44 protein-coding genes and 1 tRNA gene (1 of these 45 running past the window's edge) are annotated in these 57,671 nt (G+C 51.6%); 14 read left to right on the top strand and 31 right to left on the bottom strand.

Annotated features, from left to right (window positions below; translation table 11 throughout):
• Positions 1 to 729, bottom strand: the 5' portion of a protein-coding gene (locus QET40_RS06040) for a sulfide-dependent adenosine diphosphate thiazole synthase (protein ID WP_345783057.1). 39 nt of this gene lie to the left of the window's left edge; only the first 729 of its 768 coding nucleotides appear in the window; the start codon lies at positions 727 to 729; its stop codon lies beyond the left edge, outside the window.
• 228 nt (positions 730 to 957) lie between these two features.
• Between QET40_RS06040 and QET40_RS06035 the strand changes: the two genes are divergently transcribed.
• The gene (locus QET40_RS06035) at positions 958 to 2,124 is read left to right on the top strand and encodes a dicarboxylate/amino acid:cation symporter (protein WP_280126274.1); all 1,167 of its coding nucleotides are present in this window, start codon (positions 958 to 960) and stop codon (positions 2,122 to 2,124) included.
• A gap of 129 nt (positions 2,125 to 2,253) precedes the next feature.
• On the top strand, positions 2,254 to 3,207 hold the full coding sequence (gene bla, locus QET40_RS06030; protein ID WP_280126273.1) for a class A beta-lactamase: 954 nt from the start codon (positions 2,254 to 2,256) through the stop codon (positions 3,205 to 3,207).
• A 100-nt stretch (positions 3,208 to 3,307) separates the two neighbouring features.
• Here the strand turns inward: bla and QET40_RS06025 are convergent, their stop codons facing one another.
• From QET40_RS06025 to QET40_RS05935, 19 genes are all read right to left on the bottom strand, one after another.
• A complete protein-coding gene (locus QET40_RS06025) occupies positions 3,308 to 3,574 on the bottom strand; it encodes an HU family DNA-binding protein (protein ID WP_280126272.1) in 267 nt (88 codons plus the stop codon).
• Positions 3,575 to 3,642: 68 nt separating this feature from the next.
• The gene (gene eboE / locus QET40_RS06020; RefSeq protein WP_280126271.1) at positions 3,643 to 4,812 is read right to left on the bottom strand and encodes a metabolite traffic protein EboE; all 1,170 of its coding nucleotides are present in this window, start codon (positions 4,810 to 4,812) and stop codon (positions 3,643 to 3,645) included.
• A 64-nt stretch (positions 4,813 to 4,876) separates the two neighbouring features.
• Entirely contained in the window at positions 4,877 to 7,795 is a 2,919-nt protein-coding gene (locus tag QET40_RS06015; protein ID WP_280126270.1) for a beta-glucosidase, read from the bottom strand.
• Between the two features lie 50 nt (positions 7,796 to 7,845).
• Positions 7,846 to 9,069: a hypothetical protein gene (locus tag QET40_RS06010; RefSeq protein WP_280126269.1), complete on the bottom strand. Its 1,224-nt coding sequence runs from the start codon at positions 9,067 to 9,069 to the stop codon at positions 7,846 to 7,848.
• A 4-nt stretch (positions 9,070 to 9,073) separates the two neighbouring features.
• Positions 9,074 to 10,624, bottom strand: a complete 1,551-nt coding sequence (locus QET40_RS06005) for a sigma 54-interacting transcriptional regulator (RefSeq protein WP_280126268.1) — start codon at positions 10,622 to 10,624, stop codon at positions 9,074 to 9,076.
• A gap of 21 nt (positions 10,625 to 10,645) precedes the next feature.
• On the bottom strand, positions 10,646 to 15,175 hold the full coding sequence (gltB, locus tag QET40_RS06000) for a glutamate synthase large subunit (protein WP_280126267.1): 4,530 nt from the start codon (positions 15,173 to 15,175) through the stop codon (positions 10,646 to 10,648).
• 76 nt (positions 15,176 to 15,251) lie between these two features.
• Positions 15,252 to 17,354, bottom strand: a complete 2,103-nt coding sequence (locus QET40_RS05995; RefSeq protein WP_280126266.1) for a glutamine synthetase III — start codon at positions 17,352 to 17,354, stop codon at positions 15,252 to 15,254.
• Between the two features lie 284 nt (positions 17,355 to 17,638).
• The gene (locus QET40_RS05990) at positions 17,639 to 18,424 is read right to left on the bottom strand and encodes a DeoR/GlpR family DNA-binding transcription regulator (RefSeq protein ID WP_280126265.1); all 786 of its coding nucleotides are present in this window, start codon (positions 18,422 to 18,424) and stop codon (positions 17,639 to 17,641) included.
• 161 nt (positions 18,425 to 18,585) lie between these two features.
• A complete protein-coding gene (locus QET40_RS05985) occupies positions 18,586 to 19,932 on the bottom strand; it encodes a PPK2 family polyphosphate kinase (RefSeq protein WP_280126264.1) in 1,347 nt (448 codons plus the stop codon).
• Between the two features lie 17 nt (positions 19,933 to 19,949).
• Positions 19,950 to 22,691, bottom strand: a complete 2,742-nt coding sequence (gene bamD / locus QET40_RS05980) for an outer membrane protein assembly factor BamD (protein ID WP_280126263.1) — start codon at positions 22,689 to 22,691, stop codon at positions 19,950 to 19,952.
• 19 nt (positions 22,692 to 22,710) lie between these two features.
• Positions 22,711 to 23,769 (bottom strand): M23 family metallopeptidase, encoded by a 1,059-nt coding sequence (locus tag QET40_RS05975; protein WP_280126262.1) that lies wholly within the window; start codon positions 23,767 to 23,769, stop codon positions 22,711 to 22,713.
• Positions 23,770 to 23,814: 45 nt separating this feature from the next.
• On the bottom strand, positions 23,815 to 24,393 hold the full coding sequence (locus QET40_RS05970; RefSeq protein ID WP_280126261.1) for a hypothetical protein: 579 nt from the start codon (positions 24,391 to 24,393) through the stop codon (positions 23,815 to 23,817).
• Between the two features lie 64 nt (positions 24,394 to 24,457).
• Entirely contained in the window at positions 24,458 to 24,997 is a 540-nt protein-coding gene (locus QET40_RS05965) for a flavoprotein (protein WP_280126260.1), read from the bottom strand.
• 18 nt (positions 24,998 to 25,015) lie between these two features.
• Complete coding sequence (gene ligA, locus QET40_RS05960) at positions 25,016 to 27,361, bottom strand: NAD-dependent DNA ligase LigA (protein ID WP_280126259.1); 2,346 nt, start codon at positions 27,359 to 27,361, stop codon at positions 25,016 to 25,018.
• Positions 27,362 to 27,402: 41 nt separating this feature from the next.
• On the bottom strand, positions 27,403 to 27,990 hold the full coding sequence (locus QET40_RS05955) for a tetratricopeptide repeat protein (RefSeq protein ID WP_280126258.1): 588 nt from the start codon (positions 27,988 to 27,990) through the stop codon (positions 27,403 to 27,405).
• Complete coding sequence (locus QET40_RS05950) at positions 27,987 to 29,567, bottom strand: tetratricopeptide repeat protein (RefSeq protein WP_280126257.1); 1,581 nt, start codon at positions 29,565 to 29,567, stop codon at positions 27,987 to 27,989. The genes QET40_RS05955 and QET40_RS05950 overlap by 4 nt, the downstream gene beginning before the upstream one ends.
• 228 nt (positions 29,568 to 29,795) lie before the next feature.
• Positions 29,796 to 31,043, bottom strand: coding sequence for an NADP-dependent isocitrate dehydrogenase (icd, locus tag QET40_RS05945; protein WP_280126256.1), 1,248 nt, complete (start codon positions 31,041 to 31,043; stop codon positions 29,796 to 29,798).
• 42 nt (positions 31,044 to 31,085) lie between these two features.
• Complete coding sequence (locus QET40_RS05940) at positions 31,086 to 32,627, bottom strand: YcxB family protein (protein ID WP_280126255.1); 1,542 nt, start codon at positions 32,625 to 32,627, stop codon at positions 31,086 to 31,088.
• Complete coding sequence (locus QET40_RS05935) at positions 32,624 to 33,172, bottom strand: hypothetical protein (RefSeq protein ID WP_280126254.1); 549 nt, start codon at positions 33,170 to 33,172, stop codon at positions 32,624 to 32,626. The genes QET40_RS05940 and QET40_RS05935 overlap by 4 nt, the downstream gene beginning before the upstream one ends.
• 157 nt (positions 33,173 to 33,329) lie before the next feature.
• Between QET40_RS05935 and QET40_RS05930 the strand changes: the two genes are divergently transcribed.
• The 5 genes from QET40_RS05930 (at position 33,330) to QET40_RS05910 (ending at position 38,795) form a co-directional block, all read left to right on the top strand.
• A complete protein-coding gene (locus tag QET40_RS05930) occupies positions 33,330 to 34,352 on the top strand; it encodes a sugar kinase (RefSeq protein WP_280126253.1) in 1,023 nt (340 codons plus the stop codon).
• A gap of 67 nt (positions 34,353 to 34,419) precedes the next feature.
• On the top strand, positions 34,420 to 35,787 hold the full coding sequence (locus tag QET40_RS05925) for an MBL fold metallo-hydrolase (protein ID WP_280126252.1): 1,368 nt from the start codon (positions 34,420 to 34,422) through the stop codon (positions 35,785 to 35,787).
• Positions 35,788 to 35,803: 16 nt separating this feature from the next.
• Entirely contained in the window at positions 35,804 to 36,415 is a 612-nt protein-coding gene (tmk, locus tag QET40_RS05920) for a dTMP kinase (RefSeq protein WP_280126251.1), read from the top strand.
• A gap of 123 nt (positions 36,416 to 36,538) precedes the next feature.
• A complete protein-coding gene (locus tag QET40_RS05915) occupies positions 36,539 to 36,982 on the top strand; it encodes a PTS sugar transporter subunit IIA (RefSeq protein WP_280126250.1) in 444 nt (147 codons plus the stop codon).
• A gap of 25 nt (positions 36,983 to 37,007) precedes the next feature.
• Positions 37,008 to 38,795, top strand: coding sequence for a chloride channel protein (locus QET40_RS05910; RefSeq protein WP_280126249.1), 1,788 nt, complete (start codon positions 37,008 to 37,010; stop codon positions 38,793 to 38,795).
• A gap of 743 nt (positions 38,796 to 39,538) precedes the next feature.
• On the opposite strand, the gene rsfS is transcribed toward QET40_RS05910, so the two are convergent.
• From rsfS to aroC, 4 genes are all read right to left on the bottom strand, one after another.
• Entirely contained in the window at positions 39,539 to 39,895 is a 357-nt protein-coding gene (gene rsfS / locus QET40_RS05905; RefSeq protein ID WP_280126248.1) for a ribosome silencing factor, read from the bottom strand.
• Positions 39,896 to 39,932: 37 nt separating this feature from the next.
• Positions 39,933 to 42,377 (bottom strand): ATP-dependent zinc metalloprotease FtsH, encoded by a 2,445-nt coding sequence (gene ftsH / locus QET40_RS05900; protein ID WP_280126247.1) that lies wholly within the window; start codon positions 42,375 to 42,377, stop codon positions 39,933 to 39,935.
• Between the two features lie 172 nt (positions 42,378 to 42,549).
• The gene (locus QET40_RS05895) at positions 42,550 to 43,500 is read right to left on the bottom strand and encodes a hypothetical protein (protein WP_280126246.1); all 951 of its coding nucleotides are present in this window, start codon (positions 43,498 to 43,500) and stop codon (positions 42,550 to 42,552) included.
• A 20-nt stretch (positions 43,501 to 43,520) separates the two neighbouring features.
• Positions 43,521 to 44,603 (bottom strand): chorismate synthase, encoded by a 1,083-nt coding sequence (gene aroC / locus QET40_RS05890; RefSeq protein ID WP_280126245.1) that lies wholly within the window; start codon positions 44,601 to 44,603, stop codon positions 43,521 to 43,523.
• Between the two features lie 166 nt (positions 44,604 to 44,769).
• Between aroC and QET40_RS05885 the strand changes: the two genes are divergently transcribed.
• Positions 44,770 to 45,783 (top strand): hypothetical protein, encoded by a 1,014-nt coding sequence (locus QET40_RS05885; protein ID WP_280126244.1) that lies wholly within the window; start codon positions 44,770 to 44,772, stop codon positions 45,781 to 45,783.
• Between the two features lie 115 nt (positions 45,784 to 45,898).
• Here the strand turns inward: QET40_RS05885 and QET40_RS05880 are convergent, their stop codons facing one another.
• The gene (locus QET40_RS05880) at positions 45,899 to 46,282 is read right to left on the bottom strand and encodes an NADH-quinone oxidoreductase subunit A (protein WP_280126243.1); all 384 of its coding nucleotides are present in this window, start codon (positions 46,280 to 46,282) and stop codon (positions 45,899 to 45,901) included.
• Between the two features lie 151 nt (positions 46,283 to 46,433).
• Between QET40_RS05880 and QET40_RS05875 the strand changes: the two genes are divergently transcribed.
• From QET40_RS05875 to QET40_RS05860, 4 genes are all read left to right on the top strand, one after another.
• Positions 46,434 to 46,518 (top strand) — tRNA-Leu (locus QET40_RS05875).
• A 26-nt stretch (positions 46,519 to 46,544) separates the two neighbouring features.
• Entirely contained in the window at positions 46,545 to 47,378 is an 834-nt protein-coding gene (locus tag QET40_RS05870; RefSeq protein ID WP_280126242.1) for a hypothetical protein, read from the top strand.
• Positions 47,379 to 47,381: 3 nt separating this feature from the next.
• Positions 47,382 to 47,858, top strand: coding sequence for a L,D-transpeptidase (locus QET40_RS05865; RefSeq protein WP_280126241.1), 477 nt, complete (start codon positions 47,382 to 47,384; stop codon positions 47,856 to 47,858).
• Positions 47,859 to 48,030: 172 nt separating this feature from the next.
• Positions 48,031 to 48,894 (top strand): EF-hand domain-containing protein, encoded by an 864-nt coding sequence (locus QET40_RS05860; RefSeq protein WP_280126240.1) that lies wholly within the window; start codon positions 48,031 to 48,033, stop codon positions 48,892 to 48,894.
• A gap of 104 nt (positions 48,895 to 48,998) precedes the next feature.
• On the opposite strand, the gene def is transcribed toward QET40_RS05860, so the two are convergent.
• The 6 genes from def to hisD all read right to left on the bottom strand — a co-directional run bounded on the left by def (position 48,999) and on the right by hisD (position 54,987).
• Complete coding sequence (gene def, locus QET40_RS05855) at positions 48,999 to 49,541, bottom strand: peptide deformylase (protein ID WP_280126239.1); 543 nt, start codon at positions 49,539 to 49,541, stop codon at positions 48,999 to 49,001.
• Positions 49,542 to 49,586: 45 nt separating this feature from the next.
• Positions 49,587 to 50,009, bottom strand: a complete 423-nt coding sequence (locus QET40_RS05850; protein ID WP_280126238.1) for a biopolymer transporter ExbD — start codon at positions 50,007 to 50,009, stop codon at positions 49,587 to 49,589.
• A 21-nt stretch (positions 50,010 to 50,030) separates the two neighbouring features.
• Positions 50,031 to 50,648, bottom strand: a complete 618-nt coding sequence (locus QET40_RS05845; RefSeq protein WP_280126237.1) for a MotA/TolQ/ExbB proton channel family protein — start codon at positions 50,646 to 50,648, stop codon at positions 50,031 to 50,033.
• A 25-nt stretch (positions 50,649 to 50,673) separates the two neighbouring features.
• Positions 50,674 to 52,239 carry a hypothetical protein gene (locus tag QET40_RS05840; protein WP_280126236.1) on the bottom strand — a complete coding sequence of 522 codons (1,566 nt, stop codon included), beginning with the start codon at positions 52,237 to 52,239 and terminating at the stop codon, positions 50,674 to 50,676.
• Between the two features lie 87 nt (positions 52,240 to 52,326).
• Entirely contained in the window at positions 52,327 to 53,262 is a 936-nt protein-coding gene (locus tag QET40_RS05835; RefSeq protein WP_280126235.1) for an aspartyl protease family protein, read from the bottom strand.
• 423 nt (positions 53,263 to 53,685) lie between these two features.
• Positions 53,686 to 54,987: a histidinol dehydrogenase gene (gene hisD, locus QET40_RS05830; RefSeq protein ID WP_280126234.1), complete on the bottom strand. Its 1,302-nt coding sequence runs from the start codon at positions 54,985 to 54,987 to the stop codon at positions 53,686 to 53,688.
• Between the two features lie 275 nt (positions 54,988 to 55,262).
• On the opposite strand from hisD, the gene sucC reads away from it, so the two are divergent.
• Positions 55,263 to 56,444, top strand: a complete 1,182-nt coding sequence (gene sucC / locus QET40_RS05825) for an ADP-forming succinate--CoA ligase subunit beta (RefSeq protein ID WP_280126233.1) — start codon at positions 55,263 to 55,265, stop codon at positions 56,442 to 56,444.
• 26 nt (positions 56,445 to 56,470) lie between these two features.
• Positions 56,471 to 57,358 (top strand): succinate--CoA ligase subunit alpha, encoded by an 888-nt coding sequence (gene sucD, locus QET40_RS05820; protein ID WP_280126232.1) that lies wholly within the window; start codon positions 56,471 to 56,473, stop codon positions 57,356 to 57,358.
• The last annotated feature ends 313 nt before the right edge of the window (positions 57,359 to 57,671 follow it).

The following is a 57,671-nucleotide window of genomic DNA, read 5'->3' as shown; positions in this document are numbered from 1 at the left end:
TCCGGACATGAGCATGCCTCCGAAAATGGGACCCATGCGGAAACTGCCGCTGACGCCGTTGGCTGCCATGCCGGAGACAAACAGCCCGGGATAGATTTCCTTGGTATTTTCAATCGTCGTCCGTTCTCCTTCTTCGACGGAAAGAGATTTTTCACCAACGACTCCTCCCGTGGGAGTGTCCAGCTTGATCCCATTTTTGCGGGCGACAGTGGAGGCGATTTCGCAATCGTGCCCGGTTCCGTCGAGGACAGCTTTGGCCAGAATCGTCAGAGGGTCGACGTGCATATGCTGAAGAAGCACGGGAGTCCAGTTGACGACCACGCCGGAGACACGGTCGTTCTTGAAAACGACGTCTTCCACGGAATAGCAATTGAAGATGGTAGCTCCGGCTTTTGTCGCCTGGTAAAGCAGGGCGGATGTCGCATGCACGGAATCGATGACATAGGCGTTTTCCGCGTATTTCTTGTAGCCGATTTCCAGGTCGTCAACGATCGAAAGGGCTTCTTCCTGAATGATAATGTCGTTGAACATCATGGCCCCGCCCCACATACCGCCGCCGGGGGCGAGTTTGCGGTCGAAGAGAGCGACTTTTTTCCCGGCTTTGGCCAGATAGTAGGCTGCAACAATGCCGGATGGTCCTCCTCCGACGATGGCTGCATCAAGTTCCAGATTGCTTTTCAGCTTGTCGAAGTAGGAATCGATAATTCCGCAGGATACGAGTTTTTCCATGGTGATAGATGGTAATTGGGACTGGGGATGAGAACCATGAGTCGGTTTCATGCCATGCGAAGGATTGTAAATAGGAATACCTTCTTGGGAACAGCAATGTCTGCCATAGTAAAAACGAACTGCTGCGAAAACGGGAGGAACATGTTTTCTCCAAACGATTTTTCGCATCACATGCCAGGTTCTATTTTACAGATTTACAGAATCAGACACTTGGCATACAAGTTCACCATGAGACTTATCCTGAAAATTGTGGCCGGTATCTTGCTGGGCATGGTCATAGGCAGTTTTGCTCCGGGAATGGGAGCCGAATGGCTGGTGCGGCTGATGGTGACAGTACAAACAATGATCAACGAGCTGATTGTTTTCGTTATTCCCTTGATCGTCTTCTTTTTTATTACCTCGGGAATTTCCTCTTTGCCGGACCAGGCGGGAAAAATGTTGGGGAAAACGGTCGGCATTTCCTATTTCTCAACCGTTTTGGCAGTATCCATGGCTTTTTGGATAGCCTCGCCATTGATTCCCTCCCTTGTGGGGCAGGAACTTCCTCCAGTGCCTGCCGGACAGAGAGCATTTGCTCCTTTTCTTACATTGGAAATCCCGCCTTTAATGGGAGTTATGACGGCTCTCGCTCTTTCGTTCGTATTCGGACTTTCTATCCAGAAGCTTAAACTGGTTTCCATCAAATCATTTGCCGATGAAGGGAAAAGTGTGGTTGAACTCTTTCTGGGAAGCGTGGTGATTCCCTTGCTGCCTTTTTATATCGCCGGAGAATTCGCCAAACTTGCGGCAGAAGGGCAGGCCGTACGGATGCTCGGTACCTTTTTTTCCGTTCTTTGCCTGGCAGTATGCCTCCACTTTCTATGGCTCAGCGTTCTGTATACGCTTGCCGGAATTAAAAGTGGAAAACCTCCCTGGAAGATTCTAGCGACCATGTTTCCTGCCTACCTGACGGCTTTGGGTACCATGTCGTCCGCAGCAACAATTCCCGTCACCTTGCGCCAAGCCAAAAAAGCGGGAGTACCTCCTCACGTTGCCGACTTTACGATCCCGCTTTGCGCCAACATCCACTTGTCGGGTTCCGCCATCACAATTTCAACGTGTTCACTGGCCCTCATGTTCCTGACGAACCACCATGTGCCCGCCTCTTTTGACGCATTTCTGCCGTTTATCCTCGTCCTCGGAATCGTGATGGTAGCCGCCCCGGGGGCTCCCGGCGGTGCTGTCCTTTCAGCTCTCGGAATTTTGCAATCCATGTTGCATTTCAGCGATGCTCAATGCGCCCTCATGATTGCTCTCTACATTGCTCAGGATAGTTTCGGTACAGCCTGCAATGTCACTGGAGATGGAGCGTTGTCAATTCTTGTCTCTCCTAAAAATGAAAGAGCAAAGCAATAAAAAAGAGCATATTGAGATAGTTTAACTATATAATTAAATATAGTTATTATAGTCCTCCTCAGGATTTTATTCTGCATACGGACTTTACGGTTTTTCCTATGCCCTGATCATGGTAGGGAAGAATCCATTATGTCGACGGAATCCCTTTTTCCCTCCATTGTTATCGCCTCGATCTTAGGATTTTCTCCTTTGCCGGGATGGTCGCACCCTCAGCAGAATGTATCAGTTGCCCGGAAAGGGCAATCGGGCCCCACCGTCTGCAGCCCGGAAACGCTCCGTCGTGCAGACGCTATTGTCCAATCGCTGAAAGGACGTGTTGGAATTGCTGTCGAACTGGACGACCAGCTGTTATACAGTCATCTTTCCGGAGAAGCTTTTCCGATGCAAAGCGTCTTCAAGTTTCCTCTGGCCCTTGCTGTTTTAAATCTTGTCGATCAAGGCAGCATGAAATTGGATGATCCTATCCTTGTGAGTCCGGATGAAATCCACTCCAATACCTGGAGTCCTATGAGGGAAAAGTATCCTCAGGGAGGAACCATTCCCTTAAAGGAGCTGATCCGTTACTCTGTAGCGGAGAGTGATAACAATGCCTGCGATATCCTGTTTCGTCTGGTCGGAGGCGTCGAATCCGTCCAAAATTACCTCCGGAACAAAGGAATCGCAGACATTCGCATTTGTTCAACGGAAGAAGAGATGCATCGCGATAATAAACTCCAATACGCCAATTCCTCAACCCCGCTGGCGATGAACATTTTATTTCGTTCCTGGAATTCCGGAAAAATGCTCGGAAAGGAATCAACCCGCTTTCTCAAGGATGTTCTGGAACAGACCGTAACCGGAGCGGGCCGTCTCAAGGGGAAATTGCCTAAGGAAACGGTTGTTGCTCATAAGACAGGAACTTCGGATATCTCTCCCGAAGGAGTTGTCAGTGCATTGAACGATGCCGGTGTTATCAGATTGTCCGAAGGAGGGAACCTGTTTATCAGCATATTCGTCTCTGATTGCAAAGAAGATCCCAAGGAAATCGAACATGCCATGGCCGAGCTTGCATTCCTGTTCTACAGGGAATTATCGCGTTCGTAGAATCATGGACGATTATACGTGTCCTGGAGAAATTCAAAAGGCTGCCTGAATCCAGACAGCCTTTCAAGATAATGAAATAAAGGAAATCTAGAAAGACAAATCAGTCAAGAAGACTCTTGGATGCCTTGAATGTTACAATCTTGGCGGCGGGAATCGTTATCGCTTCTCCCGTTTTTGGATTGCGGCCTTGACGAGCGGGGCGTTCCTTGATGGCAAATGTTCCGAAACCGATCAATTGGACAGAACCGTCCGTTTTGAGGGCTTCTTCGATACTGCCCAACACGGCTGCTACAGCCGCCCGGGCTTTGCAACTACCGTCACAGCCCAGCTGGTTGCGCACTTCTTCAATAAGCTCTGCTTTGTTCATATCAGTGAAGAAGTTATCATGGGTGATTTATTCTGCGCAAGAGGATAAACTGTAATACGCCCTGTTTTTCAAAGAAAGGGATATTTATCGATAAGACGTTGCATTGTGTCAATTTCAGAAGCAATTTGGCGTGAAATATCCTGTTTTAAAGTCGGAGGCAGAACATTCCATGTATAGGTTTCTACTTCAAGGACAGGCCGAAAATGAGGATGACTTCTGAGATATTCTACTACGGCAAGATTTAGCTCGTGCGTATTTTCCAACGGCGCTTCCGGGGTGGCTCCGAGGGGAATATGGTAATGAATACGGAATCGGGAACCATGAAGCACTTCCGGATGCCGGTTGGCCCACTCCAAGGCTTCAGGCAAATCGGCAAAGAGCATGGGGGTATTGTCATCAGGTAACAGGATACTTGTTTGATGGAAATAGGTTTGCTCTGCATAGGGAAGGAGAATGGATAGATCTCCTGGTGAAGAAACATTGAGTTCCAAAGCGTTGGAAAACTGAATCTTGACAACGGGAATATCGTATTCATTCCAGGCAAAGAGAGAGAAGTCCGGGGATTCTCCCATGACGGCGAAGTGGCATGTGTCGTAGGTAACGCCCAGATGCTTTTGAATCAATTCCGGCCTGCGGGAAACACTCTGCAAACGATGGAAAAATCGGATGGTTCCGTAGGTATCGTCGAAATGTCCCATAGGTTCCGGTTCCAGACCGACTGTTAGAATTTTGCCGGTTTCCTGATGAATGCGGTTCATCAAGCCGCACAAGGAATCCAGATAGGCAAACATGCGTTCTTCATCGGCATGGAAATATTTGTGAGATCCAGGCAGGGTGCTGACTGTCAAAGGTATGTATTCTTGCGGGGAAATCCGTGCCAGAATATTCAATAACTTTTCCGTGTACTCGAACCGTTCGTATGTCGTCCAGTCCGGTTTGAAGACGAGCTCCTTGATACGGCCTTCGTGAAAGTTGCCATAGGGAAATCCGTTGATTGTTTGGACGACGGCATCCCATTCGGAAAGCCAGAGCTTGAGACGTTCTATTTCCCCAGGAAATGTCAATAAATCGGTCGCCGCTTTAGCCGACAACCGGAGCCCGATGCCCAAGGGGGCGTTTAGGGCAGGAGATTTCCATTCTTCCAGATAATGGCGAATAGAGGGTATCCCGGCTTCCAGAGAAGCAAAAGTCTCTTGCCAGGATTCGGCAGGATAAATGTTTGTACAGTAGGAAATCATGCCAGGAAATGGAAAAGAAAAGCGCCCGCCAACCGGTCATTTACGGCTGACGGGCGGGATGAATTTATTTCACTTCAAATCCGGCAACGGACACATTGGCAATGCCTGCCTTGCCCCGGGATATTAGAATGCGGGCGTCGCTGGCCGTCGTACCTTTCAATTTGTAAGTTTTCGTTTCGGGTGCGTCACATTGGATGGTATCGCTCACGACATCGAGGAACTGCCCTCCTCCTGACGAAACCTGGATGATGAAATCGGCCTTGCTGCCTTTCCCCCATGTTACCTGAATTTCACGGGGCTGGGAACCTTCCTTGAGTGACAGGGTCAGATAATCGCCTGCACTGGCCGGCCAGGATGTGGTCTTGTCTCCGTCAACGGCTCGGGAAGCAAGATTCTGTCCGGTCGAAGCGGAAAGAATATTGGAGAGGAGTTTGCCTTCCGGCTTGTTTTGCTGGCGGGAGAGAGCCTGACGGTCATTGGCGTCAATGACCGTCAGAGTACCTTTCAACTTCGTTTTGACAGAGGATTCGCCGATCATGATTTCGAAGTCTCCGGGTTCAACGACACGTTCGCGGTGGGCATTGATGAGGGCCAGATCCTGCGGATCCAATTCCAGTTCGACACGCTTCGATTCACCTGGCTTCAGAGGGATTCTGTCAAAACCATTCAAGAGCTTTTCATAACCGGAGATGGAGGAAATGATGTCGCGCGTGTACAATTGGACGACTTCATCCCCTTCACGGTCTCCTGTATTTTTGAGGGTAAAGCTGACTTTGACTTTCTGATTGGGCGTCACGACCCGGGGTTCGATCTTCAGGTCGGAGTACTTGAAACTCGTGTAGCTCAGACCGTGTCCGAACGGATAAAGGGGACCATTGACACGGGACTGGTTACCCCTCTGACCGGGAGTGCCTCCTCCGTTGACTTGTGAAGCCAGCCGGGAGGGGAAGTTGAACGGAATTTGCCCGGTGGTCTTCGGGAAAGTGACGGTCAGTTTACCGCCCGGGTTGTAGTCCCCGAAGAGGACGTCGCTGATCGCCGTCCCCCCCTGAGAACCGGGATACCATGCTTCGACGATAGCGGGCACGTTTTGGTCGGCCCAGTTAATGCTCAAGGGTCGGCCATTGATCAGCACGAGGACGACGGGCTTGCCGGTAGCGTGCAGAGCGCGCAGGAGATCTTCCTGTCTTCCGGGAAGATCCAGGGAAGAGCGGGATTTGTTCTCGCCGCATGTGCGGGGACCTCCTCCAAGTACGGCGATGATAACGTCGCTGTCCTTGGCGGTTTCGACGGCCTGGTCGATGTCTCTCTGTTCATCGGCTGTTAGCGGCATGCGGACGATTTCCGATTCGGGCCAACGAGCGTCCACAAGATCGCACCCCTTGGAGTAGGCAACTTCAGCTTTTCCTTCGAGCTTTTTTTTCACCCCGTCGAGCACAGTGGTTACTTCCACGGCCAAAGGACCGTAGTGAGTCAGGGCAAAAGCCTTTTCATCGGCATTCGGTCCGATAACGGCCACCTTCTTGAGTTTGTTTGCGTCGAGAGGCAGAGTTTTGTCCTTGTTCTTGAGCAGAACGATGGCTTCCCGGGAAGCCTGCAAAGCGACCTGTTGGTTTTCTTCGGAATTGACTTCCTTGTCGGCTGCGGCCAGATCGGTTTGGTAGGGATGGTCGAAAAGGCCGACGAGGAATTTGACGCGGAGAATGTCGCGGACGCGTTCATCGATGGTTTCCATGCTCAATCCTCCTTCACGCACGAGTTCGCGAAGGGGCAGGACATAAGAATCCGGAGACCGGAAAGTACAGCGAATGTTCAACCCGGCATCGACGCTTTGCCGGACAGCGTCTTTCATGTCCAACGCGGTTTTGTGCTTCTGATAGAGATATTCGACGGCATCGCTGTCGGAAACGACGTAACCTTTAAATCCGAAATCCTTGCGGAGGCGGTCCGTGAGCCAGTACTTGCTGCTCTGGATCGGTTCTCCGTCGTAGTCGTTATAGGAGCTCATAGCTCCAAGGAGACCGGCTTTGCCAATAACCTTCCGCCAGGGATATACGTGGATCAGTTCGACTTCGCGGGGTGACATTTGTGGATCAACGCGGGACATGCCTTCTCTCGCCCCCTTGTTATTGCTGTAAGCAATGTAATGCTTGGCCGTGGCGGCAACCTGATAGTCTTTCTGCATCCCTTTGGCCATTTCCACACCGAGTTCTCCGACGAGGTACGGGCTTTCGCCATATACTTCTTCGTAGCGTCCCCAGCGCTGGTCGCGTCCTACATCGAGAATCGGGGCATATACGTTGGTATAGCCGAGAAGGCGTCCTTCCCGTCCGGTGATTTCACCGATTTTACGGACGAGTCGTCGGTTCCATGTATGGCCGATGCCGAGCTGGGTGGGGAAATTGGTGGCCATATAGCTTTCCACGCCGCGAATACCTTCGTTGGTAAAATCGGTGGGGATGCCCAGGCGCGTGTCTTCTATAAAGAACTTCTGGACTTCGTTGAGGGCCCATGCATGGCGGGATGCGGGCCAGACATTGGGATTGTCCGACGGAGGGAGTCCCCACTGGATGAACCCGTTCAAGTGTTCGTCAATGGCTCCCATGCCATCCTTCCAAATCTTGTTTTTCCATTCCGGTTTAGGGAGAGCATCCGGCAGAACTCGCCGATAACCGTAGAGGGTGACCATCTGGCAGGTTTTTTCTTCCAGAGTCATCTGGGAGAGGAGGTCTTCGATTCTGTCGTCAATCTTGGCAAGGGGATCTTCGTAAACATCCTTCTTCCCGTTTTTATTGAAGTCTATCCAACCATCTTTGTACATGGAATGGGTTCCTGGAGAATAGACGGGGCCGTCGGGACCCTTGCCGTCATCCTGAGGGGCGGCGTACACAATAGGGAAACAAATCAGAGCGGAGCAAAGGCTTCCCAGTACAGGACGGGATATTACGTGTTTGAAAACATCGAAACGAGAGAAGAAATACATGCTCACATTATACGTAAGGCCAAGAGGAAAGCTATCAGGAAAAAACCGTTTTAATCGGAAAACCGGTGCAGAAGAGGACAGGGTACCGGCATCCCGTATAAATGAAGGAGGGGGGGAGATTGCCTCCGGGACCAGGCGGAACGTTCCACAGCTCTCTGACAACTGCGGACATCGATCTCCGAGTACCCTTCCGTGATCAGATCAGTCCCGGAACGGTGGAGGTCAACCAGGCTATGCAGGATGTCATCTTCGGAACCTCTGCGGAAATGTCCCGGACGTCCGCCTTTCAGATCACTACCAAACAAATCACCAAAAGGCAGATAATGAGCTTCGGGCCTGGCTCCATGAAACAGAGCGTTTTTATGGCACGGGGAAAGCAGCAGAAGATTGGCGGTTTCCGCACGGTTCAAAGGATTCTCCAAATCCGGGGCAGATTCCCAGATACAGGGGGATTCTCCCTGGGCCTCGGTAACCAGGGATTCCAGCAAGCGGAACTCCGGAGTATCGGCGTGCATGAGTACGGCTCCGGCATAGCCGCCTTTGGAAATGAAATCGCGAATACCGGCCTTAATGGCTAAATTTAGAGCAGTCCCGGCACCAGGGAATGAATGTTTCCCTGGTTTGATCGTATTGACAACGCGTTCATCGGGAAGAAACGGGGCCAAAACGCCGCACACCCTGCCGTCACCATCTATCAGGAAAGAGGATCCCGCATCGACGGTTTCGCCACGTCCTCCGGCATGTCGGATAACACCGACTGGGAGATGGAATCCCGTGGCCGTCCGGCGCGCTGCCTCGACCATATTTACAGTCTGTTCCATGCTCCATGGGGCTTCCGGAAAATAGAGGATAAGTTCGGCATGTACCCGGGAAGAAATTTCTTCCAGAGATTCCCGTCCATTGACAAGACATACCCCGATATTATTGACATCGATGACTCCGGGGAATTCATCCAGTTTCGAGACGGAGTCCTGCGTCAGTACATAAAACCGGCGGGATGGATGTCCCGCACCATCCAGTCCTTCCACTGATCCCATGATGAGAGGCACTTTCCCCATTTCCAAAGCCATGTAACGAAGCGCGTCTTCGTGTTCCCTCGCATAAGCGGATCGATGCAGCAGCCCTTCAGGTTCAGGCCCACTCAAACTCATGGCAGGGGCGGCGACCAAGTCGGCCCCATCGTCCAGGCATGCACGGTAGGCTTCGATGATAGCCCGGACATTCCGGGGAAAATCTCCTGGCGTTACATAGGGTTGGATGATGCCGATTTTCATGAGGCTACTTGTAGGAAGGAGGCGTGATTCCGAGCTTGTTGATTTTATAATGGAGCTTACGGATTGTGGTTTGCAGGTCGCGAGCCGATGCCGCCACATTCCCCTGATTGCGTTTCAAGGCGTCTGTGATGATTTCCGTTTCAAAGGAAGCTATCTGGGCGTCCATCCCGGTCGAAGTCCCCGGGATCGTGCTTATGGATGTATTGGTGGCAATGGCGGTTTGGAGGGATGGAGGGAGGTCGAAGGAATTGATAACTCCATTGTCGGAAACAAGAACAGCCCGTTCGATAACGTTCTCCAGCTCACGGACATTACCCGGCCAGTGGTAAGACATGAGCATATTGATTGCCGGCGTAGAGATACGGAGGATATTCTTGTTGTACGAGGCATTGTACTTGCCAAGGAAGTAGTCGGCCAGGGAAACGATATCCGATTTTCTCGATCGCAGTGGAGGTACGATGATGGGGAAAACGTTTAACCGGTAGAACAAGTCTTCCCGGAAGCTGCCTTCCTGCATTTTTTCTTCCAGATTGCGGCTTGTGGCAGCGATGACGCGGACATTTGTACGGATTGGTTCCTGGGCGCCGACTCGTTCAAAAATTCGTTCCTGAAGCACGCGGAGGAGTTTGACCTGTACCCCGGGTGAGATATCCCCGATTTCATCAAGAAAGAGCGTTCCTCCCGAAGCGGCTTCGAACCGTCCTTTCCTCATTTTGTGGGCTCCGGTGAAAGCCCCTTTTTCATGGCCGAACAATTCGGATTCTACCAGGTTTTCGGGTAGAGCCGCACAGTTGACGGCAATAAACGGTCCCTGTTTCCTGTCGGAATTGTAGTGAATGGATTGGGCGATCAGTTCCTTGCCCGTACCGGATTCTCCACGAATCAGGACTGTTGCAGAAGAACGGGCTACCTGGATGATCTGCAACTGAATCTCCCGCATGGGAGATGAATTGCCGATGAGTCCCGGCAGGCGGGTCTGGCGCCCGAGTTGTTGACGCAGACGGTCGTTTTCCGTTTGCAAGTGCTCGCGTTCTTCGACTTCGGCACGGAATGCCTCCACGGCATCGGCCATAATGTTCGCCAGGACAATCATCAGGTTCAGGAGTTTATCCAGTTCTTCCGGGCTTTGCTGAGGGTAATCGATCGAGAATGTACCAATGACGACTTCGTCATGGATGATGGGGACGCAGAGGAAAGATTCCGGTTGGTCTTCCTTCCTGATGCGCGTTCGATTGAGGAAGGTATGGTCGGTTGTCGTGTCGGGAATGACCTCCGGTTTTCCCGACTGGGCGACCCTCCCCGTTACACCTTCCCCAATTCTGTATTTGCCGAGCGAACGGGCCAAATCCGTCAATCCGAACGAAGCTTCAATGACAAGTTCGTGGCTATGGCGGAGGGTAAGGGCTGCCCGTGTGATGGGCAGCCTTCCCCTGAGTACCTCCAGAATTTTATCCCAGAGTTCATCCATATGATTGCGCCGGACGAGGAGTTTGGAAATTTCCAGCAGGATTTCCAGTTCGGTGCTGTTTCCGGCAAGCGTAGGATGGGGCGTCATAGTGGAATGAGTGACTGGAGATTAATGCCGAATGTGGACGGATTGAGGGGCAGGGACTTCCTGTGCATTCATTGTACTCAAAACCCGCCGGTATTCCATCGGAAACACCTTGACGAACTTTGGCAATACGTCATCCCATGATTCCAGGATACGGCGGGCCAGAGGGGAACCGGTTAGTTCCGCATGTTCCTCAATCAGGGAATGCAGGCGTGCCACATCCTCCGGTGCTTTGACCGGTTCCAGGTCAATAGTGGATAGGTTGCAGCGGCGGTCGAATGAACCGTCTTCGTCCAGCACATAGGCAAAACCGCCACTCATGCCTGCCCCGAAGTTAACCCCCGTCGGTCCGAGGACAACGACTGTACCGCCCGTCATGTACTCGCAGCAATGATTGCCTGTACCCTCGACGACTGTTGTTGCCCCGGAATTGCGGACGGCGAAACGTTCACCGACTGCACCATTGATAAATACCGTACCGTTGATTGCTCCATACAACAGGACATTCCCCGCAATGATGTTATCTTCCAGAGAATAGGTAGCCGCTTCAAAGGGGCGGACGATGATTCTGCCTCCGGAAAGCCCTTTACCCAGGTAGTCGTTGGCTTCCCCTGTCAGGGTCAAGGTAACTCCGTGAGCCAGAAAAGCTCCGAACGATTGTCCTGCCGTACCGCGGAAATGGAGACGGACAGTATCATCCGGCAATCCTTCATGACCGTAAGCCAGGGCGACTTTGCCGGACAACATGGTCCCGACGGAACGATCCGTGTTGGCTACCGGGAAAGCGGCTTCTACCGGGCGGCCCGACTCCAGTGCCGGACGGGTAAATTCCATGAATTTGCCGTCGAAGAAACGTTCGACTCCGTGGTCGTGCGGCGTTGTGAAACGAACGGGATGTCCTGACTGATTGGCAACGGGAGACAGAATGGACGAGAAATCGAGATTCCTCGTCTTCCAATACTCAATGGCCGGATTGATGTCCAGCAGGTCTGTTCTTCCTACAGCTTCATCGATGGAACGGAATCCGAGCCGAGCCAGGTATTCCCGGACTTCTTCTGCAACAAACATGAGGAAGTGGACAATATATTCGGGCTTTCCACGGAATTTTTTGCGGAGTTCCGGATCTTGGGTGGCCACACCGACCGGGCAGCTATTCTTTTGACAAACGCGCATGAGGACACACCCCATGGCGATCAAAACCGACGTAGCAAAACCGTACTCTTCCGCTCCCAGAAGAGTGGCAATGATCACGTCGCGCCCCGTCTTGAGCTGACCGTCCGTCTGCAGGCGGACGGAACCCCTCAGATTGTTCAGGACAAGAGTTTGCTGGGTTTCTGCAAGTCCCAGCTCCCAAGGGAGGCCTGCATGCATGATTGATGTCAGGGGAGAAGCTCCCGTGCCTCCGTCATGACCGGAAACCAGCACCATGTCAGCCCCACCCTTGGCGACGCCTGCCGCAACTGTTCCTACGCCGACTTCGGAGACCAGCTTGACCGATATCCGGGCTTCCGGATTGGCATTCTTCAGGTCGTAGATCAATTGAGCCAGGTCTTCGATGGAATAAATGTCGTGGTGAGGCGGGGGAGAAATCAAGGTTACTCCGGGCGTGGAATGACGCACGCGGGCAATTTCTTCATTCACTTTTCCTCCGGGAAGTTGACCTCCTTCTCCCGGCTTGGCTCCCTGGGCAATTTTGATTTGTATCTCCTTGGCGTGTGCCAGGTACTCTGCCGTCACGCCGAATCGGCCCGAAGCAACCTGCTTGATGGCGGAGCAGAGGGAATCCCCGTTTTCCAGGGGGATGTAGCGGGCTGGATCTTCTCCGCCCTCGCCGGAGTTGGACATGCTGCCGAGGCGGTTCATGGCAATGGCGATACTCTCGTGTGCTTCCCGGGAGATAGCACCCAGAGACATGGCGCCGCTGACGAATCTTTTGACAATTTGGAGAGCAGATTCCACTTCTTCAAGTGGGACTGGCGTCGTCTCCTTGAACCGGAACAATCCGCGCAAAGTGCAAAGGTTCTGCGAAGCATCGTCCATTTTCGCGGTAAATTCCTTGAATTTGCCGTAGTCGGCATTCCTGACGGCACGCTGGAAAAGTCCGATGAGTTCGGATGTCCAGAGGTGTTTTTCTCCTCCCTTACGGTACTTGTAGATTCCGGCGTTTTCCAGTTCGATATGTTCTTGGCGGGATGCTTCGTAGCGCATGAGCGTTTCTCGTCCCACTTCCTTTAACCCTATTCCGCCGACTCGGGATTCAGTTCCGGCGAAGTAGCGATCCACCATCGAACGATCCAGGCCGATAGCTTCAAAAACCTGAGCCCTCCGGTAGCTGCGCAAAGTGGAAATTCCCATTTTGCTCATGATTTTAAGCAATCCCTTGTCCAGGGCCTTGATGTAATTGGTAAGCGCCCGGGCTTCGGAAATGGATTCTCCCAGTGCTCCGTCCTGCCACAATTTCGTAATTGTCTCTATGGCGAGATAGGGGCAAATAGCCGTGGCACCGTACCCAAGCAACAGAGCAAAATGCATCGTTTCACGAGCTTCTCCGGTATCGACAATTAGGCCGGATCCCGTACGAAGTCCCAGATTGACGAGGTGGGCGTTGACGGCGGATACTGCCAGAAGCGATGGTATGGGAGCTTTGTCCGGCGGCAGATTGCGGTCGGAGAGGATGAGAATGGAATACCCTGTGCGCACTGCTTTTTCCGCCCGTGCACAAAGATCGTCCAGACCTGTTTCCAAAGAGTCGGGAGCCGAGGCATCGAATGAAAGCTCCAGGGTGAGAGAACGAAAATCCGGTTCCTTGCACTCTCGGAGGCGGTCCAGATCTCCGGATGTCAGGATGGGACGATCCAGTTTGATCAATCGCGCCATGGCGGGAGTTTCCTCCAGGATGTTGGGTGGGTTGCCGATGAAGGTGGTGAGCGACATGACAAGTTCTTCCCTGATCGGGTCAATCGGAGGATTGGTAACCTGCGCGAACAATTGCTTAAAATAGTTGAATAGCAGTTGGGGGCGTTCCGACATGACTGCCAGAGGCGTATCGTTACCCATGGAACCGATGGGATCGACGCCCGTTTTTGCCATGGGGGAGAGGATAAGTTCCAAATCTTCCTTCGTGTAGCCGAATAGAGCGTGGCGACTGGGCAGAAGTTCACGGTTGACGGTAGGTGCCATAACGGAATCGAAAAATCCGTGGACATGGATACGGTTTTCCTCGCACCAGCGACGATAGGGCTGGAGGCGAGAAACATGGGTTTTGATCTCGCTGTCATATGCAATGCGTCCGGCAGCAAAGTCGACCCAGAGCATTTGTCCGGGATGCAGGCATCCGCGGTTGATCACCAGAGCCGGCTCCTGGTCCAGAACGCCGGCTTCGGATGCCAGAACAAGCAATCCGTCACTTGTAACCGTGTAGCGCACCGGCCTCAGACCGTTGCGATCCACCATGGCCCCGGCGCCCAGTCCATCCGTAAAGCAAACGGCAGCCGGACCGTCCCATGGTTCCATGATACCGGCGTGGAAATCGAAAAATCCTCTGACGTCTTCACTCATGAAATGACGGCTTCCCCAAGCCTGGGGAATCAGCATCATCATGGCGTGAGGCAGGCTGCGACCGGCTCGGACAAGCAATTCCAGAACATTGTCAAGACAGGCGGAATCGCTTTGCCCGGAACGTATGACAGGCAGAATGCGGGAAATGTTTTCCCCGAACAGGGGGGAGGACAAAAAGTTTTCCCGGGAATTCATCTGATTGATATTGCCCTTGATTGTGTTAACCTCCCCGTTGTGTGCAAGCATGTGGAAAGGATGTGCCAGGGGCCAGGAAGGGAATGTATTAGTCGAATATCTCTGGTGGACGACGGCTACTGCGGAAACAAGCCTGGGATCCGTTAAATCCTGGTAAAACCGGGGAAGCTGAGGAGCCTTCAAAAGCCCCTTGTAGATGAGGGTTCGGGCCGAAAGACTGGCAATATAAAACCTGTCTCCCAGTTCCGGCAGAGCCTCGTCCATGGCTCGCTCTATTGTGCGGCGGAGAATATAAAGAGATCGTTCCAGATCTTCCCCCCGGAGTTGTTCGTTACCGGGGACGATGAAAAATTGGCGGATCGATGGAGCCGAAAGACGAGCTTGGACACCAATGGCATCCAGATTGACGGGGACGGTTCTCCATCCCAGGAGACGGAATCCGTCCTTGAGAATACAATCTTCTGCGATTTTCATGCATCTGCTTGCCAGAGAGTCATCTGTGGGTAGAAAAACACAGGCGGCACCGTAGCACCCCGGCTCTGGGAAAGATATGTCGGGACAACTGGCCTCAAGGAACGCATGAGGGAGCTGAATGAGGATGCCGGCACCGTCTCCGGTGTCCGGATCGCTGCCGGCGGCCCCGCGATGCAGGAGGCGTTCCAGCACGGTCATGCCTTTGAGGACGATGTCATGCGAAGCTCGGCCTTTAATATCGCAGACCATGCCGACGCCGCAAGCGTCGTGCTCGTGTTGAGGATGGTAAAGTCCTTGTGGTTGGGGGAGGTATGAACTGAATTGCATGTGGCTGGTGGGGTACGGTCGACCCGCATACAGCCGGGAAAGGGACGAGCAGGCGGGCCGACAGTGATGTTGATGGTTATCGGATATAGAGTAATTGGGCGTATGTCGGCACGGGCCAGACGGAATGGTCGGTTAGCGCTTCCAGGCTGTCGATGGTGAATCGCAGAGTGGCCATTGCCGATTTTTGGCTTTCGAATGAGTCGCAATGTTCCAGCGCTGCCAGCTGGGCAGGCAGATCATCGCAGAGTTTGCCGATGCTGGCGGCAATGCCGGCCAGGCATTCGCTTCCGGCGGACACATGGTTCGCGGACATGGAAGCGATAGTCTTGTGTAACTGGCAGAGGTACTTGGAAACAGCCGGGATGTAGAGTGTACGCACCATTTCCGCTGCTGTTTTTGCCTCAATGTCCAGTTCCTTACCGTAGATTTCCATTTGGGTTTCGTACCGGGCATGCAATTCGGAGGGAGACATGACTCCGTAATCGCTGAAAAGTTTCACTGTTTCCGGCAGTTCCAAAATGGCCAGGGCCTCCGGGGTTGTACGAAGGTGGGGCAAGCCGCGGCGTTCCGCTTCCTTGATCCATTCGTCACTGTATCCGTTTCCGTTGAAGATGATTCTCTTGTGCTTCTTCACGATGTCCCGGAGTGTTTCCTGCAGTGTACTGCGGAATTCGGGTTTGCCGGCAACAGGTTCCAGAATGGAAGCAATGCGATCAAGAGCTTCCGCAACAATCAAGTTCAATACGGTCATCGGCCAGGCACAGGTTTGAGAGGAACCGACGGCGCGGAACTCAAACTTGTTGCCGGTAAAGGCAAACGGGCTTGTGCGGTTGCGATCCGATGTATCCAGAGGGAACTCGGGCAGGGAATCGACTCCGATTTTCATGACTCCGCTTTGGCGGGATGCCACCGTCTGTCCTTGTTCGATCTGATTGATGATCTCGTCCAGCAGATCGCCCAAATAAATGGAGATAATAGCGGGGGGGGCTTCGTTGGCACCGAGGCGGTGATCGTTGCCTGCCTTAGCGACGGAAGCTCTCAGAAGATCGGCATGTTTGTCCACTGCTTCAATCACGGCGCACAGGAAAGTAAGGAAGATGGCATTTTCATGCGGGCTTTTGCCAGGGTTGAGTAAACTGCCGAATCCGGGGGCACCCAGGGACCAGTTGTTGTGTTTGCCGGATCCGTTGATGCCGTCGAAGGGCTTTTCATGGAAGAGGCATGCAAAGCCGTGCTTGGTCGCTGTTTTGCTGAGAACTTCCATGAGCTGCATGTTATGATCCACAGCCAAGTTGATTCCCTCGAAGATAGGAGCGATTTCAAATTGTGCCGGAGCGACTTCATTGTGGCGTGTTTTAGCCGGAATGCCGAGACGCCACAGGGATTCGTCTACTTCCGACATGAACTCCAGGATACGTTCCTTAATGCTGGCGAAGTAGTGGTCTTCCATCTGCTGGTGCTTGGGAGGAACATTGCCGAAAATGGTTCGTCCGCACATGATCAGGTCCGGTCTTTGAGTGTAGAGTTTAAGATCCACAAGGAAGTATTCCTGTTCCGCACCGAGACTGGAATTGACCACGATATCCGGTTTTTCTCCAAAGCAGGCTAGAATGCGCTGGGCTTGCCCGGTAACGGCTTTCATGGAACGGAGCAGGGGGGTCTTCTTGTCGAGAGCCTGTCCCGTGTATGAACAAAATGCGGTCGGAATGCACAGAGTTGCACTTCCGTTGGTCCTTTTAATAAAGGCGGGACTGGTGGGATCCCAGGCTGTGTAGCCGCGAGCTTCAAATGTAGCGCGAAGGCCACCGGAGGGAAAACTCGATGCATCCGGTTCTCCTTGGATCAGGCTCTTACCCGAGAACTCAAGAGAGGCCATTCCTCCGTCCATTTCCAAAAAGGCCTCGTGCTTTTCGGCCGTCGCGTCATTCAATGGCTGGAACCAGTGCGTATAATGGGTTGCTCCGTTACTGATAGCCCATTGCTTCATGGCTTCGGCAACTTCGTCGGCGATGCTGGAATCCAGCTTGCTTCCTTTCTTGATCGTATTGAGCAGATTCTTGTACACATCCCGGGAGAGGTAACGCTTCATTGTGCTGAGGCCGAAGACGTCTTTCCCGTAGATTTCTTCAATTCGGGATAAACCGGAGGCGGGATGTGCAGGGATTGATTCCATATTCATAGTGGGGATTGTGTTCCTGAATTAGTGTTCCGGTTTCTTGTCCGGACGCCTTTTTATTTGCAAATACCATGCCAACTTTTTAAAATTAATAGAGAGTACTGATAATGAATTAATTATGTGATATTAGTGATAATTATCCTTGAAACAATGAATGACAAATTTGGAATATCAACTTGATATATTACAAATTTGTCATACATTTTTGAAACAAAACGAGCCTAAAAAAGCAGGGCCGGATGCTTGAACACCCAGCCCTGCGAGGAAGAACGGTTTCGTTCAGGGAATCAGGCTTGTTCGACGACAACCCCGGTTTGTTCGATGTCGTGAAGTTCTTCTTCATCGACATTCTCATCCGTGATCAAAAGGTTAACTTTCGACAGGGGGATGGTGTAGTAGGAGGACGGTCCCTGCATGCTTGCGGAAGGACAGACGACGCACAGGGATTTCGTGAAGGGAAGAATCTTTTCAAAGAATTCCGCCTTGCCCTGGCTGGAAAATCCGGGACCGCGCGATGCCGAATACGAATCGGCGATGAGGATGATGTTGTCCAGTCCCATGTGTCCGAGCGAATCGGCAGCCCTGTGGCCGATGAAAAGGCCGGACTTGCGATCCAGCAATCCTCCGGTACAATATGCTTCGATATTGTTATTGGACTTGAGACGTTCGATCACCGTGGTGCTATTGGATACAACAGTCATATCTTCGGCCGGAAGGTAGGAAGCGATGAGATTACCCAGCGTGCCTCCGTCCAAAAAGATGGTCGAATGAGGTTGCATGTGTCTGACAACCGCCTTGGCAAGTTCCACATCATAGGTCGTATGCTTCAGCAGGTTTTCATTGCTCGTCTTTTTGTTCAACGAAACAGCGCCACCATGAACTCGCACGAGAAGACCGCTTTGCTCAAGTCTGATTAAATCGTTTCGCACCGTTTCATCGGTAACGTTCATCGATTTAGCAAGCTGGGTGGTTCTTGCTGCCCCTTGTTCTGCCAGTAGCCTCAAGATATATTCATTTCTTTCGGATGCCAGCAGCATTGCCCCTTTCTTTATTATTTTGGAATTGCCTTTCATGTACGATGTTAGGTTGCGTGTGTATGTGTGTAAGATTACCTTGGGATCGGATTTTCCTCTCCCAGATCCTCCACACGTTAGAATACAATATAAGAACAAACGTTCAAACTATTTTTTGAGAAAACTTTAGCATGAAGAGCTCGGCAGAAAATCAAATCGAATTAATCGTTCACTCGAATGGTGGATGGATCGAAGGATAATTGAGGGTATTCGCAGTTGAGAGAGCGCAATTTTTCGACAAGAATCCTTGTTACTATGAGGTTTCTGTACCATTTGCGATCGGCGGGGATAATATACCAAGGAGCGTGCTGGAAAGAAGTCGCCTCGATTAGCTCGCGATAAGCGCCCTGAAATTCGTCCCATCTGTTTCTGTCATCAAGGTCGTCCATTTGGAATTTCCAGACCTTGTCAGGGTTGCGCAGGCGACCTTCCAGGCGTGCTTTTTGTTCGCCCTTGGAGATATTGAGGAATATTTTAATGATCTCCGTACCCTCGCTGGCCAGCATATGTTCGAAGTCAATGACAGAGCGGTATCTTCTTTTCCAGACTTCGTCCGGGAAGATCCTCTTCACCTTGACAGCGATAATATCTTCGTAATGGGAGCGGTTGAAAACAGCTATCTGCCCATTTCCCGGGACTTCCCGATGAATGCGCCAGAGATAGTCATGGGCCAATTCGTCTGCGGTGGGTTTCTTGAAAGGAACGACGCGGAGGCCTTGGGGATCGATACCGGAAAAGACGTTTCTGATACAACCGTCCTTGCCTCCGGCATCCATGGCCTGGAAGACGACGAGAATACGGTGTTTGTTTTCTGCATACATCTTCCTTTGTAATTCCTGAAACTCCTTATTGAGGGTGTCAAACTCAATCAGAGCTTCTTCCTTGCTCCCGGAAAAAAGTGATTTGTCATCGGGGGCATAGTCTTTGAGATTGAGTTTGATGCCGGCCGGCACAAGATATCTGTCCATAACGGGAAGAGATTGATTAATAGGGTAAATATGTTGGGCTTCTGAAAAAAGCGGAGATTTGGACGGTGCCGTCAATTTGACAGACGGGAAAAATTCATCGAGGACCTTTTTGATAACCGAGCGTTTGAATTTTGGAAAGAGGTTGAGTTTCAATTCTTTCCGGTCAAACCATCTGATTTTTGAAAATTCGGGGCTCCTGTTGACGGATGTCTTGGGATTGTCCTTTTTGCAAATGAGCAGGAAGTAGGTTTGCTCCTGACCGATCCATTTGCCGCTTTTACTGTTGTTTTCCGGATACTTGTATCTCAGTCCGGAGAGCGTCTTGGCAATAATATAGTCACCCGGGCGTAAACCAACTTCTTCCCATACTTCCCGGGCCAGGGCATGTTCGATGGTTTCTCCTTTGACGGCACCTCCCTGGGGGAAATGCCAGTAAGTATTACGTCCTGCATCTTTGCCCAGGAGAACCTTGCCATCCGTACTCAGAATGACAGCGGCGGCATTCGGCCTCCAGGATTTGCCTTTGGGATCTTGAATCATGGCGGAGAAATGGGATATTATTGTGCCGCAGGAGGGGCGAGTTTCGCTTCCTCCTCGGTTGGCTGGGATACGGCATCCGTTTCAGGATCGTTCCAGATGAAATGCTCAAGCTTGATGCGGCGTGCCTTGTTGGCGGCTTCACGTGCCTTGGGTCCGGTTGTTTTGGAAAGACGGACGGCAAGATTCAAGGCAGCCTGCCAATCTTGACGCAGCTCGAGGATATGCAAGGCAGCAAAACCGGCGCTGTAGAACCAGTACCAATCGCGCTTATCCACGGAATGAGGGTCGGGCTTGTATTGGAGAATAGTCGAGTAATCATGCAGGGCGGCCTCCATATCTCCTTGCTTTTCGGCAAACTGGGCTCGTTGTGAAAGCGCTTTAAATTTCCAGTAGAGGTGAATGTTAGGCATCTCAAGCATCCTCGTGCAGAATTCCCGGGCTTTGGTCAGGGATTCGGGATCGGATTCTCCCAGAGAGGCCCAGGCATCGGCTTCTGTGGAAAGTGCCTGGAGGCGGATGGTCGATGGTAATTTACGCTGAAGAAGTTCGTTCAAGGATGCAATAGCTTCGCAGGACTTGCCGCTTCTGAGGAGGAGGGTAGCAATTTCCAGTTCCGAGGAGAGAGCCAGCTTGCCCGGCGTATGAGCCAGTTGCCGGAACAGGGTCAGTGCAGTATCCAGAGAACTCTGAGTATTGCATTGTTCCGCAGCTTTGCCTGCGAGAAACAGGGCTGCGCGTTGCAAGTCGGAATCGGGATATTGTGAAGCGAATGGCTGCAGCACAAGAAGAGCCTCGTTGAAGCTGCCGTTCTTATAGAGCAGTTCTCCCAGTTTCAATTGAATGGCATCGGCGCACGGAGCGTTGGGATACTGTTTCAAAGCCTTGCGCGCGGTAAAAATAGCTTCCGCCCAATTTTGCCGGATTTCCGGAACCATAATATTCAAGCGAATGAGGCGCAATTTTTGTTCTTCATCCATGTCGTCCTCTTTCAGCAGGGATATTTGCTGGACGGCTCCGTCTACATCCGGAGGATTGAGGTTCAGCATGACTTCCGCCATGTCGAGGCGGGCAGGAATCACCCAAGGTGAAGAGGGATAGTCGGCGATCATTTTCCGAAGTTCTTCCAGAGCCTCCGGCATCATCCTCTGGGCGGAATAGTGAGCCTGCTCATAGGCAAGGGCTTCTCGCAATTTGGAGTCCATTACCGTTTGTTGCATCACATCCTTAAGGGAACTCTTATCCGCCAGTTCCAGTGCCGTCAGGTTGGCATTGTAGAGGGCGGAGGAAATGAGATTGTCTCCTCCTCCGGTTCTAATTACGGATTTGAACGCATTGAGGGCATCATCGAAACGCTGCTGTTCATAGGCAATCCGTCCGGCCTCGAAGCGGACTGCAGCGGATTTGAAGCCGGGAAATTCTTTGATCAACGCATCGGCCTGATCGACAAGTCCCTGCTTGAGCAGGATACCGAGCGCTTTCAACAAGAGTGATTCGGAAACAGGATTGGCGGGAGATTTTTTAAGAGTTCTCCTGGTCAGGTCGATTATTTCCTCATAGTCCTTTTTTCCTGCCAGGACATCGCACAGGGCATAGGCAGCCAGAGGCTGGCGGGTATTGTCGGAACCGTTTGCCCAAGACGTCAGCTTTTCCAAAGCCTGCGGATTGGAAGAAAACGTTTTTTCCCGCATCAGGACTAAAAAGACATCCGTCAAAAGAGCGGAATCAGGATTGCTGGAAATGAAGGCAAGAAGTTGGTCTTCTCCCATATAATCCGTATTGTCCGTAGTTGCACTTCCCGTAGAAGCAGGGGCAGGGGAGGAGGATTCCGAACCGGAAGATGCATTTTCCCGTTCGATTTTCAGAAAGGCGGAGGCGACAAGAGCCAGGTCTTTTACCTTGTCCGGAGCATTTTTGGCAGAAGCAAGCGTTTTCAGTTCGTTTTGGGCTTCGTCCCATTGTCCCTGGCTGGCGAGAAGATTGGCATGTACGACTTGGGCAAGAGGCTTGATGACGGCCATCCATGAAGGTTCTTCACGGGGAGTCGGTTGTCCGGATCCAGCCTCGGGAGTAGACGGCGATTCCAGGAGGGGGGCCAGAGTTTTTGCTGCTTGCTCATATTCTTTTTTCCTGATCTGGAAGTCGGCAAGCCAGACAGCGGCCCGGGCGGACAATTCCCCTTGATTGAGAGCAACCAGGGAAGCCAGGCTGGCTTGAAGCAACTGGTAATCATGCAACCGACCGGCAATAACTGCTCGTGCCTGGAGAAAGTACGGGACCCATTCCGGAGATTGAGACAAGTCCGTCCGTACGAGCCATTGGAGGGCTTTAGACAGAGATCCCTGTCCAATCAATCCGATAGCAGTCCAGTAGTTGTTGGCCGGATTCTGAGGCAGGGAAGAAAGGAGTTCCAACCCTTCCTGATAGCTCCCGCCGCGGATCAGGGATTCTGCTAGATATTGACTGACAATGACTATCTGTTCCCGTGACCAATTTTTAGAATTGGCATCGAGCGATTTCCTGAAATGGCGAGCTGCAACAAGAGGGACATTGCTGCGGAGTGATTTCAATCCTTCCTGAAAGGAAGCTCCGGGGATTTTAATGCCGTCTCCTGTTGCAGTTCCTGATTCGGATTGTTCCGGTTCGGCCTGTGCCGGGAGAGCCACAGCCATATAGAGGCCGGCCATCATGCCGATCAGACAGGCATGTGCTGCTTTTCTGGTTGCCGTGGAGAGATAGGGTGATGAAAGCAGTAGGTACATGGACGAATTGTCTTGGTGGTCAGTTGTCCGACGAGTTTTCCGGAGCACTCATGGTTAAGAGTTTGATGTAACTTTTCCCGGAGGGTGTCAGGATGGGAGCTTTGCTGGAGCCCTTCACTCGGTTGACCGTTCTGTAAAGCTGTGAAAAGGGGTGTGGCACGGCACTAATGACAATAGGTTCGGCACATGGCTCCGCCGAAGGCGTGAAGGAAACAGGTACTCCGGAATCAGTCAGGGCAATCTCCCAGGAAGCGGGGTTGCTTGATCCCTGTTTGAGCAGAAATGGATATCGTTTTACCATGTCGGGAGTCCCCGCATTAGGTACGCGAACCGTATATTGGGGAGGGAGACCGGAAATGTACTGGCTTAGGTTGAAGGGTGTTCCGTCCTTGCAAATCATGAGAGCATCCACTGGATTGAATCCGGAGAGATTTAATCCGTTGAAAATACCATGCTTGTTCGGTGTGCCGAGTTTACGCCCGTCGTACCACTTCTGAAAGTTCCTGTTCAGCAGAAGGCAGAGTTCCAAATGAACATGGGCTCGCTCCTTGTTGATACCGACACCGGAATACCCCAGCTTCCCAATAGTATTGCCGGTACCAACGACATCTCCAGGCTTGCAATTCGTCGAGGCCAGGTGGGCATACAGGCTGTAAAGGGGGCCATCCGGCAGAGTGTGTTCGATAACGACATAACGCCCATAGGAACTATCCCTTGGGTTGTCGGATACATGGACGACGCGTCCGCCGGCAACAGGGTGCACCATGTCAAGAGGCGCACCCGTGGCATCTCTTTTCAGAGGTTTGATGTCAATGCCTTCATGAAATTTTGTAGCGACCGGCCCTGCTTGTGTCCGGACAAGAGTACGGGTGAATCCGTATTGGCCACCCTCCCAAGGTTTGCTTTTGACGCCCTCGAACGTACGGTCGACATACATGAAGAAATCTTCCGGCTTGTTGCGAAAGAGTGCGTCATTGGCCGTAGGCAGCCTTAACAGGATGGCATGAGCCGGAACCGCCATGCAGGATGCTGCAATGGTGATGCTGATTCCGGCAAGAATATTCCTGAATGAAGCCACGGGAAACTAAAAGTACGAATGTGGGAAGGGTAAACGAGCGGAGATTTAGAACCGTCCCCGTTTTTCGGAGATAACTTTACGTTCGTTTTTTTCCTTTTCCTTTTCAGCCCATTCCTGCGGGCTGATACTCAGGTTGGGTTTGGAGGAAGATGCCTGATCCAGTACGGGTTTTTCCCGTTCGGGATCCAAAGGCGGCACGACTTCGGCCAGGACTGCCAGGTCGGCAGGAGTAAAACCTCCCCAGACGACAAGTTTGCCATTCCTGATAGGTTCCTTATAGAGACGGATCAATTCCATGGGGTGCCCGTTGACCATGGGCAAAATATTGCTGCCGAGATTTTGTGTTGTGGTGGCTTCCACCCGTGACCAAAGGGGCTTTTTCACATTGAAGACAACACCGAATGTTCCATCTTCTGCCCGGAAGGAACGGTAGCTTTCGAAATCTTTCTGGGAAATAAACGGCGCTTTTTCAAAGGTCTGAGTTCCTTGACGAATGGTAAATTTATCGTTCGTTCCGAATGCTCTTCCGATATCCTGCGTATCTTCCATGTGGAAACTGACGGGAAACTTCGTTTCGCAGGAGCTTAAACACACGAACGTCAGAAGAAGAGGCAGTGCTTTCATGAAACCGATGATAGGCAATCATAAGCACGGGAAAAAGGAAAAAGTGAGCTATTTATGGCTTTCTTCACGAAAGAAGGTCTTGGATTTTCAGGATAATGTCGTCGACAGGGACGAGTTTTCCAGCACCCCGTACCCCGCATGCGAGAACTCCTTCCTCTGCCGGTCCGAGAATGTGGTGCTTGGGCCGGGCGGCCAGAATACTTGCGTTCTCTTGAGTGGCGGGGTGAGCCCACATCCATGTATTCATAGCCGGGCAGATGAGAACGGAAGCCCGCGTAGCCAGATAAGTAGATGTTAGCATGTCCGGAGCGGCTCCTCGCGCCATATTGGAGATGGTATTGGCCGATGCAGGGGCGACGACAAACAAGTCCGCCTTGACGGCAAGATCGATATGGGGCGGCATCCACTCGTCTTTCTCGTCCTCAAAGGAGGAAAACACCCGGTTTCGTGAAAGAGTCTGCAGGGTCAGGGGTGTGATGAATTCGAGGGCTTTCGCCGTGCAGACGCAATGGACTTCGTGACCAAATTTGACGAGACGGGAACAAATGTCGGCAGCCTTGTATGCTGCAATGGAGCCGGTGACTCCTAGAATAATGGTAGCCATGGTAAATTGGGAGGAGGATCAGGATTTAAGCATGTTCATGAAATCTTCTTCGGAGAGGATCGGAATACCGAGCTTAACGGCTTTGTCACGTTTGGAGCCTCCACCTTCTCCAGCCAGGAGATAACCTGTCGATTTGGAGATGGCGGAGAGAATTTTCCCTCCATTGTCGGTAATCAGTTTCTCAAAATGACTTCGGGGCTGACTGAGAGTTCCGGTCAGGACGAAACTTTTGCCGGACAAGGCGCCTGCCGGAGTTTCCAGCAAATTGAATCTGTAGGATTGGGAGGTGGGCTCAATGCCGAACTCCTTTAACCGGCGCAGGACGTCTTGCCCGGCTTGGGAGGAAAAGAAGTTCAGTACTTCCCGTGATGCTGCCGGCCCGATATCCGATCCATAGGCAGGAATCCCCCCCTGCTTCCCCTTCAACTCGCGGATGTAGCCGTGTTCCAAATAGGGGACGGCCAGGGAGGAATACTCTTGCAGCAGATGGGCAAATTCATCATGGATGGTCTCCATATCCTCAGGATGTTCCTTGATGCGTTTTTTATTGGCTCGCGTCTTGGGATTGGCTTCTTGGAGCTGTGCTGCCAATTCGTCGAGGCGAAGCAGGTCGTTCAGATACTGGGAAGAGGCCAAATCTGCCAGATCGCGGTGTGTGTCCGCCAGGGACTTGGCGACAACTTCTCCGACCTGGGGAATACCGAAAGCAATCAACCAGCGTTCCATACCCAGATGGGGTGATAGGCGGAGCGCCTCCAGTGCTTTTAATGCATTCTTTTCTCCATATCGTCTCGGCTCGTCTTCCGTGCCAAGGTTCAAATTGGCAAGTATATCGAGTTTCAGGGAAAATAAATCCAGGGGGGAGTGCGCTATGCCTCGGGCGACAAGGGCTTCAGCCACGCTGGTACCGATACTCTCCACATCCAGGGCTGCCCGTGAACAGAAATGGGAAATGCGGGAAACAGCCTGGGCCGGACAGGTGAAGTTGGTACACTTCCAGGCAACCATGCCTTCTTGTCGGGAGATCGGGCTTCCACACGCCGGACATACTCCATGGATGGCTTCTACGAGAGAATAAGGCTGAGAACCGGCAGGACGTTTGTCCATGTTGACTTTGATGACGGCCGGGATGATTTCTCCCGCTTTTTCGACAAGAACCGTATCGCCGATGCGAATGTCCTTGCGCACGATTTCATCTTGGTTGTGCAGAGTGGCGCGCGAAACCGTCGAACCGGAAAGATTGACAGGTTCCAGTTCCGCCACCGGGGTTAATACTCCCGTCCTGCCGACCTGGATGGAAATGTCCTTTAACAGTGTTTCCTTCTGTTCCGGTGGAAATTTGTAGGCGGCAGCCCATCTTGGAGCACGGGCCGTTGTTCCGAGCTTCAAGCGCAATCCCATATCGGATACCTTGACTACAGCCCCATCGGTACCGAAAGGGAATCCATGGCGTTCGCGGTCAATGCGCCGTACTGCTTCCCGTACTTCATCCAGAGTTGCCGCTTCGATAACCGGAGTATTACAGGGGAGTCCGCAGGATTGAAGGAGAGCCCAGAAATCCGAGGCAGACTTCAGTTCCGGTCCATGGTAATCGCCAAGTCCATGGGCAATAAAGGATAGAGGCCGCCTGGCTACTTGCCGGGAGTCCAGAAGTTTCAGCGTACCAGCAGTCGCGTTGCGTGGATTGGCGAAAGCGGGCAATCCTTCGAGATCGCGCTCGGCATTAAGCCGGGCAAAGCCTTCGCTGGGCATGAAGACCTCTCCCCGGACTTCCAATATTTCGGGAGCCTCTGCCGGTAAAGTCAGGGGAATTTTCCGTATCGTCCTGATGTTGGAGGTAATATCATCCCCTATATCCCCATCCCCCCGGGTAGCCGCATAGGCAAGGGAACCGTTCCTGTACATCAGAGTAACGGCGACACCGTCAATTTTGGGTTCGACCGTTACCAGGACATTTTCTACCCCCAGGGTTTTAACCGTGCGTTCGTAGTAATCGATGAGTTCTGCATCGGGAACCAGTTCGTCCGGATGTTCGAATACATCGTCAATGGACAGCATGGGGACTGCATGGCGGATCTGGTTGAACCCTTCCAGAGGAGCTCCTCCCACACGCCTGGTAGGAGAATTGGGGGAGTCCAGTTCCGGATGCTCTTTCTCCATATCCTCCAGTTCGCGGAACATGGCATCATACTGGGCATCCGATATTTCCGGATCAGCATCCTCGTAGTACAAGCGATTATGACGTTCCAGTTCACTGCGTAGCCATGCGATTTGTTGGGAGACCGATTGAGCAGGATCAACAGGGGTAGAGGAGGACATCTGCCTTTCGGGTGGGTTGAATAAGTCGAAAAAATCGTCGCTCATAAGATGGAAATAGGAAAATGAAATAATGAGGGAAGAGGAGATTACAGTTTATTGGCGGCTTCTCGTCCGAATGCCGTTTTAGGATACCGTTTCGCGGTTTCCCTCCAATAGGCGGCCGCTTTGTCGGGACGGTTCAGACGGGTCTTGTAGATTTTTCCGATGCGATAAAGAAAGAAAGCCCTGTCTTCCCGGTTCCAACGACGGGAACGGGAACATTTCTCCAAGACTTCGATAGCCCGGACATAGTCCTCCATCGGATCAATTAAAAAGGAAATATACATGTCCCATGCCCGCATAAATCCTTTATGCGTTTCGGCATAATGTTCCAGAATCCGGCAGGCTCCGGGTATGTCGCCAGCCTGTTCCAACTGTCGGGCTGCCTCTACCTCGATGTCTTCTCCCGCATTGGAGTGGGAGGAATAAAAGAAACCGGATACGATCTCACCCACCCAGGGGAAAGTCCACTTCCAAAGGATCCATGCCTCCAGAATGCCGAATGCAATCCCGATCAGAAGGGATAAGTAAATATCAATATCGAACTGAAGGATCTGCTGGGCAGCAACGAGGGGTAGGGTAAAAAGGACGAGGTTTCGGAATGTGTCTGTAATATATTGCCTCGTTGTTTTCATGGTTGTTCCACGACAAAGCCGGCGCGTTTCGCCGCCACTTTGGCTCTCTTCAGGTTGACTTCGGCATCTTTGTTGCCGAGTTTGGCGGCTTCGCCATACCACTTGATGGCATCTTCCAGATTGCGGGGCATGCCGGAGCCGAGTTCACACATGGAAGCAAGATTGTTCATAGCCTTGGTATCTCCTTTGTCCGCACCCTGGGTGTAATACTTGTAGGCCGTCGTCAAATCGCGCTGCGTACCGATGCCTTCTTCGTACATGTAACCGAGCATGAAATCCAGAGAAGGAGTGTCGGGGTAACCGGCTTCCACCTCCTTGAGCATCGTGAAGGCTTGGTCCGGATTTTCTTTCATTCCCATCCCCTTCATCATGTAACGGGCATATTCTACCTTTGCTGCCGGAAACCCGAGGGCGACGGCTTTCTCCACCCATTCCCGGGCCGTATTGATGTCGCGTGGCACACCGAAACCGATTTCGTAGTATTTTGCAAGCTTGAGCATGCCTGTGACTCCTCCCATGTTGGCAAGAACCGTTGCGTAGCGGACGGACTTGTCCTCGTCGCACGGCACGTTGTAATTATTATCCTGATAATACTTGGAAAGAGTGTCGAGAGCTTCGAAGCTACCCTGATCTGCCGCTCTGGTCAACATGCTGATCCCCCCCGGGGCATCCTTGTCTTCCTCCACCAGCTCAATACCTCTGCTGAGGAGCAAATCCAGCTGTCCGCGGTCACACAGGGCGCGTATCCACTTTTTCTCCTGATCTTTGGCGGCGGCTTCAGCCTCGGGATCGTTTTCTTCGGCATTACGCATGGTATTGAGGAGAATTTCAATCGCATCGATTTGCCCAAGGTCGGCTGCCTTATGGAGCCACTCAAGACCTTCTTTCGTCCGGTTCGACGAGTCGAGATCATACAGAAGAGCCTTGCCGTAAACAGTCATGCCTTCCGGGTCTCCTGCCTCTGCCGCTTCCCGGGCATATTTGATGCCTCCTTGGATATCTCCATCATCGGCGGCTTGGCTGAAAAGATACAGATAGGCCAGGGAAGCGGCAGCACGGATATCTCCATGATCCGCCTTACTGGTCAGAGCATGTGCCCAGTGGATGAATTCCTCTTCTTCAGGAGGGGGAAGAAGGGAGATCAGGGCATCCATCGCATACACGTCTCCCTGACGAGCCAGATCCCGGCAGGCTTCTACCAGCTTTTTGATTTCTGTCGATTCCTCCTCGGGATTTTCCGCTTTCCATGCATCGGGATGGGTCAAGGCATCCAGGTAAAGAGCAACAGCAGGATGTTCGGATGGCTTGGCGCAATTCAGCCATTTTACAGCCCAGTAATTAGCCTCCATCGCTTCAGGGGAACGGTTTTCTCCCATATCGCCTTGAAGCATCCAATGGCGTGCAAGAACCAGGGCTGCCATGTAGTCGCCTTCCTGAGCGGCTTTTTGAAGTTCTAGAGTACTCCAGCCGGAATAGGGTAGTTTTTGACATACTTCTTTCCATGTAGGAACGGCCTGGGGCGACGCCTGGTCGAGTTGCTGGGCAAAGGACGAGGAAACTATGCCTGCTGACATCATCAGCAGAACTGTTCCGGAATAGAAAAGTATTTGCTTACCCTTGAAGAACATCTCGGTTCTCAGAATAGCACGGCATCCCGTAACAACGCAAATTCATTGCAAGTCAAAGTATCGTTTTTTTTGTCCTTGTTTACAAAGAATCCGACGGAATTGGAAAATGCCGGAAATAGAAATTGGGGATTCCTCCTTCTCTCAGAAAGCAGAAATCCCCAATAATGAATGGAAAACCTAGAAGATAGCCCTGATCAGCTCCTGTCCGTATTCCGAACATTTCAGCTCCCGTGAGCCGGGTATCATTTCCGCCAGATCGAAGGTAACGGTTTTGCGGGAAATAACTTCGTCGATAGCCCGGATCAACAGGTCGGCCGCTTCCGTCCACCCCATGTAACGGAGCATCATTTCAGCGGACAAAATGAAGGAACTGGGATTAGCCTTGTCCAAACCGGCCAGCTTGGGCGCCGTACCGTGCGTAGCTTCGAAGACGGCGTGTCCGGTGAGGTAATTGATGTTGCCTCCGGGGGCAATGCCAATGCCTCCGACCTGGGCTGCCAAAGCGTCGGAGATATAGTCTCCATTGAGATTGAGGGTAGCGACGACGTCAAATTCTTCGGGGTGCAAGAGAATGTCCTGCAGGAAAGCGTCAGCGATGCTGTCCTTGATAAGGATGCCGTTAGGCAGTCTCATCCATGGGCCTTCGCCAATCTTTTCGGCACCGTATTCACGTTCCGCCACGGCATAGCCCCAGTCGCGGAATCCACCTTCGGTAAATTTCATGATGTTACCCTTATGCACGAGGGTTACACTCTTGCGGTCATTGGCCAGAGCATAGTCGATGGCGGAACGCACGAGGCGTTCCGTTCCTTCACGGGAAACAGGCTTGATCCCGAACCCGGAACTCTCCGGAAAACGTACTTTGGAAAATCGATCGGGGAAGGTTTCCTGCATCAGGGAGATGAACTTCCGGCAGTCTTCCGAACCTTCCTTGAACTCGATACCTGCGTAAATATCCTCCGTGTTTTCGCGGAAAACGACCATATCCACCTTTTCAGGAGCCTTGACCGGAGTTTCAATTCCTTTGAAATAACGTACGGGACGCTGGCAGACAAAAAGATCAAGTCCCTGGCGCAGGGCGACATTCAGACTGCGGATACCGCCGCCGACAGGCGTTGTTAACGGTCCCTTGATCCCGATAAGATACGTACGAAACGCTTCCATCGTCTCGTCGGGAAGCCAGGTCCCAAGATTATCGAAAGATTTTTGACCGGCATAGACCTCATACCAGGCAATCTGCCGTTTCCCGCCATAGGCCTTGTCTACAGCTGCGTCGATCACGCCCGATGCGGCAGCCCAGATGTCGGGGGCCGAACCGTCGCCAATAATAAAAGGAACAATAGGACAGTCGGGCACCTGCAACTGCCCGTTCATCATGGTAATTGCCTGTCCGTCTGACGGTGGAATGAATGAAAGCTCAGTCATGACAGGGCGATACCTACATGGACGGGCCAGGTATGGCAAGCTTTATTTCCCTGACGGCATGACCGGTGTCCTGACGTTGTTTTCTTCCCGGAATACCTGGACTAGCCGCCCATCCTTGGAAAATTCAAATCCGTAGAAGACATCGGAAGAATTCGAATACAACTTTCCGACGAAATTCGTCTCGCCATCACCGAGAGAATAATCAACCTTCAGCTGATTGCCGACAATACCGCGTTCTTTCAGAACAGCAACGAAAATTTTCCGCATGCACTCTTCCGTTTTCGGGTAGAAGGCATCCATATAATACTTCATGGCCTCATCCCGGTTGGGCGGCGTTCCCCAGCCATGGTCATAGCACATACCCATGGCGTACTTGTAGGCATCCTTCATCACATCGGGAACAATGTCAATTTGTTGAAGGAGATCAAAGGATTTCTTCCTGGTTTCCTCACCCCCCTGTTCCTGCCATTCCATAACCTGCATCATCCTGGCCCAGGTCATTTCCTGGGCCAATCCCTTTTTAAGAATAACTTCCCGTTCTTTCTCCGGAATGGAAGCAATGGCATTTTGGATATCATCGTCGAGACTGGTTCCCGATCGGTTGAGCCATGCTTTGTAAAACATGATCAAAGCCTTCTCCTTGTCCTGGTCCATGCCAATGCCGTCGCGAGCGCAGATACCGATATTCAAGAGGGATTTTGAAACCCTCGGATATAGATTCCAAATATTCAGTGCTTCGTAGATATCCTGCCCGACCATGCGGCCATCGCGGTACAAGTCCGCCAATTCAAAATCAGCCCAGGTGTTTCCTAGATCCGAGGCATGCCTCAGTTGGGCGAGAGCTCCTTCCGGGTCGTACAAATCCGGGTACGTGTCCGGGTCGGATTTTATGGAATACACGGACTTGATTGCACGGAAGTTATCCTGTTTTGCCGCTTCTTCGTAATACTGCAACGCCTTTGTCGGATCTTCCTTTACCCACATGTTGCCCTTGTCCATGAGTTCTTCACAGGAGGTGGAAGATTCCGGAATCCACAGAAAACATCCGATAATCATGATCGTCATGATTGAGAACAACAACTTATCCGGTATCGATCTCCCCTTGATGGAAAGATTGTGCCGTTTAACCAGAGACCGCAGTTCATCTACCTGTTCCGGAGTGATGTGTGCCTTGGTCAAAGTCAGAACGGGGAAATGGTCAATGAGTAAAACGAACAAGCCAGACGTTTCTCGTACGGAAGTGAACAGATCCCAACTGTATCGAGCATGCAGGCCGTCACTTGCTGTGAGTCGGATTTTTTCTTCATCCAGTTCCACATTGTATGAGATTTCTCCAATGCATTCCGTATTCATCGCCTGAATACCTCCACATGTGTAAAGCTGCTGGAGGCGCCACCATGCAACGACCAAGGCTGCCGAAGGCATCAACAGATGCATGCCATATCCGTTATTTCTGAACAAAACACAAAAAGCGGCAACAATAAAAAAAGAAATAGTCAAGTGAAGCTTCCTGCGGCGGGCTACCCAAATGCGGGACAAGCCTCGGAAGGCTTTTTTGTCAAATGGTGGAATGTGAAATTTCATATCTGCAGGGTCTCCCGTTGGATGGAATGGAATTCCAGAATATCTTTCAACTGGCTTGTTGTTTCTTCCGTCAGGATTTCCCATGGGAGCACGGCAATAATGCGGGCTTTCCCATATTTAATGAGAATCCCGGATGGAAGCCTGACATACCCTGACAGACGAGGGTAGGGGATGCGTTCCGACAGCAGATCATGGAATGTCACGGTCAGAGCATCATGCCCGAAACAGTACCGTTTTTCGTAACTCCCTTTCGACAAATAGGAGGCATATTGACGAGCCCATTTCCATGCATGAAGAGGCAAAGTCGAAAGAATAATCAATGCGAGGCCTAACCCAAAAAAAATGATGGGGAAACAGGAAGAATAAGGGATGTCGTTCATGATGGAAGCCGCAATAAGCAGGCAACCTGCAACCCTGTAGTTCCGGATTGATATTTTGCGTTGCCCGGTCAACAAATAATATTCCTCCATGAACGTTTCCCAGACAGCTCGCTTTTGCGGTGGCACTTCCAACGTTAAGACAGGATGCGGTTCTTCCTCGGACATGTGACTTTCATGTATACCACGATTCTCTCAAAGAGAAAACCCAATTTTCACGTGCGCATGATCGAAAAAATCTGTACATCCGTATGAATTGGACTATGTACTTAAGGGCGTTACCGCAGTTCCCCGGAACGGTTTGCGGTAAAAAACAAAGATTTTTATGGATACCAAGGAATTTGATCTGATCTCGTTCGGGGAAGTGATGCTGCGCCTTTCGCCACCACGCCATGCACGTATTGTGGACGGTGATATTTTCGAAAAGCGGGCTGGGGGAGCTGAGTTGAATGTCGTCTCGGGAGTTGCTCTTCTGGGACTGAGAACGGGGATTATTTCCCGCCTGCCCCAGAACGAACTCGGTACGTTTATCAAGAACCGTATCCGTTTCGTCGGAGTATCCGACGATTTCCTCCTGTACGATTCATCGGATGATGCCCGTCTGGGTACCTATTACTATGAAATGGGAGCCGCTCCACGGAAACCAACGATTGTTTATGATCGCAAGGGAGCATCCATCACACGGATCAGCCTGGATGAGATTCCGGATGGCGTCTATTCCTCCGCCAGCATGTTCCATACAAGCGGCATCAGTCTGGCCCTGTGCGAAAACATGCGTCATGTCGCCGTGGAATTGATCCGCCGTTTCAAAGAGCAGGGCGCCATGATTTCCTTCGACGTCAACTACAGGGCCAACCTTTGGGATGAGGACACGGCCCGGGAAACAATTCTGAGTATCCTCCCGATGGTAGATGTCTTGTTTGTTTCCGAGGAATCCAGTCGTCGCATGTTCCGGAAAATAGGAACCCTCCACGATATCATGAAGAGTTATGCCGACGAATTCGGCATCAAGATCATCGCCTCCACCCAGCGTACTGTCATCAGTCCGCGCAAACACGATTTCACTTCGGTTCTCTACAGTGCCGCAGAGGATACCTTCTACACGGAAAAACCGTACCAGGGAATTGACGTCATTGACCGCATCGGATCCGGTGACGCCTATGTATCGGGTGTTCTTTTCGGATTGCTGAAATACGGGGATCCGTTCAAGGCCATGCAATTCGGGAACGCTACATCCAGTGTCAAAAACACGGTGCCGGGAGATCTCCCTTCATCGGACTTCAAGGAAATAGACCGTATTATTGACGAGCACAACGCTACGGGGCCAGTCAGCGAGATGAACCGTTAAAATTGAGATGGTGTCATGCGCCCGGATTGACAAAGGATGGGGGCAGGTCTATGCTTTTTAGCTCATAATGATTAGTTTTACGAACATTAGCGGTGCCGAGGAAATCGGATCCAACTGCTATCTGCTGGACATTGAAGGAACCAAAGTGGTGCTGGACTCCGGTATGCACCCTAAAAAGGAAGGACTGGCGGCTATCCCTGAATTCGGATTGATTGACGAAGGTTCTCTGGAAGCAATTTTCATTTCACATTCCCATCTCGACCATTTGGGCACACTTCCCGTTTTGCAGGATAAACAGCCGGGAGCGGAAGTATTTATGACGCCAGCGGCGGCAGCCGTTTCAGAGGTCATGCTGCATAACTCCGTCAATGTCATGAGTTCCAAGCGACTGGAGTTCGGCATCGTCGAATACCCCCTCTTTACGCATCAGGAATTGGACCGTTTGTCGGAAAGCTGGCAGACCAAGGCTTGTAATGAAGCCTTCCGCGTCGGATTCAACAAGGACGTTCTGGCTACATTCCATGATGCCGGTCACATCCTCGGATCAGCCGGCGTCTATCTGGAAAGCGCAACTGGCCATTCGATCTTCTATACAGGCGATGTCCAATTTGAAAACCAAAGTTTGATTCCCGGAGCGGACTTCCCTGAAGACGGAGTCGATACCCTGATCATGGAATGCACGCGCGGACTCCAAAAACGCCCGGAGGGCTACACGAGGGAAGGGGAACTGAAAAGGTTTGCTGCCAGGATTTCCGATACGTTGGCCCGTGGAGGCATTGTTCTGATTCCTGTATTTGCTCTCGGTAAAAGCCAGGAAATGCTCTATAATCTCCACCGCTTCAAGAAGGAAGGGTGGATTCCGGCTAAAACGCCGGTTTATTATGGAGGACTGAGTGCCAAGGTGACGCGACTGTATGATTTGTTCGACTCCAAAACCCGCCGGATGGATGCCGGGTTCCTGATCAAGGATGAAGTAGTCATTACCCCGTTGCCTAAAAAGGCTCGCGGACCAATGCGTTGTGAACCTGGTAACATCTACCTCGTTTCCAGCGGAATGATGACGGAAAAGACTCTCTCCAACACATTGTCCGACCAGATTCTTCCCAACCCGAAAAACTCGATTCTCTTTGTCGGCTATTGCGACCCGGATTCTCCGGCCGGTTTACTAAAGACAATTCCTCACGGAGAAACGGTCAAACTCCGTCCGAATGCCCATCCCGTACCCGTCAATTGTGAAATCGACAGTTTCGACTTTTCCGGTCACACCGACCGGGAACTTTTGATCGGCTATGCCAAAAAGTTGAATCCCTCCCAGATCGTTCTTGTCCATGGAGATCCAGAAGCTCTCGAATGGATGCGTACGAGGCTGACTCTGGAACTCCCGCAGACAAAGATCATTGTCCCGAAAGCCGGGCAGGTCTATCTGTTGAACTAATATATCCCCCCATACCATGAGCTTCTCAGGTGTCAGAAACGGCAAATTAATTGTTTTTGAAGGTATTGACGGTACCGGAAAATCAACTCACATCGGAGCGTTGAAAACCTTTCTTGAAGCTAGAGGAATAGAAGTCGTACAAAGTTACGAACCGACACGCGGGATATGGGGAGCCAAACTGCGGGATTCCGCTGTCACGGGACGACTCTCGCTGGATGAAGAGATTGACCTCTTCATCAAAGACAGACAGGATCATGTCCACACCCTTATTGCTCCGGCTTTGGAACGTGGCGCCTGGGTCTTGCTTGACCGCTATTACCTTTCCATGATGGCTTACCAGGGAGCCAGAGGCATGGATGTGGAGACAATCCGCACGTTAAATGAAGAATTTGCTCCGATTCCCGATGCCGTCATCTGGCTTGATATCCCCGTGGAGACCGCTCTGTCGCGCATTGGGAATCGTGGTGAACGGGATGCCTTCGAAGCCGAAGAAGCTCTCCTCTCGTGCCGGAACATCTTTGCCGGTATTAACGAGCCGTGGATGCTGCGCGTAGATGCGAATGCCGAACGCGATGTCGTCGCGGCAAGAGTTGTCGGAGCCCTGCAACAGTACGGTATTCTTGATTAACCGTCTTCAACGCGGAGAAACAGGAACCGTAACGAATTTGGTGAAATAGCATTGAAAAATTCTTGTATATAAGGGGCATTCGCATTATTCTAAAGCCTTAACCTGCACTGCCTCTCTTGTACCGTGAATTCTTTTCAGCTGTTGAAAATTACGCAACTATCCGATGCGGAACAACCCTTGCCGGCTTTCCGGGAATTGTTTACTTCGCTGGAAACGGATTTGGCCCCGGAAACTTTGGAAGATTTGAAGGAAGCCGTCCTGATCCGGGAAGAGGCATCATCAACATATCTGGATCAAGGACTGGCAGTCCCTCATGGACGCATTGATTCTCTGGACCAGGTCGTCATTGCCGTCGGTCTGAACGAAAACGGAATCCAATGGCCCGATGCCGGACGCAAAGCCCACCTAATCATCATGCTAGGTGTTCCGGATTCTATGATTACCGGCTATTTAGTGATGATGCAGAAAATCCTCCGCTGGCACAAACAGAGCAAATTGATTGATGCCTCCGGCAATATTACGGATCCCGGATTGCTGGAAAAAGAACTCAGAGACGTTCTCGGATAAACATCCTAACAGAAAACCATTAATCATGAATGACCGGCTACATGGCGAGGGAGGAAAGCTCAAGTCTCTGTCATGGCTCAGATTCGGTCTGAAACTCCGGGAAATCCTCCATATCGGAGACAAGCAGGTCATTCTTATATGGGCATTCTGCGTTGGAGTCATCGGAGCCTTGACTGCTCTTGTTTTCGAACACGCTGTCGGTATCGTTCAAGATACCTTGACAGGGCAGCACGGCAAGACTCAAATTCAGGCATTTTCGTCCATCCCGGACTGGCTTCGTATCCTCGTCCCGACAATAGGCGGTCTCCTGGCCGGCCTGACCTTGTTGTTTACTCACCGTTTTGTTCCTGCCAAAGCCACGGAATACATGGAAGCCGTAGCTCTGGGAGATGGTTATGTTCCGGCCAAACCCAGTTTGCTAAGAAGTCTTTCCGCAGTATTTACCATAGGCTCCGGAGCATCTATCGGTAAGGAAGGTCCGTTGATCCAGACGGCGGCCGTAGCTGCATCCGTCATTGGAAGACGGTTTCATCTATCTGCACCGCGATTGAGGCTCATTGTAGCCTGTGCAGCCGCGTCGGGCATGTCGGCTGCATTTCACACACCTCTGGCAGGGGGGCTTTTTGTCGGAGAAATCGTTCTGGGAACGCTGACTCTCGACATGCTGGCGCCTCTTCTGATTGCCAGTTGCGCCGGATATTTGACGCTCAGCTACTTTACGGATCCCACCCCGATCTATCAAGTCATGGGTAACATTTCTTTGGGAAACGATGGAGCTCGGATAGCAATCAGCTGCCTCATCCTGGGTATCGTCGCCTCTCTATGTGCCAATGGGTGGCTCTGGCTCCTTAAAACATCCCGACGTTTTTTAAACGGTTCCCGCTACTGGCTACCCGTCCGCCTCGCTCTCGCCGGGACATTGGTAGGGCTGGTCGCCATCTGGTTTCCGGAAATTGTCGGTAACGGAGCCAACATGATCAGAGGATTGGTCAATCTGCAATTTACGTCGGAACATGCCCTCTACTTGTTGCTGTTGAAAGTAGGAGTAGTTGCCATTGTATTCGGGGTCGGCACCGTAGGGGGGGCTTTGACCCCCAGTCTGACCATTGGCGCCATCGTCGGTTTCCTCTTCAGCACCTGCATGGTTCAGCTGGGATTCCCCGGAGATTATGCCATTGCATACTCATTGGTCGGCATGGCGGCTTTCTTTACAACAGCAGCCAATGCTCCCATTACCTCTCTTTTACTTGTCATTGAGTTTACATTGGCAGGGCAGCTCATGTTCCCGTTGCTCATAGGAGTTGTCGTCTCCTACAGTGTTGCCCGCCTCCTGAAAGTGGAATCCATGTATCATGATTCCTTGGCGGCGGGACCGAGAAGTATCTTTAATAAATCTCTACAAGACGTTTATGTCAAGGATATTGCAAGGAAATTACCACCAACTGTTCTACCGAATGATAATTTTGGAACCGTTGCAACCATTCTCTTGAAAAATCCGGCACAAACCATTTTTGTTGCATCGGAAAAAGGGAAGTATATGGGAGCTATCGTAACATCCGATATCCAAGAGTTTGCCAGAAACAAGGAATTAGCCGAAGCTATCCTGGCTGTAGACGTCTCAAGGAACAATCTACCAACGCTTAAACCCAACATGAAACTGCCGGAGGCTCTTGAAATATTCTCTAAAAAAGATCAAACAGAGTCACTGGCTGTCGTTGATCCGGAAACGAAGAAGATGTCCGGTGTTGCCAACAAGGCCGATTTGTTCATGGTCTTGACTGAAATCATGCGGAGAGAAAAACTCCAAAGTTAAATCGGATATTGTTGCCAGGCCAGAGTCTGCGTATCTCATCCATCAAAAAAATAACAGAGCGAGGAAGAGTTGATAAACGGCGGGAATTTCAAATCACGACAAACGGAGTACGCGATCCTCAAATTTTCAATTCTCAAATGATTTATTGAAAAGGAGCGTGAGTGTAGAATTGCACGAACCGAACCTGAAACACCTCCGAAAGGGAAATTTTGATTCCCAATACAGAAATGAGCATTTCGAGCAAGAATTTCTCCTATTTTGTACTTCGCATAATATATGTAATGCAAAATACATAGTGCATTACTGATTGATGATCAATAGGGCTCAAGCGGGAAATATGATGCTTCAAGTAATGGAATAAGTCAAAACCATACCATGAAAGCGGAGCCTACCTCCGGTATCTAAACACCATTCTTTTTGGATACACTCGTTTCTCGGAAAAATCTTCTTCATTCCTACTTTAGAGTGTTAATTCTTCTAACTGCCATTGAGGCATGGTATATTTCGAATCAATAGCATCATCAGACTAATCCTCTCAAGGATTAGGTATGCGATGCAGTTATCATGTCCACACCTTTCCTTTCCCTTTCATCCCCTTCTCTGCTTTGCTTTGCCAAGGATGCGAAGAGAAAAAACAAAGAAGGCTATTAAAGATATAAAAATAAGAAACAGATAAAATTTCAAAAAAGTAATTTTATCTGTTGACAATAAGTAAGTTATATTATATTAATCAATGTGGAGGCTTATTGTTTCAGAGGAATAATCTTTCCCTTGGACCAAAGCTTGTCGACTTCATAGAACTCACGTGTTTCCTGTCCCATGATGTGCACCATAACGTCAATGTAATCCATCACCGTCCACAATGAGGCCGCTTTTTTTTCCATATAAACGGGTTCAGCATGGCATTTTTCCGAGATGTCGGCATCGATGTTCCTCATGATGGAACGCAGGTGCGGAATGGACAAACCCGTACATACGACGGCAAAATCCGTCAGTGATGAAATATCACGAAGATCGTACAGACATACGTTTTCCGCTTTATTATCAATAGCGGCCTGGGCGATTGCTTTGGCCAGTTTCAGCGATTCAGATGTAGACATAGATGAGGGGAAAAGAACTCGTAGGTAGAATAAATGATTATTTCAAAAAGGATTGATCTTTACGGAACGGATCCAAATCGTCTTCCGGAGCATCGGAAGAAGAGCTACTACCGTCGTTTTGCGGCGTATCGTCTCCCTGCTCTTTCCGAGCTTGTTCTCCGTCACCACCGTGCGAAGAATTGGAGGAATCGTCCTGTTGTTGTTCGCTATTGTCATTCTGCTCTTCTGAAGGCAAAGGAGGAGGGCCGACACTTTCAGGAGGATTGGTCATAAATCCCTTCTCCAGCAGATCCTGCACTTGTTCACCGGTCAGTGTTTCATATTCGAGCAAAGCTTCTGAGATAGCCTCCAGCTTGGCGCGGTTGTCTTCAAGAATAGCCAGGCAGCGGGTATAAGCGTTTTCGACCAGTGTCCGAATTTCTTCATCAATGGTCTGAGCCGTTTGTTCGGAGTAATTGCGAGATCGTGTCCCGAGATCACGGGCAAGGAAAACTTCTCCGGTCTGTTCACCGTATTCAACGAAGCCGAGTTTTTCGCTCATACCGTATTCGCAAACCATGCGTCGCGCCATATTAGTGGCCATACGGATATCTCCGACTGCTCCACTGGTCACGTCGCCGAAAACGATTTGTTCCGCACAGCGTCCCCCCATGGCAACAACCAGGGTGTCAAGCATTTCACTGCGTCGCATATGGTACCTGTCTTCCTTGGGAAGCCACATCGTAGCTCCTAATGCCTGACCGCGGGGAATAATCGTTACCTTGTGCAAAGGCTCGCTGTTATCCGTTTTAAGAAGGCAGATGGCATGACCGGCTTCATGAACGGCCGTAATGCGCTTGTCCTTGTCGCTCATTGTGAGACTGCGGCGCTCCTTGCCCCAGCGGACCTTGTCGCGAGCTTCTTCCAACTCAATGTTGCGGACTTCCTTCAATCCCTTGCGGGCGGCAAGGAGAGCTGCCTCATTAATTAGATTGGCCAGTTCGGCACCGGAGAAACCGGCCGTTCCACGGGCAATCGGAGCCATATCCGCATCTTTGGCCAGCTTGACCTTCTTGGCATGCACCAGGAGAATCTGTTCCCGGCCTTTAACATCCGGAAGGTTGACGACAACTTCGCGGTCGAATCGTCCCGGTCGGAGTAAAGCCGGATCCAATACGTCGGCCCTGTTCGTCGCGGCAATGACGATCACGTTTTCATTGGCATCGAAACCGTCCATTTCCACTAGAAGGGCATTGAGAGTCTGCTCGCGTTCGTCATGACTGCCCCCTACCCCGTAGCCGCGATGGCGGCCGACGGCATCAATTTCGTCAATAAAGATCAAACATGGGGCCGATTTTTTGGCCTGCTCAAACATATCGCGCACGCGACTAGCGCCTACACCGACAAACATTTCCACAAAGTCGGAACCGCTGATGGAATAAAACGGCACATCCGCTTCACCGGCAATAGCCTTGGCCAGCAGGGTTTTCCCTGTACCGGGAGAACCCACCAGCAACACTCCCTTGGGAATACTTCCGCCAATTTCACGGAACTTGGCGGGATTTTTCAAAAATTCGACCAGTTCCCATACTTCTTCCTTGGCTTCGTTGACACCGGCAACATCTTTGAATGTAATCTTGTTTTTCTCCGGCGAAATCAGTTTGGCCCGGCTCTTGCCGAAATTCATGGCTCCCTTAGCCCCGCCTGTTTGAGCGCGGAACATAAAGAACATCAATCCAATAAGGAGAAGGATCGGCAGGAAGTAGAAAATAAACGTTCTCCAGCCACTGCTTTCCGTACGGTATTCTGCCGTATCTCCCAAGAGATCTTTAATCCGACTGCCGTCAAAATGAACGCTGAAAGGCACTTCGACTCGTTCTATAATGGCTTTCTCTCCACCGACCTCGGGCCACTTGCGGGTGACGATACGACCGGACAGAGTAGCAATAGATCCGTCGTAATACATCTTGGGGGACTTATCCCCTTCCCGTCCGGTGATGCGACCTTCGGCAACGAGACGACTGAATGCGTCCGTAGAAATGCTTTTGCCGGTAAGAGCGGACTCGGGGGAGGCCAGGCCGGAAGGCTGGATAATACCGGCTTCGTCGAGGCGCTTCTTGAAATTGTCATCGACAAGCCCGGAGTTGAAAGTCATGACAAAAGGCTCATAGGAAAGCTCGGGAGAAACATCGCTTTTGTACCGGGAAGCCATAATGACAGCATCCGGGGAAGCATCCGAGAGAAGTACTGTAATCGGATACTTTTTCGGATGATTGAGGATAATCCGACCATCCTTATAATCCTCTTCAAACTGGGCAATGGATTCCTTTTGCTTGCCGAAGCCAAAGGAATCCGGAGACGTAAAGGCCAGTAGAAGAATCGTGACAACGATGACCAGCATGACCCACATCCCCCAATTGGGTGTATCTCCTTTCGGTTTTCCTGGGTTACGGTCGGGGTTGTTCGGGTTGAAGTCGCGGTTGGGAGGCATGTTGTCAGCCATGTTGTGTAGATGGAAAAATACAGCCGGACAAATATTTCGTTGCCCGGATTTTTGACGTGATTTGCGGAAATGATACAGGCCGATTGAGTTTTTCAAATAACTTTCCGAGACATACCTGCCGTTTCATAAAATCAACGGAAAACCTTTTGAAGTCCTCTACGGAGCAAGGATCTTACTGAGCTACCCGGACTGGTTTGGAAATAGGATTAACGGTTTTGTCGGGAGGGGGCACGGCACCTGAAGGCTGGTTTCCCGTCTCGGGACGTACAATCTGAAGAGGCAAAGCTTTTCCTCCCTGAACGGACGGAAACATCTGGGCAATAAACTGGTCCACAGGAAACCGCAGCACGGCGTCCCGTGACGATGGATCGCTCAGGAATTTGGTCAATTCCGGATGATTCATCAAACCGGCCATGTCCTGCCGTTCTACCATGGCTCGGATACCCGCATCCCGGCATAGAGTCCACAGGCGTCTGGGCCGCGGGATATAGGGAGCTATTTGCCCGTATTTGCCGGCAGCCGGATCATGTTCAAAGGTAGATAGGTAGGCAATGATTTTTGCCAGGGAAACGCGGCCCGGGTCTTTCATCGGATCCAGTTTCATGAGCCATTGTGTGGACTCATGACTGCAGATTTGTTTTTTCCAATCGTACACCCATGCCGTTGCAACGGCTTCGTTCTTTCCGCTGCTTTGCGCCAGGGCGGCTTGGTGCGCCTGTTTGATATCTGCGACATCACCGTAATAAAACACGGCCAGTACGCCGGCCCAGCAAAGGACGAAAACCATTAGAATCGTTGTCAATATTCCCTTGAACCCACCGAATCCCATTTTGCTGCCCAGCGAAAATACGTTGCTGAACCAAAACATTCCGTGGGTAAATACGGAAAACACAAATACGGCCGAGAGCCACGAAAAAGTTGTAACCATCCACTCCCGGGGATCGGACGTGATAAAGGAGAGGTATGTATAGCCATGCCGGCTGATCCAGTAGTAGGCAAGGAAGGCTCCCAATACGCCTACGCCAAACAGGATCATTTTGATGATACCTTTCAGTATGGCCAGGACAAGAAACCCTGCCAGAACCGTTCCGGCTATAATATAGATGGTGGTGGATGTATCCACAGGAATATGAGAATGAAAAATCAGCCACGCTGGCAACACTGGCGCAGGTAATGATCGCAAATTGTCAGCCAGGCCATGGCCTCTACAATCGGCACGGCACGGGGAAGCACGCAGGCATCATGCCTGCCCTTTCCCTTCAGCGTCGTATCCCTGCCATCGTCCGTGACGGTTTCTTGACTCACCATCAGCGTAGCGGTCGGTTTGAAGGCAATATTCATCAGGATCGTTTCCCCATTGGAAATACCGCCCTGAATACCTCCCGAATGATTGGTTCGCGTCCGGACACGACCATCGTCCATGAAAAACAGATCATTGTGTTCCAGACCAGTCATATCGGGAGCATGAAATCCGGAACCTACTTCAAAGCCCTTGACTGCGGGAATACTCATCATCGCATGGGCCAAGGTGGCATCCAGTTTGTCGAATACGGGGTCGCCGAGCCCGGGAGGACAGCCGCGAACAATGCATGAGATCGTCCCTCCCAGAGAATTCCCTTCGCTTCTGGCTGTCTTGATAGCATTGATCATGGTTTCAGCAACCTTGGGATCTCCAGTCCGGACAATATTGGTTTCCACCAGTTCACGGGAAACGGAGGAGGCGTCAACATGGGCTTGTACATTGTGAATCCTGTCCACCCAGGCAATTACGTCCATCTCCGGAAAAACTGTCTTCAACACAGCTCTGGCAACGGCTCCGGCAGCCACTCGTCCAATGGTTTCACGGGCGGAAGCCCGGCCACCTCCGGCCCAGGCGCGGATGCCGTATTTGGCATCGTAGGTATAATCGGCATGCGAGGGTCTATAAGTCCGTGCCATTTCATCGTAGGCGGATGACCGGTGGTCTTTGTTGCGGACATTCAGGGCAATCGGAGTTCCCAGAGTTTGTCCGTCCAGAACGCCGGAGAGTATCTCGACGGAATCTTCCTCATCGCGGGGGGTTACTATTTCGCTTTGCCCGGGGCGGCGGCGGTCCAGTTCCTTCTGGATATCATCCCTGTCCAAAGGAATCAGGGAGGGACATCCATCAATCACGACGCCTACGCCCGGACCGTGGGATTCACCCCACGTTGTAATGCGGAAACATTGCCCAAAACTGCTCGACATGCCGGGATTGTTGCAGACAAGCCCCCAATGGTCAAGATTGCGCCATAAATTATCTGCTCATGATAGCCTGGCTTGCGATTGATCTTGATCAAGTCCTATCCTTGATTTACAAGCGTAACGTTATCCCCGTCCTTGAGTCTGGGGGAATTCCCAATAGTCTGATGCTATGTACGAGCAGCTTTATGTTTTGAAAAATGGTAAAAAACTGGGTCCTTTTTCTCGAGCGACCATCCAAACGGATTGGGCCATAGGTCTTTATGACGGTACGGAAATCGTTCTTGCCCAGGATGGAGAATACACTCTCAAACCTTTTTTGGATCAGGGTACCACTAAAACGGAGGAGGAAAAGAAAATCGAAAACATGGTCGCAGAACTTCCGAAACCGGATATTCCCCCTCCCACGATGCCTTCCACCCTCCCGCCTCCTACTATTCCCCCTCCCGGTACTCATTCTTCGACGCCGAAACCTTTGTTAACGCAATCCTCCCGGTCTCAAACTATGCGAGACAACGGAGTCATACCGGACAACGATGACGATGATGATAACGAAGAAGCTTCCCCCGAATACATCCGTGCCCAGAAAATGCTCTATGCCTGTGCCTTGGATTTAATCCCCATGGTTGGTTCCATTCCGGCCTGGTTTCTGTGGAAACGCTACAAGGTACTGGCCGCCGGCTACCAACCGGAGGATTCTACCCCGGATGGACAACTGATTCTGGACGGAAAGAAAATTGCTTTTTACGGTTTGGTTTATTCCGTTCTATCGACCTTTTTCTTCATCGCCAGCTGGGGAGCATGGCCCGTCATGTTCAAACTGCCCTTGATTATCGGGTTGAGCGTTGTTGCCCATGGCTGGGTGCTAACGAAGATATGCGGAGTTCTTCTGGATCAGGAATACCGCTTGGTCTGCGGAATTCTCATGTCCTTACGGATCATCTCCGCCTTGGTTATCTTGAACGCCATAGATTGGATCGGCCTCCATATATTCGGGATTCTGGCTGTTCCATTTATCACAACCGTGACCAGCTTGGTTTTCCTTGCTCTCAGCTGTTTTATTATCATGGCATCGTCCGACATTTTCCGCATCCAAAATATCAGTGGAGGCAAGCAGATCATTACCGGATTGCTGGCTGGTTTTTCCCTGGGGTTGATATTCAAACTCTTCCTGGCGATTATCTGATTCAGCTTTCCCCGGTGCATTCGCTACCGAAAATTCTCTCTTCATGAAAAAATCCCCGATGCCATATCCGGCACCGGGGATTTTTTCATGAAGGAAAACAAATGAGGAGTAGAACTTAGTTCTTGGGATCGCGATGCCAGACAAGGACTCCCTTGCCGAGAGCATAGGCATAGGCAACAGCCAAAACGCCCAGAAAAACAGTCATGGAAATGAATGCGTCGGCATTGTGGATAACCAGATCACGGAAATTGATGCTCCACGGATAGAGGAATACGACTTCAATGTCGAATACCAGAAACAGCATCGCCACAATGTAGTACTTCACGGAGAACATCGGAGCCCCGCTTCCGATCGGGATCATACCGCATTCATAGGGGACATCGGCCGGAGTACGGTGCTGGGCCCGCTTCCCGGCAAGAACGCTTGCAACAAGGATAAAACCCGTAAACCCGAAGGCAGCCACCACCTGGATTAGAATTGAAAAAAACTCCTGATTCATGGTTCGTCTGCCCGTTTCTACTACATCCACCCGGGAGAGGAAAGGACTTTTTCCCTGAATCGAACAACTTTTGTTGAAGCCGAACGATTGTTCCGATCCCGAAATTCTTGCTTTTACCCGGACTTTCGCTAAAGTATGCGCAAGTTTTCGTGCGCCTGTGGCGAAATTGGTAGACGCGCCAGATTTAGGCTCTGGTGCCGCAAGGCATGCAGGTTCGATTCCTGTCGGGCGCACCATCTAATTTCAACAAGCAATTCACTCCATGGGACTTTACCAAGACCAAACTAATTCCCTCTCCGAAATCAAACGTCTTGCAGCCCTTGTGCTGGATCCCCCGCGTCGCTCGGAAATTGGTCCTGACCAATGGCCGCTTGCCATGATTGCCTATGGTCTTGTTACTTGTAATGAGACAAACCGCCTGCAGGAAGGAATTGAAATTTACACTCTCTTTGAGACCAACTGTTCGGACGAAGCCCGTTCCCGATGCGCCATGCAGCTATCCCAGTTTGTCCGCCAGAGGCAGGGTAACGGCTGGAGGGCCCTGCTCCCATTTGCAGTAGCCGATGCCAATCCGTCCATTCGCCGTCAGGCGGCCTTCCTCGCCCTGACGCTGGCGCCATCCTCCGAAGCGGATCGCTTCCCCGGAGCGGCAGAACTCGTTCGTCTTATCTGTAGTCCTCCCGTGGAAGAAAGAAGCCCCATTGCCATGCTGGATACGATCATGAGCCTGGCCGACTTGCGTTTCATGCCTTACCTGCAGCGGATTTCCTCTTCCCTGCCCGACAACCGCCTGGCCCGGTTACTGAAAGAATCCACAGCCACGCCCAATGCCTTGAGCTGCAGCTGGCTTCTTGACGTGCTGGAAACCCGCGCCGACCTGGCGGATGCCGTAACGGCATGCCTCACGGGCATGCCTTCCCGCACCGGCGAAGTCCTGGACGTAATTATCCCGATTCCTTCGTGGCTTTTCAAAGGAGAAGCCGTCCAGAACCTTCACGGGTGGACTATCCCGGAATATTACGCCCGCATGGCAAGCCGCTTGCAGGATAGGGTCTCTCCGGAACAATTGGCCTCTATCCAATCATCCTGGAGTTGATCTATGGAACAGACGGCATCCCCCTTCCGTATCCGCGTTTCCGTCCGCAGGCAATGGTTGCGCCTCGAACAGGTTGAGGACGGATCTCTCGTCCGCCTTTATCCCGTTTCAACCGCTCGCAATGGTACGGGAAGCCTTCCCGGTTCCAACAAGACGCCTACCGGACGCTTTCGCATTGCAAAAAAAATCGGAGAAGGTTGTCCCCCGGGAACCGTCTTTCGGGGACGGGTTCCTTGCGGCATTTGGCCGGATGATGTTCAAGAAGGAGATGATGATGTCATCATGTCCCGGATCATGCGCCTGGAAGGACTTGATCCGGATAACGCAAATACTTGGGATAGATACATTTACATACATGGAACCAACAGAGAGGATCTTTTGGGAACCCCGGCCTCGCATGGCTGCATCCGGTTGGCTCCCGACCATATGATCGATCTTTTCGATCTCGTTCCCGAGGGGACGAACATGACCATTTTCTGACGTTTCTGAATGGTTCTTTCCGGTCCTCTCTTCCGGGAAAAATGAAATTCAGTTGCAACTTTTTTTTGCATCCAGTGTTTAAGGATTATGAAAGCCATTGACGTGGAATACCTTTCCATTCCTCTAGCTTTTCAACCCATATTAATCCCCTCCTAATTCACTGCATACAATTATGAAGAAGAACATATTGCTTGCCATGGCATTCGCCATCGCCGCTCCCTGCGCTTTCGCCCAGGATGAAGCTCCCGCTACACCGCCACCCGGTGATGCACCTCGCCACCATGAAGGCCGTCAGGGTAAACGTCCCCAGCGTCCCGGTATGAATCCGGAACAGATGGGCATGTTCATCATCGGTGAACAGCTCGTCCTTGAACAGTACGACACCGACAAGGACGGCAAACTCTCCGACGAAGAAAAGGCCGCAGTTAAAGCCGAAATCGACAAACGCATGAAAGCCCGCCGCGATGAAATGATGAAAAAGTACGACAAGGACGGCGACGGCAAACTCTCCCGTGAAGAACGTCAGAGTATGCGCGACGACTGGGCCAAGGCTCATCCCGAAGCGGTCAAAAAAATGGAAGAACGTCGTGCCGAAATGATGAAAAAGTACGATAAGGACGGCGACGGCAAGCTTTCCGATGAAGAAAAGAAGGCTCGTGCCGAAGATTGGAAGAACAGCCGTGACCAACGCCCAGGTATGGGAGAAGGACGTCGCGGAACTCGTGGCGGTGAAGGTCGCCCGGGTTCTCCCAATGGGCCCCGTCGCGGTGGAGCAATGGATCCCGTCATGATGCTCGGTCACGACCTGATCATGGAAAAGTACGACACCGACAAGGACGGCATCCTCTCCGATTCCGAAAAGGAAGCGTTGAAAGCAGACGTCAAAAAGGCCATCCAGGCCAAACGTGCCGAACGCAAGGCTAAAGGAGATCAAGGTGAGCGCGGCAAACGCGGTGGCCGCCGTGGACACCATCCGCATCCCGGCAACGATGCTCCTCCCGTTCCCGGAGATGACGCTCCTGGCAGTGACGAATAAGCGTTTCTGACTCGTTTTAATGAACTAAAACGGCTGTTTCCAATTCAAGGAAACAGCCGTTTTTTAGAACAAGCAACTGGGGGAAAGCAGTCTCTTAGTAATGATCAACCAAAAATCCGCCTCAACTTACCTTTCAGGGTCAAGCGTTGAGCGGAAGAAACCCTCTCCACAAACAGAACTCCGTTCAGGTGGTCGCACTCATGCTGGAAACAACGGGCCAAAAGACCGTTGCAATCGATTGTCACCGTTTTGCCGTCCAACAGGGTCACCGTAGCTCGGACGTTCTTGGGACGGATGACGGAAGCTCTGACTTTACGGACGCTCAGGCAGCCTTCCTGACAGGGTTCCATTTCTCCATAAGGCTCCAACGTGGGATTGATGAAGGAAAGCGGCATGATATCTTCCAGCTTTTTATCCTCTCCGTCCACCTTCAGCAGAGTGACGGAGTCTTCGTCTGAAGGAATGTCGATGCATATAAGCTGGATAGGGACATTGACCTGGGGTGCGGCCAGGCCGACGCCATCTGCTGCGTACATGGTTTCGAGCATATTGCTGACCAGATCCTTCAGATCATCATCAATATGTTCTACAGGACGGCATTTTTGTCTCAATGTCGGATGGCCGTATTGTACAATTTCGAGAAGCATGGGAGGTATAAAAGGGGAAAACAATGCGTAATAGGGACAAATGCTTTAGTTGCCCTGTTGGATTTCGATTCTGGCAGGAACTTCTTTGGCGTCAACCCCAACAGCCGTCAGCGTATCCCATATGCGGACAATCGTGCCAAATGAAGCGCCCTTGTCCACATCCAGCTGGAGTTTTTTATCGGGATTGGCTTCGCAATAGGTTTTCAGAGCTCCCGCCAGTTTCTCCAGCGGTACTTCCTGCCCGTCCAGAGTAATCACGGAACCGGCGGAAACAGCCAAGACGCCGCGTCGTTCCGCCGATTGTTCGCCTTCGATGTATTCCACTCCGGGGACATCGATTTTCAACAGGTGCTGCGGTTTTTTCCATTGCGTATGGACAATGAAGAAGATGAGCAAAATCGTGAGAATGTCAATCATCGGCACAATAGGCACCGAAGCTGAGACGGCTCTTTTCCGATAGAATTGCATAGTGATCCGGCAAGATGGCGATTATTGGACAAAACGACGGGCAACCAATTCGGAGATCACCACTTCCATGGACGAGGAAACGCGTTCCATCTGACGGGCAAAACATACGTTGGCAATCACAGCCGGGGTGGCGATTGCCAAACCGGCAATGGTCGTATTCAAGGCATTGGCAATGCCGCGGGCAATGTTTCCGCTGTTGTCGTCCATTCCGAAAACGCTGAAGACGATCACGAGACCGGATGCCGTGCCGAGAATCCCGAACATGGGAGCAATCATGATGATCATATCCAGCAGAGGAAGCCCGGATTGCAAGCGCACAAACTCTTCGCGCGCCTTCACCTCGACCATCTTGGAAAGGGATTCGGCATCCGTCGTTTCACTCTCCAGCACAAAACGGATCAGCCGGGCCAGAGGCGAACGTCCCCCCTGTACCGACCGGAGGAGTCGGTCTGTGGATTCCCCACCAGCTATGCACTTTTCCGCCATAGCCATCAATGCCGGAGGCGCAATCCGCGAGGAACGGATGTTGATCATCCTGTGAACGACTGCCGCTACCAGAATGATGGAACACAAGGCCAGTGGATACATGAACCAGCCGCCCTCGTTGAAGAATCGCGCAATATCTTGAATCGTATTCATAAATAAGTGTTTGTCGTGGGTAAAATTAAAAGAAGAAATCAAAGTACAGTTCCATCTTGCCGCCAATCAGTTTGTCTCGCACATCAGGTGGCATCGGAGGAATGGGAGCTTCCTGGATAGCAACAAAGGTAAAGGATTTTTGAGCGACGCTGGCGCCTTCCCTCGCCAGTTCCCGAATGGATACGATCTTTCCCTGGTCATCCAGCCAAATGCGGATATGAACTGTTCCCGTCACAATCATATCGCGATTCCGGTCGCACTGGGCATACCAGGAAATTGCTATGGCACGGTACACCATGGCCATGTAACGCCCCGTAGGCGTCGCATCGACATCCATGGAAGCCCGGTGGCCGAAACTAAAGCGCCCGCTTGTTTTTGTTTTACGTTCAAATGTCCGGAATCCGGGTTGGGAATCCGGGGCAAAAGCCGGATCGTAATACACGCGTTTCTGTGCTTTGGAACTGCCTGTTTCAACCTGTTCTACCGGAAGAGGAATTGCCGCCGCCGCTCCGGATGCACCGCTGGGGGATATTGCCGGCATCGGGGCCGCCCCTCCTCCTGCATTTTTCGATGCTTCCGGCTTGGGCATGGGCATCATGCGTTCGTTGTGCATGACGCTTGCCATAGGTTCCATGGCTTTGCCGATCAGTTCTGCCAGGGACTCCTTGCGATCAAATTTCGACTCGTTGCGGTTGTTGCTGTCAGTACGGCTGTCCTGGCGACGGGGAACATCCTTAAGTGCCCCCTTTTGTGTTCCTTCCCCGGCAGTCTCGCCATCGGTTGTATTCTCCCGGGCTGCCAGCTCGCGGGAATTGCGACGGGATTGGGGATTCATCTCGGAGACATCTTCCGGGGTTTTGATATCCTGTGGAGTATTATTGCGGGTATCGACTCTGTTGCTGTCAGCCTGGGACTGATCGGACGGACGATCCTTCAGAGCGGGATCCGCTTTGGATAAATCGGCCGTCTGGGTTGGAGGAACAGGGAAAATAGGCTGCTGCAAGGAAGGTATCGCCTGGACTTGTTGCTGGTTTTGGGCAATGGGTTGTTCCTGCCGGGAAGGTTCACGGCGGGGTATTATACGTTGTACCGCCACACGGGGATTCCGCGAGGGGTTGCCTTTCTTCTCATGTTCAAGGTCTCCATCCTGGCGATCCTGATCAAACAGGATCAGATCTCCTTCAAACCGGGGTTCAATACCGTCCTGAGCCGGCATCTCGCGTATGTCGTCAGGAGCCTTGGGACCTCCCGAGGCTTTTGTGCGTCGTTCGCCGACAAATGAAGATTTCTTCAATTCCTCCTGAGTTTCCTGTTCTGCGGAGGTCTTGACAAAACGCCGCCGCCGTTTCTTTTCCTCCTCTTCGGCAGCCTCTTGTTGGGTACGATCCTTCAAGGGAACCTTCTTCACCATGGAAGGAGACACGGCCACCTTCATGGAACGGGATTGCCCCCCCTTCCTCTGATCCATGGTCATCTCTGGCAGAGGTACGACACTCAACAAACCGATGCCTCCTAAATGGAGCAACAGGGATATCAGGACGCAAAGCTTCCATGAAGCTTCAAACAAATGGTCTTGATTCCTGCCTGACACGTTCTTTAGTTTCCATAAATCATCTACCTGTTCAATGCCCAATACGGTTCACCTGCGAATTAAATGAGGCACACAGCCGGATGAATCTCAAAGTCCATTCATGCCGCTTAGAGAATCGTAAAAAGGAGAATACAAAAGATTGTTGGGAATCAGATAAATATAACCCGCCTGCAGGTCGCATACGAGATTGAACCTCTTGAGCAGATTATTGCCCATTACTCCGTCCATTTCCGCAATGCTTTGTATACCGCTTTTGACGGTGGAAAAGGCTCCCGGGATGAGGGGCAGATTGAGCTCTCCGAGTCGGATGCCATCGAAAATCACGTTTTCGAGCCTTCCGCTATTCGAATCGGAACTGGAAATGACCGAAATGGCAAACGGTTTCTGAGTGCCCAGCAAACCGTGCTGGTTCACAAAGGGAGAATTGAGATCCAGAACCCTGTCAGACCCCGTATCTACCGATAGTCTGAGTTTGTATTCCCGTCCATTCACCGTGACGTCGACAGGAACGACAGGAATACCCATAACATATTCCACCTTCAATCGAATGGCATTACGGGGAGGAATATAAGAACCGTTGGAATAAAAATAAATCTTCCGGTCCGTGTAATTGACTTCCGTTACCTGCCGGCGGATAAACCACAATCCCAACACCCCATCCCACTGATCCCTGGCATAGGGAATGGCGATGAAAGGCACCTTTGTAAACGCCATCATGCCGACCTTGAAACTGTTGCTGCTGCCGGACCGGATCTCATTAGAACCGGTAGCTCCATAATTGACAACGGATGAATCAAAATCCATGTTCACGTCCTTATCCAAAATATTGGAATTGATCACCATATCCGTGGCACCCGTATCGAACAGGAAACGCAATTCCCGGCTTCCGTTCACCTGGCATTTCACGTAAATGCGACTAGCCGGTCCCAACTCAAACGGAATCTCGGCAGAAGGCTTGTTCCCGGCTATGACACCTGAATGGCAAAGTAGGAATAAGACGGTAATTTTTAGGAAGTTCATCATAGAAGTGCTAGATATTATCTACCTTGATTCTCGAAATAAAGCATATAGAATGGAGTTTTTCGTTTATTCCATCATGTTGCTTGATTTACTATTGGATTTCGTCACCTTTCTGCCTCTTTCCCCGTTCGCTCAGTACGAGAATGAGAACCTCTATTGGCGTCTGACTGGCATTCTCCTTCTGCCGGCCTTTGTGGGGATCTGGCTCTTGGCCTCTTGTTGCAACCTCATTTGCGTCTTAAGCGGGGTGTGGCTCTTCATTCACCTGGTTTTGAGAAAAATGAAGATCCACGAACGAGAAAATCTAGGCTAACAACAAATATCCGTTCCCGGCGACTATGCGGTACGCCGGGAACGGATGAAAAAAACGCTTGCCCCTCTGGAAAGAATAAAAGGAATCTCCGAGGAAACTCCCTTTCTCCGCGTTTAGTCTTGAGAAGCGCGCAACGCGCGGACTTCCATGGAATGTCCGTGGGCGTCAAGACCTTCCACACGAGCGAATTCGGCCACGAAAGGAGCGGACTTAACGGCAGATTCCGGCGTCATACGGACAATGCTCGTGCGTCGCTGGAACTGATCGGCCCGCAACCCGGAAAACGACTTCCCTGCCCCTCCCGTCGGGAGAGTGTGACTGGGCCCTGCCAGAAAGTCTCCGCAGGCAACTGTGGAATAGGCTCCGGCATAAATTGCGCCTGCCGTACGGATGGAATCGAGTATTTCCTCTTCGTCCTTCACGACGAGTACCAAGTGCTCTGGAGCGAAATCATTCACGAGAGCAGCTCCTTCCTTCATGTCGCCGACAAGGAAGCCGTATGCATGGTCGTCCAGCACTGTCCGGATAATCGCACCGCGGCTCAGGAGGGCAGCCTGGCGTTCTACTTCCGCATTGACGGATTCCAGAAGTTGTTCGGAATCCGTGACAAATACGACGACGCTATCCGGGCCGTGTTCCGCCTGGGCCAGTAAATCCGCAGCCAGAAATTCGGGATCGGCCGAGTCATCCGCCAGCACCATGACTTCGCTGGGGCCGGGAAGCAAATCGATGGCCACCGCCCCTACGAGCTGGCGCTTGGCTTCCACCACAAACTTGTTGCCGGGACCAAAAATCTTCTCCACAGGAGCCACTGTTTCCGTGCCGAGAGCCAGGGCTGCGATGGCCTGTGCCCCTCCGATCTTGATGATTTCCGTGGCTCCGGAAGCCTTTAAGGCATACAGGAGTGACGGATTTACCTTACCGTCCGGTCCGCATGGAGTTGCTGCAACAATTTCCGGCACCCCGACGGCTTTGGCGAATCCTCCGGTCATCATTGAAGTAGAAACGAGAGGAGCCTTGCCTCCGGGTACGTAAATGCCGACGCGTCCAAACGGAACAAAACGTTCACCGACTTCCACCCCCTGATTATTGTATCCCTTCCAGTCCTTGCGGCAGCTCTGGGATGCGAAATAGGCAATATTGGAAAGAGCCATCGCGATAGCTTCTTTGACAGAAAGGGGCACGGCAGCTTCCGCCTCAGCGAGTTCTTCCTCCGTCACATGGATTGCTGCCGGAGTAAGATGCACCTTGTCAAAACGCAAGGAATAATCAACCAGCGCGGCATCGCCGCGGCTGGCTACTTCCGAAATAATGCCGGCTACGGCTTCGCGGACTCCCTGTTCGGGAATAGCCCGCCTGTTCATGGCCTTCTTCATTCGGTCGAATTCTCGATCGCTGGGACGGTATATTTTCATAGGAAAAACGGAACACATATGTGATTTACAGGAAAACACCCCCGGAACCTATCCTGGATAATCCGAAATCACTGCTTCCCACCTCTTCCCATGTACATTCTTCCGAGTCAAGCAGGAAGAACAAAGCTGACATGCAGAGGGGGTCTCCTCCGTGGACGACGACGAATATATGCCGTTTTGGTAAAAAATTGAAAATAAAATTCATTGTTCCTTGACCAGGGGTGCCCAAGGTCATAAAATTTTTCCGCAATTATCGGCCTATTGGCCTACTCGTCATGAATATTCACGAATACCAAGCAAAACTACTCTTTGAGAGATTTGGAGTAGCTACCCCACAAGGCATTGCCGTTACCACTCCGGAACAGGCGGTTGAAGTCGCCAGGAAAATGGCACAGAACCAGTTCGCAGTCAAAGCTCAGGTGCATGCCGGAGGTCGTGGCAAAGGAACATTCAAAAACGGCTTCAAGGGCGGCGTTCATGTCGTCAAGTCTGCTGAAGAAGTAGGCGAAGTTGCCGGAAAAATGCTCAATCAGGTTCTGGTCACCAAGCAAACCGGTGAAGTCGGCAAGCTCGTGCAGACCGTCATGGTTGCCGAAGCTGTCGATCTTAAGAAGGAATGCTACTTCGCTATCCTTCAGGACCGTGCCCGCAAGTGCCCCGTGATCGTAGCCAGCCAGCAAGGCGGCATGGACATCGAAGAAGTCGCCAAGAATTCTCCCGAAGCCATTCTGAAAGTTTACATTGATCCTGCTCTGGGAATCCTCCCCTTCCAGGCTCTGGACGTTGCCTGTTCCCTTGGATTTACCGGCGCTTTGATTCGCCAGGCCACCAAGCTGATCACCAACACCTACAAGCTTTTCGCCTCCCTGGATTGCTCAATGGTGGAAATCAACCCTCTCGTCGTCACCACTGACGACCGCATCGTCGCCCTCGACGCCAAATTCAACTTTGACGACAACGCTCTCTTCCGTCATCCGGAAATTGTTGAAATGCGCGATACTTCCGAAGAAGATCCTCGCGAAGTCGAAGCCGACAAGTACAACCTCAACTACATCGGCCTCGACGGCAACATCGGCTGCATGGTCAACGGAGCCGGACTTGCCATGGCTACGATGGACATTATCAAATATTACGGCGGTTCCCCCGCCAACTTCCTCGATGTAGGAGGCAGTGCCACGGAAGAAATGGTTACGAACGCTTTCCGCATCCTGACCAGCGATTCTCACGTCAAGGCTATTCTCGTCAACATCTTCGGTGGCATCATGCGTTGCGATGTCATTGCACAGGGCATCGTTGCTGCTGCAAGAACAATCGACATGAAGATTCCCCTTATTGTCCGACTGGAAGGAACCAATGTCGAGATCGGTAAGAAGATCCTTGCTGAAAGCGGCATCTCCATCATCTCCGCCGACGACCTCGACACCGCCGCTCAAAAAGCAGTTGAAGCCGCCAAGTAAACAACCTTATCCCATTTTATACGACAATGACTACTCTCATTGACAAGAACACCCGTCTGGTCGTCCAGGGTATTACCGGCAGCGCCGGCGCTTTCCACGCCAAAAACTGCATGGACTTCGGCACCAATCTCGTCGCCGGCGTTACCCCTGGCAAAGGAGGACAAATCTTCGAAGGTAAAGTCCCCGTTTTCGACACCGTCAAAGAGGCCAAAGCCAAGACGGACTGCAACGCTACGATGATTTTCGTTCCCCCGCCCTTTGCTGCCGACGCCATCATGGAAGCTGCCGACGCCGGCATCAAGCTGATCGTCTGCATTACGGAAGGCATTCCGGTCCAGGATATGCAAAAGGTCAAGCAATTCATCGAAGGCAAGGACATCACCCTCATCGGTCCTAACTGCCCCGGTATTGTCAATCCGGCCGACAAGTGCAAGATCGGCATCATGCCGGCCTACATTTTCAAGCCCGGCCGCATCGGCATCGTTTCCCGCTCCGGCACGCTCACCTATGAAGCTGTCTGGCAAGTGACCAATCTCGGCATGGGCCAAAGCATGTGCATTGGTATCGGCGGAGACCCCGTCCACGGCATGACTCACCTTGATGCTGCCAAGTTCTTCACGGAAGATCCCAACACCGATGCTTTCATTATGATCGGTGAAATCGGAGGCTCCGAAGAAGAAGAAGCGGCTGAATGGATCAAGGCCAATTGCAAAAAACCCGTCGCCGGATTCATTGCAGGAGCTACCGCTCCCAAGGGACGCCGCATGGGACATGCCGGTGCCATCGTCGCCGGAGGCAAGGGTACGGCTGCCGCCAAGCAGGAAGCCATGAAAGATGCCGGTATTGTTATCGCCAATACCCCAGCCCAAATGGGTCTCGCACTCCTTGAAGCCATGAAGGCCAAAGGTCTGTAAAATTCCCTCTCTAACTTCGAATTTTTCAAGGAGCTGTTTCGCTTGTGCGGACAGCTCCTTTTTTTCATCGATAATCTTTTCGTATTCTGAGTCGATAATTCAATTTTTCCCCTATTCCTTATAGAAAGAGCCCGCCTTCCCCACGCGGGAAAGACGGACTCCTGTTTTCTTGTCTTCCGACTTCCAATCAGAAGTTGTACCGGTAACCCAGCGAGCCGCTCGCCCAGGTCGCTCCGCTGCGGAGTTCCGTGTTCGCCTCCGCAAAGATTGTGCCGTTCACTCCTACGGGAACGCTCAGCCCCGCTCCGAACTG

The organism is Akkermansia sp. N21169 (assembly GCF_029854675.1).
Taxonomy (GTDB): Bacteria; Verrucomicrobiota; Verrucomicrobiia; order Verrucomicrobiales; family Akkermansiaceae; genus Akkermansia.
The sequence above is the reverse complement of the archived record's forward strand: the minus strand, read 5'-3'. Positions and strand labels throughout refer to the sequence as shown.

Excerpts from the sequence above, each read along its gene's own strand:
- QET40_RS05865 (WP_280126241.1), top strand. The coding sequence starts at position 47,382 with ATGGAACAGACGGCATCCCCCTTCCGTATCCGCGTTTCCGTCCGCAGG.
- QET40_RS06025 (WP_280126272.1), bottom strand. The coding sequence starts at position 3,574 with ATGAACAAAGCAGAGCTTATTGAAGAAGTGCGCAACCAGCTGGGCTGT.
- QET40_RS05910 (WP_280126249.1), top strand. The coding sequence starts at position 37,008 with ATGAATGACCGGCTACATGGCGAGGGAGGAAAGCTCAAGTCTCTGTCA.
- QET40_RS05850 (WP_280126238.1), bottom strand. The coding sequence starts at position 50,009 with ATGCAATTCTATCGGAAAAGAGCCGTCTCAGCTTCGGTGCCTATTGTG.
- QET40_RS06015 (WP_280126270.1), bottom strand. The coding sequence starts at position 7,795 with ATGTATTTCTTCTCTCGTTTCGATGTTTTCAAACACGTAATATCCCGT.
- def (WP_280126239.1), bottom strand. The coding sequence starts at position 49,541 with ATGCTTCTCGAAATTGTACAATACGGCCATCCGACATTGAGACAAAAA.
- ligA (WP_280126259.1), bottom strand. The coding sequence starts at position 27,361 with ATGAGCGACGATTTTTTCGACTTATTCAACCCACCCGAAAGGCAGATG.
- ftsH (WP_280126247.1), bottom strand. The coding sequence starts at position 42,377 with ATGGCTGACAACATGCCTCCCAACCGCGACTTCAACCCGAACAACCCC.
- tmk (WP_280126251.1), top strand. The coding sequence starts at position 35,804 with ATGAGCTTCTCAGGTGTCAGAAACGGCAAATTAATTGTTTTTGAAGGT.
- QET40_RS05860 (WP_280126240.1), top strand. The coding sequence starts at position 48,031 with ATGAAGAAGAACATATTGCTTGCCATGGCATTCGCCATCGCCGCTCCC.
- QET40_RS05990 (WP_280126265.1), bottom strand. The coding sequence starts at position 18,424 with ATGAAAGGCAATTCCAAAATAATAAAGAAAGGGGCAATGCTGCTGGCA.
- QET40_RS05925 (WP_280126252.1), top strand. The coding sequence starts at position 34,420 with ATGATTAGTTTTACGAACATTAGCGGTGCCGAGGAAATCGGATCCAAC.
- bamD (WP_280126263.1), bottom strand. The coding sequence starts at position 22,691 with ATGTACCTACTGCTTTCATCACCCTATCTCTCCACGGCAACCAGAAAA.
- QET40_RS05935 (WP_280126254.1), bottom strand. The coding sequence starts at position 33,172 with ATGTCCGAGGAAGAACCGCATCCTGTCTTAACGTTGGAAGTGCCACCG.
- QET40_RS05965 (WP_280126260.1), bottom strand. The coding sequence starts at position 24,997 with ATGGCTACCATTATTCTAGGAGTCACCGGCTCCATTGCAGCATACAAG.
- aroC (WP_280126245.1), bottom strand. The coding sequence starts at position 44,603 with ATGTCGAGCAGTTTTGGGCAATGTTTCCGCATTACAACGTGGGGTGAA.
- QET40_RS05970 (WP_280126261.1), bottom strand. The coding sequence starts at position 24,393 with ATGAAAGCACTGCCTCTTCTTCTGACGTTCGTGTGTTTAAGCTCCTGC.
- QET40_RS06035 (WP_280126274.1), top strand. The coding sequence starts at position 958 with ATGAGACTTATCCTGAAAATTGTGGCCGGTATCTTGCTGGGCATGGTC.
- gltB (WP_280126267.1), bottom strand. The coding sequence starts at position 15,175 with ATGCAATTCAGTTCATACCTCCCCCAACCACAAGGACTTTACCATCCT.
- eboE (WP_280126271.1), bottom strand. The coding sequence starts at position 4,812 with ATGATTTCCTACTGTACAAACATTTATCCTGCCGAATCCTGGCAAGAG.
- QET40_RS05880 (WP_280126243.1), bottom strand. The coding sequence starts at position 46,282 with ATGAATCAGGAGTTTTTTTCAATTCTAATCCAGGTGGTGGCTGCCTTC.
- QET40_RS05950 (WP_280126257.1), bottom strand. The coding sequence starts at position 29,567 with ATGATGTCAGCAGGCATAGTTTCCTCGTCCTTTGCCCAGCAACTCGAC.
- sucD (WP_280126232.1), top strand. The coding sequence starts at position 56,471 with ATGACTACTCTCATTGACAAGAACACCCGTCTGGTCGTCCAGGGTATT.
- hisD (WP_280126234.1), bottom strand. The coding sequence starts at position 54,987 with ATGAAAATATACCGTCCCAGCGATCGAGAATTCGACCGAATGAAGAAG.
- QET40_RS05940 (WP_280126255.1), bottom strand. The coding sequence starts at position 32,627 with ATGAAATTTCACATTCCACCATTTGACAAAAAAGCCTTCCGAGGCTTG.
- QET40_RS05885 (WP_280126244.1), top strand. The coding sequence starts at position 44,770 with ATGTACGAGCAGCTTTATGTTTTGAAAAATGGTAAAAAACTGGGTCCT.
- QET40_RS05835 (WP_280126235.1), bottom strand. The coding sequence starts at position 53,262 with ATGATGAACTTCCTAAAAATTACCGTCTTATTCCTACTTTGCCATTCA.
- QET40_RS05995 (WP_280126266.1), bottom strand. The coding sequence starts at position 17,354 with ATGAATATGGAATCAATCCCTGCACATCCCGCCTCCGGTTTATCCCGA.
- QET40_RS05985 (WP_280126264.1), bottom strand. The coding sequence starts at position 19,932 with ATGATTCAAGATCCCAAAGGCAAATCCTGGAGGCCGAATGCCGCCGCT.
- sucC (WP_280126233.1), top strand. The coding sequence starts at position 55,263 with ATGAATATTCACGAATACCAAGCAAAACTACTCTTTGAGAGATTTGGA.
- rsfS (WP_280126248.1), bottom strand. The coding sequence starts at position 39,895 with ATGTCTACATCTGAATCGCTGAAACTGGCCAAAGCAATCGCCCAGGCC.
- QET40_RS06010 (WP_280126269.1), bottom strand. The coding sequence starts at position 9,069 with ATGAAAATCGGCATCATCCAACCCTATGTAACGCCAGGAGATTTTCCC.
- QET40_RS05930 (WP_280126253.1), top strand. The coding sequence starts at position 33,330 with ATGGATACCAAGGAATTTGATCTGATCTCGTTCGGGGAAGTGATGCTG.
- QET40_RS05955 (WP_280126258.1), bottom strand. The coding sequence starts at position 27,990 with ATGAAAACAACGAGGCAATATATTACAGACACATTCCGAAACCTCGTC.
- QET40_RS05870 (WP_280126242.1), top strand. The coding sequence starts at position 46,545 with ATGGGACTTTACCAAGACCAAACTAATTCCCTCTCCGAAATCAAACGT.
- QET40_RS05845 (WP_280126237.1), bottom strand. The coding sequence starts at position 50,648 with ATGAATACGATTCAAGATATTGCGCGATTCTTCAACGAGGGCGGCTGG.
- icd (WP_280126256.1), bottom strand. The coding sequence starts at position 31,043 with ATGACTGAGCTTTCATTCATTCCACCGTCAGACGGACAGGCAATTACC.
- bla (WP_280126273.1), top strand. The coding sequence starts at position 2,254 with ATGTCGACGGAATCCCTTTTTCCCTCCATTGTTATCGCCTCGATCTTA.
- QET40_RS06005 (WP_280126268.1), bottom strand. The coding sequence starts at position 10,624 with ATGACGCCCCATCCTACGCTTGCCGGAAACAGCACCGAACTGGAAATC.